This is a genomic window from Ancylobacter mangrovi (assembly GCF_024752335.1).
In the GTDB taxonomy this organism is placed as follows: domain Bacteria; phylum Pseudomonadota; class Alphaproteobacteria; order Rhizobiales; family Xanthobacteraceae; genus Ancylobacter; species Ancylobacter mangrovi.
Map to the genome: position 1 here is coordinate 111,060 of NZ_JANTHY010000010.1, position 56,207 is coordinate 167,266.

Here is a 56,207-nt window from a genome sequence, read left to right on the forward strand (position 1 = left end):
CGGCCGAACGCGCGGCCGGCGAAGAGGAGGCGCTCGCCTATCTCGCCTATGCCGAGCGCGCCCTGGCGCCGGAACCGGCCCGGCTCGTCGCCGTGGGCGGCCTGTCGGGCACGGGAAAGAGCACGCTCGCCGCCGGCCTTGCCCCGGCCATCGGCCCGCTGCCCGGCGCCGTGCATCTGCGCAGCGATGTCGAGCGCAAGCGGCTCGCCGGCGTCGGCGAGCTCGACCGGCTCCTGCCCGGCGCCTACACGATGGACGCCACCATCGCCGTCTATGCGGCACTGCGCGAGCGGGCCCGCGCGATGCTCGCCGCCGGTCATGGCGTTGTGGTCGACGCCGTGCACCAGAAGGAGGATGAGCGCGCCGCCATCGAGGCGGTCGCCCGCGACCATGATGCGTCCTTCGCCGGCATCTGGCTGGAGGCGCCGGTGGAGACGCTGGCCGGCCGGGTCGAGGCCCGGCGCGCCGATGCCTCCGACGCCACCGCCGAGGTCGTGCGCCAGCAGGCCGTACGCGCGGCGGGGAGCCTCGACGACTGGATGCGGATCGACGCCTCCGGCACGCCGGACGAGGTTCTCGCGCGGGTGCGTGCCGCGATGGGCCTCCCGGCGCCGAAGCCCTGAGGCCTTACTTGCGACGCGTCGCTGTCTTGCGGCGGCTCGGCTTCTTCTCGCTGGCGAGGCGAAGGGCCGCCTCGCGCAGAAGCCGCTTGTCGTCCTCCAGCGCCAGGGCCGCCTCCGCCCGCTCCTGCGCCAGCCGCGACTGGTGCCGCGCCGCCTCGCGGAAGGCCTCGTCGCCCATGCCGGAAAGGGCGTGGAGCGCTTTCTGCAGGCGAAGCTGCACCTCGACCAGCGCGGCACCGTCGCGGGCGATCAGGCGGAACGCGTCGTCGAACAGGTCGGCGGGGGTGAGCGGCGTCACCATCACCCGCTCGTAGCGCACCTCGATCTCCTCGCCATCCTGCGGCCCGTTCGCCCACAGCGTCAGCAGCCGCGTGCAGCGGCCGATGACGTCGATCGCCGTGCCCGGATCGTTGACCGCGGGCGAGAGCGCACGCTGGGCTATCTCGCTCAGCACCTCGAGGCCGAAGCGCGGGTCCTGGTCGTAGCTGCGCTGCTGGCCGATGGAGAAGGCGCCCTGCGCGCCTTCGAGGGCGTCCGCGATCTCCTCCTCGCTCGCCTCCTTGGACGGCTTGTCGAAGCGCGCGAGCGGCGTGCCCTCATAGACGAAGGAGCCGGGCACCACGCACAGCCGCACGTCCACCTCCAGCGCCTCGGAGCGGGCCGCGACGGCGGCAACGTCGACATGCTGGACATAGCCCGTCAGGCGCGAGGGCACCGCCAGCGGCAGTTCGGGCGCGTCGGGATCGGCCGGCCGGCCGCCGAGGCAGGGAAAGCGCAGCCGCGTCTCGATCGCGTCATGGGCGGCATCCTCCACCCGCCGCGTGGTCTCGCCGACCCGCCCGAGCGTGGTGAGGTGGTCGATCCAGCCCATCAGCGTGCCGACCACCAGGATGACGACGCCGATGGTGACGACGAACAGCACCACGCGCCCCTGCGGGCCGTAGGCGCCGGTCTTCAGCACGATGATGCCGACGATGCCGAACAGGAACGCGCCGATGAAGGTGGACAGCACGTTCTGGGTGATCCGGTCCTGCACCAGCAGCCGCGTGGCGCGCGGGGTCACGTTGCTCGTCGCCGCGCCGAAGGCCGAGGTCATGACGCTGAGCGAGAAGGTGGTGACGGCAAGCATGCTGGAGGCGATGATCGACAGGATGCTGTCGACCGCGTCGGCGCCGATGTCGTAGGTGAGCTGCCACGGCAGGAAGCGTTCGGCGATCGCCGCCAGAATGGCAGCCGCGACGCCGAGGGCGCCGATCAGGCTCGCCCTCACCCAAAGCCTGCGGCCAAACTGCCGCAGGATCCACTGCCATTTCGACATCCGTCCATCCGCTCTGCGCTCGGGACTGCGCTACCACTATGCCGCGACGGGCCGAACGGTTCCATGCGGGTGTCATGAGCGGAGCGCCGCGGCGCCCCGGGGCGGCGGAGCGTGGCCTATACCCGCGCCAGCGCCTCCACCGGATCGAGCCCTGCCGCGCGCTGGGCGGGCAGGTAGCCGAAGGCGATGCCGATGGCGGTCGAGCAGACCACCGCCGCGACGATCGAGCTCGCCGAATAGATCAGGCTGAAATTGCTCTGGAACTGCGCGAAGGCGGCGCCGAAGCCGAGCGCCAGCGCGATGCCGAGCACACCGCCGATCAGGCACACCAGCACCGCCTCGATGAGGAATTGTTGCAGGATGTCGCTGCGCCGCGCGCCGACCGCCATTCGCACGCCGATCTCCGCCACGCGCTCGGAGACCGACACCAGCATGATGTTCATCACCCCGATGCCGCCGACGACGAGCGAGATGACGGCGATCACCGCGATCAGCACCGTCATGGTCTGGGTGGTCGAGGTGATGGCGCGGCGTATGTCGTCGGTGTTGAGGATGAAGAAGTCCTTGGTGCCGTGGCGGCCCTCGATGAACTCGGTGATCGCCTGGGCGGCGAGGTCGGTGGAGACGTCGTCGGCCACGCGCACCGTAATGGAGCGCAGCGACTGCGAGCCGATGATGCGCGTCTGCACCGTCGTGTACGGCAGGAACACGGAGAGGTTCTGGTTGCCGCCGAAACCGCCCTGCTGCGGCTCGGCGACCCCCACCACGCGCGCCGGGACGCTGCCGAGGAAGATCACCTTGCCGATCGCGTCGCCATCCGCGCCGAACAGAGTCGTGGCCGTGTTCTGGTCGATCACCGCGTCCTGCGAGCGGGTGCGCACCGCGTCGGCGTCGAAGAAGCGCCCGGCGGCCAGGGTGGTGCCCTTGGCGAGGAAGTACTGCGCGCCGACGCCGTTGACGAGGGCGTTCGCCTCGGTCGACTGGTAGCGCGCGACGGCGGAGGTCGACACGGTCGGGGTGACGGCGGCGACATAGGGCTCGCCGGCGAGCGCGTTGGCGTCGGCGACCACCAGCGTGCTGATCTTGGCCGAGCGCACGTCGCCGAAGCTCTTGCCGGCGAACACCTCGATCGTGTTCGTGCCGAGGTCGGAGATGTTGGAGAGCACGCGCTGGCGCGAACCCTCGCCGAGCGCCACCACGCAGACCACCGAGGCGATGCCGATGATGATGCCGAGCATGGTCAGGAAGGCGCGCATGCGGTGCGCGTTCATCGCCAGCAGGGCCATGCGCAGCGCCTCGCCGAGCGAGCCGAACCGGCCGCCGGCGCGCGCGTCGCGGGTGCGGGCCGGCGCCGGGGCGGGCGCGGGCGCGCCATCGGTGCGCCGGTCGGCGACGATCTCGCCGTCGCTGATCTCGATGATCCGGCGCGCGCGGGCGGCGACGGCCGCGTCGTGGGTCACGATGATGACGGTGCGCCCCTCGGCGTTGAGCTCCTCGAGGATGCGCAGCACCTCCTCGCCGCTGCGCTTGTCCAGCGCACCTGTGGGCTCGTCGGCGAGGATGACGTCGCCGTCGTTCATCAGCGCGCGCGCGATCGACACGCGCTGCTGCTGGCCGCCCGAGAGCTGGCCGGGGCGATGGTCGGCGCGCCCATCGAGGCCGAGGCGCTGCAGAAGCCCCCGCGCGCGCTTGTGGCGGCCCTCGCGCGGCGTACCGGCATAGACCGCGGGAACCTCGACATTGTCGCGCGCGGTGAGCTCGCCGAGCAGGTGGTAGCGCTGGAAGATGAAGCCGAAATGCTCGCGGCGCAGCGCCGCCAGCTCGTTGCCCTCGAGGCTCGAGGTCTCGCGCCCGCGGATGCGGTAGCTGCCGCTGCTCGGCCGGTCGAGCAGGCCGAGAATGTTCATCAGCGTCGACTTGCCCGAGCCGGAGGCGCCCATGATGGCGACCATCTCGCCGGCTTCGATGGTCAGGTCGAGCCCCTTGAGCACCTCCAGCCGGTCCTCGCCGGTGATGTATTCGCGCCGTATGCCCGATAGCGAGATGAGCGGCTCTGCCATCGCTAGAACCCCATTGGCGGGCGCGGGCCGCCGGGGCCGGAGGAGGTCGTCGTGGAGGCGCTCGCCTCCCTCAGGACCACGCGCTCGCCCTTCGTCAGGCCCGAGCGCACCTCCACCTTCATCTTGTCGTCGAGCCCGATCCCGATGGTGCGCTCGCTCGCCCGCCCGTCCTCGCCGATCACCCGCACGCGGGCGTTGCCCTCGCCGTCCGAGCTGAGCAGGGCGGAGGAGGGGATGGTGAGCACGTCATGGGCCGAGCCGAGCACGATGTGCACCTCGGCGGTCATGTAGGTGCGCAGCTTTCCGTCCGGGTTCGGCACGTTGAAGATGCCGTTGTAGTAGATCGCCTCCGAGGTCGAGGAGGAACTCGACGAACTCGAGCTCGTCGAGGTGGTCGAGGTGCTGAAGCTGGAGTCGCTGCGCACCGATTCCGGCGCCGGCTCGATGGAGGCGAGCGTCGCGTCGTAGCGCTTTTCCGGCTCGCCCAGAATGGTGAAGTAGACCGGCTGGCCGGGCGCGACATGGACGATGTCGGCCTCCGAGATTTCCGCGCGCACGGTCATGGTGTCGAGCTGGCCCAGCACCACGATGGTGGGCGCGGACTGGGTCGCGTTCACCGTCTGGCCCTCCTGGCTGACGATGGCGAGCACGGTGCCGTCGATCGGCGCGGTGATGCGCGTGTAGCCGAGATTGGCCTCGGCGGTGGAGACGGAGACCTCGCCGGCGGCGATGTCCGCGTCCAGCGCCTTGATCTGGGCGCGGGTGACGTCGACATCGGCGGTGGCGGTATCGAAGTCGCTGCGCGAGACCGCCCTCGTTTCCAGCAGCTTGCTCTGGCGCTCCAGCGTCTTCACGTTGAGCGCGAGCGTCGCTTCCTTCTCGGCGCGCTCGGCGCGCACCTTGGCGAGCGTCGCCTGGGCGGTGCGCAGGTCGTTCTGCTGGGTGGTGGAATCGATCTCCGCCAGCAGGTCGCCCGCCTTGACCTCGTCGCCGAGCTTGACCTTCACGGCGGTGATGCGGCCCGATGCCTGGGCACCGACCGCCACCAGCTTCACCGGCTTCAGCGTGCCGGTGGCCAGCACCGTGCGCTCGATGTCGCCGGTGGCGACGGTCGCGGTGATGTAGGAGGGCGTGGTGGCGGCGAACAGGTCCTCGCGCGCGAACCAGCCACCCCCGGCGAGCAGGAGCAGTGCCAGCAGCGCGGCAAGCAGGCGCTTGCGAAGGACGGTGTTGCGACGTTCGTTCATGGTCCTGCGGGCGACGATCCGCCGGTGGCGGCCGGCGTCGCGGCCGGAAAACGGGGAACGGCGGACATGGCTTTCGCCCATGTCCGCCGTCGGGACCCGATCGGGGGGCAGTCTGGTGATCAGGTTCCCTGCGCCCCCGGATGGGCAGTCCCGGGGGAATGGGGCCGGACCGACAGGCGGCGATCTTCCGCACGCGTCCGATGCCGCGACTATCCGGGCGATACGTTTCCGGCGAAGGTCTGGCCGTTTCCGAAAGTTGAGACGGCCGCACTATGTTGTTTCCGAATGTTGCCAGGTGCCGGTTGGAAACCTTTCGTTGCCATTCCTGCGTTGAACCCGGCGCTTTGTTGCTCCTTTCTGCGGCGAGGGAGCCGTGACCGGGAGGACCTTGTTGGACGCGGGCGCACATATTCTCGTCGTCGACGACGACCATGAGATCCGCAAGCTGCTCGGGCGGTATCTTCAGGGGCAGGGCTTCCGCGTGAGTCTCGCCGAGGACGGGCGCCATGCCGAGGAATGCCTCGCGGCCGCGCGCATCGACCTCGTGGTGCTCGACCTCATGCTTCCCGACGTCTCTGGCCTCGACCTGTGCCGGTCGCTGCGCGCGCGCTCGAGCGTGCCGATCATCCTGCTCACGGCGCTGAAGGAGGATGTCGACCGCATCATCGGGCTGGAGGTCGGCGCCGACGACTATCTCGGCAAGCCGTTCAACCCGCGCGAGCTGCTGGCGCGCATCCGCGCCGTGCTCCGGCGCACGGCGCTGCGCGAGGAGCCGCTGGTGCCGGTCCACCAGAGCTTCCGTTTCGCCGGCTTCACCGCGCTTCCCGCCACCCGGCAGGTGATCGACGCGCAAGGCAAGGAGGTGGCGCTGACGGGCGCGGAGTTCGACCTTCTCAGCGCCTTCCTGGAACGGCCAGGCCGGATGCTCTCGCGCGACCAGCTTCTCGACATCACCCAGGGACGCAGCGCCGGCGCCTTCGACCGCTCGATCGACGTGCTGGTCAGCCGGCTGCGCCGCAAGCTCGGCGACGCGGGCCAGTTCCGCATCTTCAAGACATTGCGCAATGGCGGCTATCAGCTCGCGGTGCCGGTGGAGGCCGCCGAGGAACCCGCCCGCCCGGTGGTGATGCCGTGAACACGCTGCGCACCAAGATCACCGCGCTGCTGGTGGGCGCGGTCCTGCTGGTCGCCCTGCTGGCGACCGGCCTGTCCTTCCTGCTGCTGTCTCCGCCCCGCTTCGAGGAGACCGACACCGCGGTGGCGGCGCAATGGGCGCTGCTGGTCGACCTCGCCGGCAAGGCGGGCGACGCCCGCGTGGCCGAGAAGGGCAACGGGTTCGCCGGCCTGAGCGACCAGGAGCCCACGGGCGAGATCGCCAGGATGCCGAGCGAGGGCATCAACGCCGCGCTGGCGCGGCGCGGACGGGCCGAGCGGGTGAGCGTGCGCGCATCGCATGGCGGCCCGTGGCCGATCGTCACCGGCCAGCTCGCCGACGGGCGCTGGCTGACCATGCCGATGACCATGCCGCCGCATCCCGGCAATGGCGGCTGGGCGCTGGCCGGCTGGGCGCTGGTGATGGCGCTCGGCACCACGCTGGTGATGGTGGTCGCGGTGCGGCGCCTCACCGAGCCGCTCGCGCTGCTGGAGCGGACGGTCGCGAAAATCGGCCCGGACGGGCGGCTGGAGCCGTTGCCGGAGGAGGGGCCGACCGAGGTGCGCGCCGCCGCCCACGCCATCAACCGGCTGTCCTCGCGGCTGAAGCAGGCGATGGAGAGCCGGATCCGGCTGGTGGCCGCGGCCGGCCACGACCTGCGCACGCCGATGACGCGAATGCGGCTGCGCGCGGAGTTCTTCGAGGACGAGGAGGAGCGCGCGACCTGGATCGCCGATCTCAACGAGCTCGACCGCATCGCCGACAGCGCGATCCGGCTGGTGCGCGAGGAGGTGGACGACGCCGCGCGCAGCCCGGTGCGCCTCGACGGGCTGGTGCGCGAGGTGGTGGGCGAGCTGAAGAGCATCGGCATGCGGCTGGAGCTGGAGCACGCCGAGCCGGCGAGCGTCCTGGCGCGGCCATTGTCGCTGTGCCGGGCGATCCGCAACCTCGCCATCAACGCCGCCACCCACGGGCGCGCGGCGGTGGTGCGGGTGGAACGGTCCGGCGGCGAGGCGCTGGTCGTCATCGACGATGCCGGGCCGGGCATTCCCGAGGAGATGATGGCCCGCGTGTTCGAGCCGTTCTTCCGGGTCGATCCGGCGCGCGGCACGCCCATTCCCGGCGCCGGACTCGGCCTCGCCATCGCCCATGAGATCGTCACCGGCATCGAGGGACGGCTGGAGCTGAAGAACCGGCCGGGCGGCGGGCTCACCCAGATCGTCCATCTCCCGCTGGCGCCGGACGCCGCGAACGCCGATCGGGCCTGAGCCGCCTTCGCTTTGCCGAATCCGGACGCGAAGATGCCGGTCGCCGGGCGATTGCGCGCGGCTCGCCGTGGATGCGTCCGGGAGCCGGGTCGACGGCGGGACGCCGCCCTTCATCGCGGGAGAGTGCCAGTGGTCACGTTCATCAACGTGTTCACCGTCGATGCGGTCGATCAGCAACGGCTGATCGACCTGCTGACCACGGTTACGGAAGGCCCGGTGAGCCGGGCGGCGGGCTTCGTCTCCGCCACCCTGCATCGCGGCACGGACGGCACCAAGGTCGCCGTCTACGCCCGGTGGCAAAGCCTCGCCGACTATCAGGCGATGCGCGGCGACCCGGAGCAGCAGCGCTGCTTCGAGGAGATCCTCGCCATCGCGACCTTCGAGCCGGGCGCCTATGAGGTGATCCGAACCTTCACCCCGCCCGAACCGTGAGAGAGGCCGGCCGGGCGTCGCGCCGGGTATGGCGCAGCGTCCGGCCGGCGGAAGGTAAGCCGGGCCTCAGCGCTCGTAATAGCCGGCCTTGATGGTGGCGCCGATCAGGTTCACGAACAGCCGGCAGGCGGCGATCGAGGAGATGCGGTTCACGTCCTTGGCGGGCGTGATCTCGACGAGGTCCATGCCGACCACGCGGCCCTTGTTGACGAGGCCGTGGATGAGCTTGCGCGCCTGGTGGTAGGTCACGCCGCCCAGCGCCGGGCCGTTCACCGCCGGCATCACCGAGGGGTCCATGCCGTCGGCGTCGAGCGTGATGTAGTAGCGCCCGCCGGCCGGGATGCGCTCGAGGATCGCGTCCATGCCGACATCGTGCAGCTCGTAGGCGGTGACGATGTTGGCGCCGTACGCATAGGCGGCGTCGACCTCCTCCTGCCGGGCGCTGCCCTGGGCGCGGATGCCGATCTGGTAGATGTCCTTCACGTGGTCCATCTCGGAGATGCGGCGGATCGGGCTGGAATAGCCGTCCGGCACGCCGTTCACCTCCTGGCGCCAGTCGAGATGCGCGTCGACATGGATGAGGGTGATCGGCCCATCCTGGTCGTCATAGGCGCGCAGCACCGGGATCGGGATGCCGTGGTCGCCGCCGAGGATGATAGGCAGCGCGCCGGCTTTCAGGATCTTGCGCACCGCCGCCTCGGCATTGCGGTAGCTCATGCCGAGGTCGCGCGGGTCGTTGATGACGTCGCCGCAGTCGACCATGCGGATCGGCTTGTTCATCAGCAGCGGGCCGCCGATGTCGAAATCGTAGCGCTCGGGCGCGCGCACCGCGCGGTCCGAGGCCTGGCGGATCGCGGTCGGGGCGTTGGACTGGTCGTTGCTGACCTCCTCGATCGAGTAGGCCGAGCCGTAGGGAATGCCGAGCACGGCGATGTCGGCCTTCAGATTGTCGAGGTCGTCGACGACCTCGGAATACAGAAGGCTCTTGTGACCGTATTTCGGCGGGTTGGTCAGGCGGGCACTCATGACGTCACGTCCTTGGGGTTTCGAGCGGCGATCCGCTCCATCGAAAGTTCATTCGGCGGCGGCGACGGGGACGGTCTCGGGCAGCACCGAGGCGTCGCGGGCCAGTTCGTCGAGGCTGAGGTGGCAGGCGATGCGGTGGCCGGGCCGGGGCTCGTGCACCGGCGGGGCCGTGCTGGCGCAGAGCTCGCCGAGCGAGCGCGGGCAGCGCGTGTGGAAGACGCAGCCCGAGCGTTGGGCGCCCGAGGGCGGGCGGTCGCCGCGCAGGCGGATGCGCTCGCGCCGCGCGGCGCCGGGGGTGGGCAGCGGCACGGCCGAGAGCAGCGCCTGCGTGTAGGGGTGGTAGGGCGGCTGCAGCACCGCGTCGGCCGGGCCGATCTCGCACAGGCGGCCGGAATACATCACCGCGATGCGGTCGGCGATGTAGGCGACGACCGATAGGTCGTGGGAGATGAACAGGTAGGAGAGGTTCAGCTCGTCCTTGAGCCCGTCGAGCAGGTTGAGCACCGTCGCCTGCACCGAGACGTCGAGCGCGGAGACCGGCTCGTCGCAGACGATGAACTCCGGCTCGGTCGCCAGCGCCCGGGCGATGCCGACGCGCTGCTTCTCGCCGCCCGAGAGCTGGTGCGGATAGCGGTCGTAATAGGCGCGCGGCAGGCCGACCCGGTCGAGCAGGTCCTCGACATGGGCGCGCAGCCGCTCGGGCGGCACGTTGGTCTGCAGCTTCACCGCGCGGGCAATCGCCTTGCCGATCCGGCGGCGCGGGTTGAGCGAGGAATCGGGGTTCTGGAACACGATCTGCGCCCGCTTGCGCAAATCGTCGAGCTCGCTGTCGGGCAGACTCGCCACGTCGCGGCCGTCGAACAGCACGCGGCCCGAAGAGGGGTCGACGAGGCGCAGGATGGTACGCCCGAAGGTCGACTTGCCGCTGCCGCTCTCGCCGACGAGGCCGACCACCTCGCCTCGCCGGATCTCCAGCGAGATGCCGTCGACCGCGTTCACCGTCTCCGCGCGCGTGCTCGGCCAGGGAATGACGCCGAGCTTGCGGGTCCATTCGATGCCGCCTCCGATGCGCCCGCGCCGGTAGCGCTTGGAGAGGTCCTCGGTGCGCAGAAGCGGCGCGTCGTCCTCCGCCGGCTCGCGGCTCGCGGCCACCTCGACGACGCTCCTGTCGTCCGCCGGCTCCTCCGGCCAGCCGGGCAGGCCGGCGCTCTTCCAGCAGCGCGCGCCGTTGCCGGCGGCGTCGGTTGCGAGCACCTGCTCGTTCTCGACGCAGGCGCTTTCCGCGAACGGGCAGCGGGGAGCGAAGATGCAGCCGGGCGGGGCGTTGACGAGGTCGGGGAAACGCCCCGGGATCGGGGCGATGCGCCGCGCGCGCCCGTCCGCCGCGAGCCGCGGCAGCGAGGCGAGCAGGCCCTTGGTATAGGGATGGGACGGGCGGCCGAGCACCGTGTCCTTCTCGCCCACCTCGACCACGCGGCCGGCATAGAGCACGCAGACCCGGTCGGCGATGCGGTTCACCACGCCGAGATTATGGGTGATGAACACCATGCCGAGCCCGCGGCTGCGCCGCAGATTGTCCAGCAGGTCGAGGATCTGCGCCTCCACCGTCACGTCGAGCGCGGTGGTCGGCTCGTCGAGGATCAGCAGGCGCGGATTGCACACGATGGCGGAGGCGATCAGCACGCGCTGCTGCATGCCGCCCGAGAGCTGGTGCGGATAGGCGGAGGCGATCTCGCGCGGGCCCGGCAGGCCCACCTCGCCGAGCGCGGCGACGGCCTTCTCCAGCGCCTCGGCGCGCGAGAGCCCCTGATGGTAGACCAGCGGCTCGGCCACCTGCTCGCCGATGCGAAGGCTCGGGTTGAGCGAGGTGAAGGGGTCCTGGAACACCATGCCGATGGCGCGGCCGCGCAGCGCGCGCCGGCTCGCCTCGTCGAGCCCGATCAGCTCGCCGTCCTCGAAGCGGATCGAGCCGTCGAGATGCGCCTCGGGGCCGAGCAGCCCCATCGCCGCCAGCGCCACCGAGCTCTTGCCGGAGCCGGATTCGCCGACCACGGCCAGCGTCTCGCCGGCGTTCACGTCGAAGCTCACGCCGTTCAGCGCGCGCAGCCTTCCGCGGCCGGTCTGGTAGGTGAGGGTGAGGTCCTTGACGGACAGGAGGGGCGTCGTCATCAGCCGCCTTTCCGCTGCATGCGCGGGTCGAGCGCCTCGCGCAGGCCGTCGCCGAGCAGGTTCACCGCGATCACGGTGATGCCCATGGCGATGCCGGGCGCGAGCGCGACCCAGGGCGCGCGATCGATGAGGGGACGGGCTTCGGAGATCATCAGGCCCCAGTCCGAGCTCGGCGGCTGCGCGCCGAGGCCGATGAAGGACAGCGCCGCGCCGAGCAGGATGGCGAAGGTCACGCGCAGGCTCGCCTCCACCATGATCGGCGGCCAGGCATTGGGCAGGATCTCCGCGTGGAGAATATAGGCGGCGCGCTCCCCGCGGGCGCGGGCGGCCTGCACGAACTCCTCGCCGGCGAGGTCGAGCGTGACCGAGCGGGTGAGCCGCACCGTGCTCGGCACGTAGACGATGCCGACCGCGATAATCATCTTCCACAGCGAGGGCGGCGTGACCGCCAGGATCAGCAGGCCGAGCATGATCGGCGGGAAGGAGAGCAGCACGTCGGTGGCGCGCATGATCGCCTCGTCCACCGTCCCGCGCCGGTAGCCGGCCCACAGGCCGAGCGGCACGCCGATCAACAGGCTGACCGCCGTCGCCGCGAAGCCCATCATCAGCGAGAGGCGTGCGCCCATCAGCGTGCGGCTGAACACGTCGCGCCCGAACTCGTCGGTGCCGCACCAATGGGCGAGGCTCGGCGGCTTGAGCCGGCTAAGTATGCTCATCTCGTCGAAGCGGTAGGGCGCGATCCACGGCGCGGCGATCGCTACCGCGACCAGCAGCGCCAGCACCAGCGCGCCGACGACGAGCTTCGGATTGGCCCCGGCCAGCAGCGAGCGCATGGGGCGCGCGGCTTCGGCGTTGGCGGCGTCAGCTTTCGGCATGGCCATAGCGGATCTTCGGGTTGAAATAGGCATAGAGCAGGTCGGCGATGAGGTTGGCGAAGCAGTAGACCGCCGCGATCAGCAGGATTCCGGCCTGGATCAGCGGCAGGTCGTGGCGCTCGATGGCGAACAGCAGCAGCCGCCCGATGCCGGGATAGGAGAACACCGCCTCCACCACCACGATGTTGCCGAGCAGCCAGCCGACATCGATGGCGAGCACGGTGATGGTCGGCAGCAGCGCGTTGCGCAGCGCGTGGCGGCGGATGATGACGCCCTCCGGCAGCCCCTTGGCGCGGGCGTTGCGCACATAGTTGGAGCGCAGCGTCTCGATCATCGAGGAGCGCGTGAGGCGCGAGACATGGGCGATGAGGGTAAAGGTCAGGGTCAGCGACGGCAGGATCAGATGCGAGGCCCAGGACCAGAAGCCGTGCGAAAGGTTCCCCGCGCCCCCGCTCGGCAGCCAGTCTAGATAGCGGGCGAAGACGATGATGGCGACGATGGCCCAGAAGAACTCCGGCACCGACACGCCGATATAGGAGAACACCGACACCGCATGGTCGGTGAAGCGGTTCTGCCGGACCGCGGCGAGCACGCCGAGCACGATGCCGAACACCGCGACCATGACGAAGGCGATGGCCGCCAGCAGCGCCGAGGACATGAAGGCGTCCCAGATCAGCGGCCCGACCGGCCGCTCCATGATGAGGGAATTGCCGAGATTGCCGCTCAGCACCCCGCCCGCCCAGCGCCAGTACTGGACATAGGCCGGCGCGTCGAGGCCGAGCTTGTGCTCGATGGCCTTGATGGTGGCGTCGTCGGCGAACTGGCCGGCGAGGATATGGGCGACGTTGCCGGGCATCACCTGCGTGATGGCGAACACCAGCACCGACATCACGACCAGGATCGCGACGATGCCGACGAGGCGCTTGATCACGTAAAGGACCATGGGACTTCCCGGGCGTTGCGGCTCCGCGCGCGGCGGGACCTGAGCAGCAGGGGGAGAAGGCGCGCCCGGCTCCTAAGGAGGGCCGGGCGCATCCCGCGGGCAGCGGGGGACATCGCCCGCGGGAGATAGGCGGGCGAGCGTCAGCTCACTCGACCGTGGTCTCGCGCAGGTCGAGCCACATCATCGGGCTGGAATGGAAGCCCTTCACGTTCTTGCGGTAGGCGTTGACGTGGTTGAGCACGTAGGGGATCGCCCCGGCGGGGTTGTCCTCGGCGAGCGCCTGGAACTTCTTGTACAGCGCGGCGCGCTCATCCTCGGTCTTGGCGGCGCGGGCGTCGTCCAGGACCTTGTCGATCTCCGGGTTCTTGTAGTTCCAGAGCTGCGTGTTCCACGACCCGGTCGAGTGGTAGAAGGGGTAGATCGAGGTGTCGATGGTCGGCCGGCTGAAGAAGCCGTCCGCATAGAAGTCGGCCTTGCCCTCGATCTCCTTCACGAACTTGTCCCACGGCACGCGCTGGATATCGACCTTGATGCCGACCGGCGCCAGCATCTCCTTGGCGGCGATGCCGAGGCGCTCACGCGTCGGGCGGCCGACCGGGACATAGAGCGTGGCCTCGAAGCCGTCCGGATAGCCGGCCTCGGCGAGGAGCTTCTTGGCGCCCTCGACGTCGGGCGCGCCGATCGGGATGTCCGAGTTGTAGTAGGGGTGCGAGGGCGGGATCATGGTGTGGGTCGGGGTGCCCTGGCCGTAGAGCGCGACCTCGACCAGCGCCTTCTTGTCCAGCGCCATCAGCACCGCCTTCCGCACGCGCGCATCGTCGAACGGCTTCTTGGCGCTGTTCATGATGAGGCCGTCCCAGGTCGAGGTCGGCGTCGAGTCGACGACGATGTCCGGGTTGTCCTTCATCTGGTCGATGGATTCGAGCGGCAGGCTCCAGACGAGGTCGACGTCGCCGGTCTCCAGCGCCGCGATCTCCGCCGCGCTCTCCGGCATGATGCGGAAGGTCACGGCGTCGAGCTTGGGCTCGCCCTTCACGTAGTAGTCGGGGTTCTTCACCAGCTCGACGCGGTCGCCGGGCGTGAAGGACTTGAACATGAACGGCCCGGTGCCGATCGGGTGGGTGGCGATGGTGTCGAACTTGTCGCGCGGCAGGATGCGCACCTGGCGGTCGCCGAACAGCTCGGCGAAGCCCGAATAGGGGATCTTCAGCTTGAAGACGACGGTCTCCTTGTCCGGCGTCTCGATGCTGTCGACGATGTCGAAGTTCACCCGCGCCGGCGAGCCGGTCGCCTTGTCCTTGATGCGCTCGATGGAGGCCTTGACGTCGGCGGCCTCGAGCTCACGGCCGTCATGGAATTTCACGCCGGGACGCAGCTTGAAGGTCCAGGTCTTCTGGTCGTCGCTCTTGCTCCAGCTCTCGGCGAGGTCGGGCTTCACGCCGCCCTTGCCGTCGACTTCCGTCAGTCCGCTGAAGATGAGGAAGTTCATGATGTACTCTTCGCCGAGCTTGGTCTTGGCGGCGTCGAGCGTGTTGAGGTTCGAGGGGATGGCCACGCGCAGCGTGCCTGCCGCCATGGCCGGGGCCATCAGCGCGGTCAGGCTGATCGCCGCCGCGCCCAGAGCGCCGATAAATCGCTTCTTCATTCCCAACTCCTTCGAGGTCTTTGTTTATGCTTAACTTTTTTCATTGAGCCCCCGACGCCACGAGCGCGCCGGGTGCCTTTCAGCGCCCCCGCGCGGCGAAGATCGCGCCGAGGAATTCCAGGATCAGCGTGGTGGCGAGCAGGCTGGTCTGCCCCTCGACATCGATGAACGGGTTCACCTCGACGAGGTCGAAGCCCACCACCCGCCCGCGCGCGGCGACGCCCTGAAGGAGCGCGCGCGCCTCGTGGTAGAGCAGCCCGTCCACGGTCGGCGAGCCGGTGCCCGGGGCGATGGAAGGGTCGAGCCCGTCGATGTCGATGGTGACGAAGACGTTGCCGAGCTCGGGCATCGCCTCCAGCACGGCGTTGATGCCCTGCTCGCGAATGTCCTCGCGGGTGAAGATGCGCACGCCCTGGGCGAGCGCGTCCTCATAGTCGTTCTCGCGAGTGCGCACGTCGCGTATGCCGAGCTGCACCATGTGGCGCACGAAGGGCAGCTCCTTGGCGCGCCGCAGCGGACTCGCATTGGTGTAGCGCACCCCGGCGATCTCGTCGCGCCAGTCCATGTGCGCGTCGATATGCACGATGTCGATCGGCCCGAGCGCCTCGAAGGCGCGCACATTCGGGAAGGTGACCGAATGGTCGCCGCCGAGGATCACCGGCAGCGCCCCGCGCGCCAGCAGCGCGCCGACCGAGGCGGTGATCTTCGCCATGTTGGCGTCGATGTCGAAATAGGTGATGTCGACATCGCCGCAATCGACCATCGAGACGTCCTTCAGGAAGCGCTGCTTCCGGTTGACGTCCCAGTAGCCGGCGGCGTTGCCGGTGCCCCAGGCGGCGTAGCGGGTCGACTGGTTGCGGATCTCGCGCGGCCCGAAGCGCGTGCCGGGGCGGTAGCCGACGCCGCAATCATAGGGGATGCCGAGCACCGCCACGTCGGCCTCGACCTGCGCGAAGTCCTCGCAGATCGGCGAGCGCAGGAAGCTCGCAATGCCGGCGGAGGGCATGTAGGCGGCGTAGCGGGGAGTGGGCGCGTCCATCACTCGGCCTCCGCCCTGGCGGGGTCCGGCACGGCCTGGCTGGCCGCTTCGTCGCCGCGGGACGCGGACGCGCCGGCCGGCAGCGCGTCCTCCTCCCGCCACCACACGCCGAGCTCCCAGAGCTTCTCCTCGGTGCGCGCCACGGAGGCGGCGACATCGCCGGGATGGAGGCCGGCGATCAGCGCCACCAGCGTCTCGCAGACCGCGAAGGCCGGCGTCACCGTGTCGAAGAAGGAAGGCGACTGGCTGGAGGCGAGCAGGGTGAGATGGGCCAGCCGGCCGATCGCGTTGGCCTCGCTGTCGGTGATGGCGACGACGCGCACCCCCTGACGGCGGGCGAAGGCGGTGGCCTCCACCACATGGCGGGCGGCGGGCGTGTAGCAGATGACCAGCAGCACGTCGCCGGGGCCGGAATCGAGCATGCCCGGATGGCCGACGCCGCCGGTGGCGTCGAGCAGCACCGAGCGGTCGTCGAAGAAGGACAGCAAATAGTTGAACTGGAACGCCGCCGGGAAGGAGGAGCGGTGGCCGAGGCAGTAGATCCGCCGTGCCGCCACCATGGCGCGGGCGGCTTCCACCAGCTTCTCGACCCGCGAGGGCAGGGCGACCTCGGTGAGGTGGCCGGATAGCCGCGCCAGCATCTCGGTGGCGATGCCCGCATCGCCGACCTCGCGATGGCGGCGCAGCAGGTTCTCGGCCCGCCCGCCATAGGCGACGGGCGCCTCGCGCAGGGCCGCGGCGTGGATGGCGCGCACCTCGTCGAACCCGGTCAGGCCGAGCTGCTGGGCGAAGCGGGTCATGGTCGCGGGCGGCACGCCGGCGCGGCGCGCCTGCTCGCGCATCGACAGCAGCGCCACGTCCTCGGGATGGTCGAGCACATAGCCGGCCGCGACCCGGATCTGGCCGGGCAGCTCGTCGAAGTGCTGCTTCACCCTGGCAACGAAGTCGGAGCGTTTCATGCCGGCCACGATAGGGGGCTGTTTCGCGCTCTGCAACGTTTGTTTCAAAACAGATAAATTTTGATCTGATTGATCCAAAATCGAGCAGGAATCCACCCGCTCATGCCTAGTTTGCAGGCAGATCGCAGGGGTGCCGGTCGGGGCGGGATGCAGCAGCGCTGTCATTTCAGCAGCGTGCGGGCGATGATGTTGCGCTGGATCTCGGACGAGCCCTCATAGATCCGCATGATGCGGGCATCGCGCACATAGCGTTCCAGCGGCAGGTCCTGCGCGTAGCCGTAGCCGCCATGGACCTGCAGCGCGGAATCGGTGACGCGCCCGGCCATCTCGGCCGCGTACAGCTTCGCCATTGCCGCTTCCTGCGAGAAGTGGGCATGGCGGGCGCGCAGATGCGCGGCGCGCAGGCCGAGCAGGCGGGCCGCCTCGAGATCGGTCGCCATGTCCGCCAGCATCCATTGCAGGCCCTGGAAGCGGGCGATCGGCTCGCCGTCGACCTGGCGCTCCTGCACCCAGCCGCGCGCGGCGTCGAGCGCGGCCATGGCGATGCCGGTGGAGGTGGCCGCGACCTCGACCCGCCCGTTGTCGAGCACCTTCATCGCGGTGCGGAAGCCGCTGCCCTCCTCGCCGAGCCGGCAGTCGGCGGGGATGAGGCAGTCGTCGAAGCGGACCTCGAACACGTGCCCGCCGCGCAGCCCCATGGTCGGCTCGGGCGAGCTCACGCCGAGGCCGGGCGTGCCGCGCTCCACCACGAAGGCGCTGATGCCGCGCGCCCGCGCCGCCGGGTCGGTGAGCGCGAACACGACGATGAAGTCGGCATGGGCGGCGTTGGAGATGAAGTGCTTGGTGCCGCTGAGCCGGTAGGCGTCGCCCTCGCGGACCGCCCGTGTGCTCATGTCGGCCGGGTTGGAGCCGGCGCGCGGCTCGGTCAGGGCGAAGGCGCCGAGGCTGGTGCCCGCCGCCGCCGGCGGCAGCCAGCGGCCGCGCTGCGCGTCGTCCCCGCCGATCAGGATCGCGTCGGTGGCGAGGAAATGCGCGGTCAGCATGGAGGTGGTGGAGGCGCAGGCGCCCGCCAGTGCCTCGACGGCGAGATAGAGCGCCACCGCCGAGGCGCCCGCCCCGCCCCATTGCTCGGGCAGGTTCATGCCGGTGAGACCGATCTCCGCCAGCGCCGGCAGGTGCTCGCCGGCGAAGCGCCGCTCGGCGTCGATCGCCTGCGCGCGCGGGGCGATCTCCTGCGCCGCGAAACGGGTGATCGCGTCGGCAATGGCAAGGTCGTCGTCGGTACAGAACGGGGTCATGAGCGGCTCGGCAACTGAAGGAAGGCCCGAGCTTGACACCCTCCCTTAATTAATAAAAATATCGGCTTTTCATAATCTGAATAAATAAAGGTAATCCACCGCGTGGCCATCAACGTCTCCTGGCGCCAGCTCACCTATTTCGTCGCCACGGCCGAAGCCGGCAGCACGCTGCGCGCCGCCGAGGCGCTCCACGTCTCGCAGCCGGCGATCTCGGTCGCCATCGGCCAGCTCGAGCAGAGCTTCGGCCAGAAGCTGTTCGTGCGGCGCCACGCGCAGGGGGTCGACCTCACCCCGTTCGGGCGCAGCAAGCTCGCCGAGGTGCGCCACCTGCTCGCCCACGCCCATGCGGTGATGGACAGTACCAAGGACGGGCGGCTCACCGGCGAGCTGGAGATCGGCGTCTTCTCCACCCTCGCGCCCGCCTATGCGCCCGGCCTGCTGCGCGCCTTCAGCGCCGCCCATCCCGACGTGCGGGTGCGCCTGCGCGAGGAGCCGCTCGACCAGCTTCACCGCGATCTCGCTGATGGCGTGGTCGAGCTCGCCCTGCTGTACGACCTCGACACGATCGGCGAGATGGCCCGCACCCCGCTCGGCGCGCTCACGCCCTATGCGCTGCTGGCGAAGGATCATCCGCTGGCCGACGCGGCGCAGGTCTCGCTGCGCGACCTGGCGCTGGAGCCGTTCGTGCTGATCGACCTGCCGCACAGCCGCGACTATTTCCTGTCGCTGTTCCGCATGACCGGGGCGATGCCCGAGCAGCTCCTGCGCTGCACCTCGCTGGAGACGGTGCGCGGCATGGTCGCCCACGGCCTCGGCAACAGCGTGCTGGTGACGCGGCCCTTCGGCGACCATTCCCATGACGGCCTGCCGCTGGTCTGCCGCCCGCTGGTGGAAAGCGTGCCGCCGCAGCGCGTCATCATCGGCTCCTCGGCCTACGCGCCGATGACGCGCGCGGCCGAAGCCTTCGTCACCGTCGCGAAGGACTACTTCCGCGGCCGCGGGGCGACGTGACGTTCTGAATAAACTCATCTTATCCAAGATATGAAAATTCATTAGTACACTTAATTCGATGCGCTTCCTATGGTGCCGCTCGTCGACCCTCCGCGATCGACCAGCATGAGGAGCCCTGCGTGACCGCCGCCACCAAGAACAGCCGGATCGTCCGCGCCCCGCGCGGCACCGCCCTCAACGCCCGCAGCTGGCAGACCGAAGGCCCGCTGCGCATGCTGATGAACAACCTCGATCCCGAGGTCGCCGAACGCCCCGAGGACCTGGTGGTCTATGGCGGACGCGGGCGGGCGGCGCGCAACTGGGAATGCTTCGACCGCATCGTCTCCACGCTGAAGGCGATGGACCAGGACGAGACGCTGCTGATCCAGTCCGGCAAGCCGGTCGGGGTCATCCGCACCCATGCCGACGCCCCGCGCGTGCTGATCGCTAATTCCAACCTCGTCAGCCGCTGGGCGACGCAGGAAGTGTTCGACGAGCTCGAGCGCAAGGGCCTGATGATGTACGGCCAGATGACGGCCGGCTCCTGGACCTATATCGGCAGCCAGGGCATCATCGGCGGCACCTTCGAGACCTTCGTCGAGGCCGGCCGCCAGCATTATGGTGGCGATCTTTCCGGCCGCTGGCTGCTCACCGCCGGGCTCGGCGGCATGGGCGGGGCGCAGCCGCTCGCCGGCGTCATGGCCGGCTGCTCGGTGCTCGCCATCGAGATGCGCGAGGAGCGCATCGAGCGGCGCATGCAGGGCGGCTATCTCGACCGCAAGGCCGGCAGCCTCGACGATGCGCTGGCGATGATCGCCGAAGCCCGTCGCACCGGCGAGGCGCTCTCCATCGGGCTCATCGGCAACGCCGCCGAGGTCTATGAGGAGATCCTCGCGCGCGGCACGCTGCCCGACCTCGTCACCGACCAGACCGCCGCCCACGACCCGCTGTTCGGCTACATCCCCGCCGGCTGGAGCATCGCCGAGTGGGAGCGCCGGCGCGAGACCGACGCCGAGGGCACCATCGCCGCCGCCAAGCACACCATGGCGCGGCAGGTGCGGGCGATGCTGGAGTTCCGCGCGCGAGGCATCCCCGTGTTCGACTACGGCAACAACATCCGCCAGATGGCGCGCGATGCCGGCGTCGAGGAGGCGTTCGACTTCCCCGGCTTCATCAGCGCCTATGTGCGCCCGCAATTCTGCCGGGGCCGCACCCAGTTCCGCTGGATCGCGCTGTCGGGCGAGCAGCAGGACATCCTGCATTCGAGCCGCAAGCTGAAGGGCATCGTCGCCGATCCGAGCTTCGCCCGGTGGATCGACATGGCGGAGAAGCGCATCCAGTTCCAGGGCCTGCCCTCGCGCAGCTACTGGATGGGGCTGCAGGACCGCGTCGCCGCCGGCCTCGCGCTCAACGAGATGGTGGCCTCCGGCGAGGTCGCCGCGCCCATCATCGTCACCCGCGACCACATCAGCTCCGGCTCCGTCGCGAGCCCGAACCGCGAGAGCGAGGGCATGCTGGACGGCTCCGATGCGGTCGCCGACTGGCCGATGCTGAACGCGCTCACCGCCTGCGCCAGCGGTGCGACCTGGGTGTCGCTGCACAATGGCGGCGGCGTCGGCATCGGCTATTCGCAGCATGCCGGCTTCGCGGTGGTGGCGGATGGCAGCGAGGACGCCGCCCGGCGCCTGCGCCGCGTGCTGGCGAACGATTCCTCCGTTGCCGTGTTCCGCCATGCCGACGCCGGCTATGAGGAAGCGATCGCCACCGTCGAGCGCGAAGGGCTGACCCGATCGGCCTCGTCCGCCCCGTGAGCGGGGCCTCGAGCAACATCGGGAGCTCGACCGCCATCGGGCGGCTGGCGCAGTGGTGCGCCGGCTTCACGCCGGGCGAGGTGCCGCCCGAGGTGCGGGCCGTGGCGCGCAACTGCCTGGTGGACACGCTCGGCGTCGCCCTTGCCGGCGCCACAGCGCCGGTCGCGCGCAAGGCGCAGCGCGTCGCCGGCCTCGCTAGTGCCCCGGGTGCCGCGGCCGTGCCCGGCACCGGGCTTCGCCTCGCCCCGCCCGGCGCCGCCATGGCCAACGGCACCGCCGCCCATGCGCTCGACTTCGATGACAATTGCTATGCCGGCGTGGTGCACGGCTCGGCGATCATCGTGCCCGCGGCACTCGCCGTCGCGCAGCAGGTCGGCGCGTCCGGCGCGGCGCTGGTCGACGCCATCATCGCCGGGTCGGAGGCGGAATACGCGCTCGGCGCCGCCGCCACGATGAGCCTCTACGAGAAGGGCTGGTGGACCACCGCCGTGCTCGGCCCGGTCGGCGCCGCGGTCGCGGCCGGCCGGCTTCTCGGCCTCGACGCGATGGCGATGGGCGCGGCCATCGGCATCGCGCTCGCCGGCGCGGGCGGGGCCAAGGCCGCCTTCGGCACCGATGCCAAGCCGCTGCTCGCCGGCCGCGCCGCGGAGGCGGGCGTCGTCGCCGCCCTGCTCGCCGCCGAGGGAGCGAGCGGCCCGCCCGACGTCGCCACCCATCTGCGCGGCTTCGCGGCGCTGTTCAACGACGGCGTGTTCGACGAGAGCGCGCTCGAGGAGCCAGGCACGCGCTGGCGCCTCCTCGACCCCGGCATCGACGTCAAGCGCATCCCGGTGTGCCTGTCCGCCCACACCAGCGTCGACGTGGTGGCCGAGCTGGCGCGCGCGCACGGCTTCGGCGCGGGGGAGGTGGCGCGCATCGTCTGCGACGTGCCGCCGGTGATCGTCGCCAACCTCATTCACGACCGGCCGGCGACGCCCCAGCAGGCGCAGTTTTCCATGCCCTTCGCGCTCGCCGCCACGCTGGTGCTTGGCGATGTGACGCTGTCCGACCTCGACGAAAGGGTGATCCGCGACCCCGCCATCGCCGCCCTGATGGAGCGCGTGGAGATGCACACCGGCGCCTCCTGGGACGAGGAGGCCCGCCGGCACGCGCCCGAAGGGGCACGGGTGCGGGTCGAGCTTGCCGACGGACGCGTCTTCGAAGGCTTCCGCGCCATCCCGCGCGGCGCGGCCGGCGATCCGTTGCCGCCCGAGGCGCTTGCCGCCAAGTTCCGCGCCTGCGCCGGCCTCCTGCTGCCGCCCGGCGCGGTGGAGCGGCTGCTCGCCCGCCTCGACGCGATCGAGACGCGAGCGAACCTGCGCGACCTGTTCGACGACCTGAACCACGAGGCCTGACCTGACCATGGCTCCCCTGCCGCCGCCGCTCGCGGGCGTGCGCGTGCTCGACTTCTCGCGCATGCTCGCCGGCCCCTTCTGCACCGCCCTGCTCGCCGATGCCGGCGCCGACGTCATCAAGATCGAGAGCCCGGACGGCGACGACGCGCGTCATTTCGCGCCGCGGGCGGGCGGGGAGAGCACTTATTTCCTGATGATCAACCGCGGCAAGCGCTCTGTGGTGCTCGACCTCAAGAGCGAGGAGGGCCGACGCGCCGTGCATGAGCTCGCCGCCGGCGCGGACATCGTGGTCGAGAATTTCCGCCCCGGCGTCGCCGCGCGCCTCGGCATTGACTATGCGAGCCTCGCCGCCATCAACCCGAAGCTGGTCTATGCCAGCATCTCCGGCTTCGGCCAGGAAGGGCCGCTCTCGCACCGCCCGGCCTACGACATCATCGCCCAGGCGATGAGCGGCATCATGAGCGTGAACGGCCCGGCGGGCTCGGGCCCGAACCGGGTCGGGGAATCGGTGGGCGACCTGATCGCCGGTCTGCAGGCGACCTGGGCCATCCTCGCCGCCCTGCACGGGCGCGAGCGCGACGGGCGCGGTCAGCATCTCGACATCGCCATGCTCGATTCCATCTTCTCGATCATGATGACCGCGCTGTCGCAATATCTGTTCACCGGCGAGGTGCCCGGGCGGATCGGCAACGCGCACCCGATCAGCGCGCCGCTCGACAGCTTCGAGGCGGCGGACGGGCATCTCATCATCGCGGTCGCCAACGACACGCTGTTCGCTGGCCTCGCCGCCGCCATCGGCCAGCCGGAGCTGGCAGCCGATCCACGCTTCGCCACCGACCAGGCCCGCAAGGGCAACGAGGCGGCGCTGAAGGCGATCCTCGAGGGCTGGACACGCCAGCGCGGCGTCGCCGAGGCGGTGGCGGCGCTGGAGGCCGCGCGGGTGCCGGCCTCGCCGATCCTGACGATTGACCAGGTGGTCGCCAGCGCCCACGCCAAGGCGCGCGGGCTGGTGCGCACCGTGCTGCACCCGGCGGCCGGCGCGATCCCCGTGGTGCCGCAGCCGGTGCATTTCCTCGGCTCGGGCGAACTCCCGATACGCCCGGCGCCGCTGCTCGGCGAGCACACGGACGAGATCGTGGGGAACGTCGCGCCGCGCTGAGCGGTTAGCCCCGCGGCGGGGAAACCGGAGCGCGTGCCCGTGCGCCTCGGCTCGGCTCGGCGGGCTTGCCCACATGGCGCGAAGCGCGCCATGCTCCGTGGCTCGTCCTCCGATCCGCCGTGCAGGGAGAATGCGATGACACGCCCCTTCGATGCGATCGTCATCGGCGCCGGGCAGGCCGGCCCGCCGCTCGCCGGGCGGCTGACTGCTTCCGGCAAGCGCGTCGCCGTCATCGAGCGGCACTATTTCGGCGGCACCTGCGTCAACACTGGCTGCCGCCCCACCAAGACCCTGGTGGCGAGCGCCTATGCCGCGCGGATGGCCCAGCGGGCGGCGGATTTCGGCGTGGTGCTGAAGGGCGCGCCCGGCATCGACATGAAGACGGTGGCGGCGCGCGCGGGCAAGATCATCCATGACAGCCGCGCCGGCATCGAGAGCTGGCTCGAGGGCATGGAGGGCTGCACCGTGCTGCGTGGCCATGCCCGCTTCACCGGTCCGCACGAGGTGACGGTCGACGGCGAGGCGCTGAGCGCGCCGCTCATCTTCGTCAATGTGGGCGGGCGCGCGGCGGTGCCGGACATGCCCGGTCTCGACGAGGTGTCCTATCTCACCAACAGCACCATGGTGGAGCTGGACCGGCTTCCGGCCCATCTCGTGGTGGTCGGTGGCTCCTATATCGGGCTCGAATTCGCGCAGATGTACCGCCGCTTCGGCGCGCGGGTGAGCGTGGTCGAGAAGGGCCCACGCCTGGTCGGCCGGGAGGACGAGGACGTATCGGCCGCGATCCGCGAGATCCTGGAGGCCGAGGGCATCGAGGTGCACACCGGCGCCGAATGCATCAGCTTTTCCGGCCATGAGGACGGGCTGGCGGTGCATGTCGACGGCTCGGGCGGCGGGGCGCGGATTCCCGGCTCCGACGTCCTGCTGGCGATCGGGCGGCGGCCGAACACCGACGATCTGGGGCTCGCGGCGGCCGGCATCGAGACCGACGAGCGCGGCTACATCACCGTCGACGACCATCTCCAGACCAGCGTGCCCAGCGTCTACGCCATGGGCGACTGCAACGGGCGCGGCGCCTTCACCCACACCGCCTATAACGATTACGAGATCGTCGCCGCCAACCTGCTGGACGGGAAGGACTGGAAGCTGAGCGAGCGCATCCCCGGCTATGCGCTCTACACCGATCCCCCGCTCGGGCGGGTCGGCATGAGCGAGGCGCAGGCGCGCGCCACCGGCCGGCCGTTGCTGATCGGCAAGCGGCCGATGAGCCGGGTCGGCCGGGCGCAGGAGAAGGCCGAGACGCAGGGCTTCATGAAGGTGGTGGTGGACGCGCAGACGCAGCGCATCCTCGGCGCCGCCATTCTCGGCACCGGCGGCGAGGCCATTCACGGCCTGCTCGACGCCATGAACGCGGACCTGCCCTGGACCTTCTTCCAGCGCGCGGTGCCGATCCACCCCACTGTGTCCGAGCTCATTCCCACCCTGCTGGAGGGCATGGAGCCGGCGGAGTGAGAGACGCTCCGCCCGGCTCGCTCAGCGGCGGGGGTGGTAGAGCGCCTCGAGTTCCCCGAAGGCGAGGTCGACGGTGACGGCGAACAGCGCCACCAGCACGGTCCCCTGCAACACATAGGACGGGTTGCTGCCCGACAGCCCGTCGATGATCGGCGAGCCGAGGGTGAGGGCGCCCACGGTCGAGCCGATGGTCGCAGTGCCGATGCCGATGGTGACCGAGGTGCGCACGCCGGCGAGGATGATGGGCGCGGCGAGCGGCAGCTCGATCCGCCACAGCTTGCCCGCCGCCGAGAAGCCGGTGCCGTCGGCCGCGTCCAGCACCGGGGCGGGCACGCTTCGCAGGCCCGCGACCACCCCGCCCATCACCGGCAGCACGCCGTAGAGCACCAGCGCCAGCACGGTCGGCGCGGCGCCGTAGCCCATCGCCGGCACCGCCAGCGCCAGCACCGCCACCGGCGGGAAGGTCTGGGCGACGGCGGTGAGCATTTCCAGCGTCGCCGCATAGTCGCGCCCCGCCGGCCGCGTGGCGAAGACGCCGGCGGCGAGGCCGACGACGATCGCGACCAGGCTGGCGAGCCCCGTCAGCATCGCGTGCGAGGCGACGAGCTCGGGAAAGCTCGCCCGGCTGTAGACGAGCCGGGTGCCGGGCGGAAACAGGAAGCCGAGATGGGGCGCGATGCGGTCCATGGTGAAGGTGAGGACGAGGAACAGCGCGCCGACCCACAGCACCGGACGCCCCAACAGCCGTACAAGGCCGGCCCGCCATCGCCCAGAGCTCATCGTCCGACGAGGTCCGTCAGGTTTAGCGTGCCGCGCCGCCCGTTCGCCGCGTCCAGCACTGGCAGATGCGCGACGCCGTCCGCGATCATGCGCGCCAGCGCCTCCTCCAGAGTCGCGCCGGCGGGGATCGGTTCGCCATCGGCGGCCGGTGCGGCCGAGAAGTCGGTGCGCTCGCCGACATTCAGTACCTGCAGCAGGTGAAGCCCCAGCAGCGGACCGCCGAAGAAGCGCGCCACCTGCTCGCTGGCCGGATGGGCGAGCACGGCCGCCGGCGCGCCGGCCTGCACCAGCCGGCCATGCTCCAGCATGGCGATCGTGCCGCCGAGCCGGATCGCCTCCTCGACGTCATGGGTGACGAGCAGCACGGTGGTGCCGGTGCGCTTCTGGATCGCCGCGAGGCTCTCCTGCAGGCTGCGCCGGGTGAGCGGGTCGACCGCGCCGAAGGGCTCGTCCATCAGCAGCAGCTCGGGGTCGGCGGCAAGCGCGCGGGCGACGCCGACGCGCTGCTGCTGGCCGCCGGAGAGCTGGTCCGGGTAGCGCTGGGCGTGGATCTCAGGCTCCAGCCCGACGAGGTCCAGCAGCTCGCTCACCCGCGCCTCGACGCGCCCGCGCTCCCAGCCGAGCAGTTGCGGCACGGTGGCGATGTTGCGGGCGACCGTCCAGTGCGGGAACAGGCCGATCGACTGGATGACGTAGCCGATGCGCCGGCGCAGCTCGACCGGCGCCAGCCCGGCGATGTCGACGCCGTCGAACAGGATGCGGCCGGAATCGGGGTTCTCCAGCCGGTTGACCATGCGCAGCAGGGTGGACTTGCCCGAGCCGGACGTGCCCACCAGCGCGCACACCGTGCCGGGCTCGACCGCGAACGACACGTCGTCGACCGCCTTGCGGCCGCCGAAGCTCTTGGTGACGGCGTCGAAGCGGATCACGTCGCCGGCCTCCGGAACAGCGCCAGCGCCACGCCGCGCAGGCTGAGGTCGGCGAGCAGCGCGAGCCCGATGGCGGAGAGCGCGCCGAGCAGGACGAGATCGCTCGCGGTCTGGCCGAGCCCCTGGAAGATGAAGGTGCCGAGCCCGCCGGCACCGATCAGCGCCGCCAGCGTGGCGAGGCCGATGAGCTGGACCAGCGTGATCCGCAGGGTCTGGAAGAAGGTGGGAAGCGCGAGCGGGACCATGGTGCTGGTGAAGATCTGCCGCCCCGTCATGCCCATGCCGCGGGCCGCGTCCACCGCCGCGCGGGGCACGCCGGACAGGCCCGCATGGACGCCGCGCGCGACCGGCAGCAGGCCGTAGAGCGCCAGCGCGACGATCGCCGGGAACGGGCCGATGCCGCCGATGCCGAGCCCGCGCAGCGCCGGGGCGAGGGCGGTGAGCGTCGTCAGCGGGCCGATCAGCAGCGCGAACAGGGCGATGGAGGGGATGGTCTGCACGATGTCGAGCGCGGCGAAGGCCGCCCCCGCCCGGCTCGGGCGGCGATAGGCCATGAAGCCGATCGCCGCGCCGACCGCCACCGCGACGACGAGCCCCGCCCCGGTCAGCTCGAGATGCCGGAACAGCTCGTTCAGATAGGCGTGCTGGCGCACCGAGAATTCGCGCGCGAGCGAGAGCTCGGACAATGCGCCGCCGGCCGCCAGCGCGAAGAGCCCGGCCGCGGTGGCGAGCACCGGCACCGCCTTCTGCGCCAGCGTGCGCGCACGCTCCACCGCATCAGCGAGGGTGAAGAAGCCCGCCGCCAGCAGGCACCAGAAGCCGGCGCCGAGCGAGACGCGGGTCAGCGGTCCGGCATCGGCGCCGTGCACCATGGCGGCATGGCCGGCGATGCCGGTCGAGGCCAGCATCAGCGCCCCGGCGGCGAGGCCGAGCAGCATGTGGCGCAGGGCAAAGTCGCGCGCGAGGCCGAGGCCGGCCATCGCCGCCAGCGGCGCCAGCACGGCGACGGTGCCGGCCGGGCCGGCCGCCGCCCACAGGCCGAGCGGGGTGCCGGAGAGCAGCCGGTTCGGCGCGATCACGACGAAGCCGCCGAGGAGGGCCGCCGCCACGCCGAAGGCGGCCAGCAGCACCGGCAGGGCGAGCGCCGGCGGGCCCGAACGCGAGGACAGGACTGAACGCAAGGGCGACATCGTCAGGCCGCCGCCCGGGCCCGCACCGGGGCGGGGGGTAGCGCCCGACGCCGGCGGGCGGCCTCCCGCCGCCCCGCCGCTCTCACCCGAGCAGCCCCTTCGAGCGCAGATAGTCCTGCGCGACGGAGCGGGCCTCCATGCCGTTGAGCTGCACCTGCGCGTTGAGGTGCTGGAGCGTCTCGAGCGTTAGCCCCTCGAAGGCGGGGGCGAGCAGCTCGGCGATCTTGGGATAAGCATCGAGCGTGGCTTTGCGGATCACCGGCGCGGGCTGGTAGACCGGCTGCACGTGCTTGGTGTCCTGCATCACCTTCAGGCCGAGCGCGGAGATGGCGCCGTCGGTGCCGTAGACCATGGCGGAATTGACGTCCGACGTGCCTTCGGCCGCGGCCTTGATGGTGGCGGTGGTGTCGCCGCCCGAGAGCACCAGAAGCTGCGGGCCGGCGAGCTTGAAGCCGTAGGCCTTCTGGAACGCGGGCAGCGCCGCCGCGCTCTCGACGAACTCGGCCGAGGCGGCGAGCTTCACCGTGCCGCCGTCATTGGCCCAGCGGGCGAAGTCGTCGAGGGTGGCCAGCTTCTCCTTCTCGGCGACGTCGCCGCGCACGGCGATGCCCCAGGTGTTGTCGGCGGGCGCGGGCGTGAGCCAGACGAGGTTGTTCTTGGCGTCGAGCTTCTTCGCCTCCTCGTAGCCCTTCTTCGCGTCCTTCCACACCGGGTCGTCGGCCATGTTGAAGAAGAAGCCGGCATTGCCGGTGTACTCGGGATAGACGTCGATCTCGCCCGCCAGCAGCGCGGAGCGCACGATCTTGGTGGGGCCGAGCTGCAGGCGCCGCGTCACCGGGATGTCGGCATGCTCGAGAATCAGCGCGATGATGTTGCCGAGCACCGCGCCTTCCGTATCGATCTTGGAGCCGACCACCACGGGGTCGGCGGCGTAGGCCGCGCCCATCGGGAGCAGTGCCGCTGCGCTGAGCGAAAGCAAGAGGCGGCGGCGGTTAATGCTCGTGATCATGAGATCCCCCCTGGAGCGGTCGTTCGGGACGGTGGCACGATGCCGACCGGTTGGCGGGAACGAACGCACCGCCCGGATTGTTCCAACAACAGCCCGGCATGGGAAGGGACTTGTCCGTGATCGGCCGGCAAATGCGCCCGGTGGACCGATCGCCGCCCTCGAACGCCCTCGATCACGACACCGTAAGAACGTTTGTCCACAAGCAGGCTTGCAAGATAATAATTCGTATCCTATTAATTAGTCATGCATGAGATCGAACCCCTCCGGCGCGCCCTGACGGCGCAGCTCCTCCAGGCCGGCCGCCAGTGGCGGCGGGTCGCCGAGCGCGAACTCGAGACGCTGGGCATTTCCGAGGCCTGCGCCGCGCCGCTGCTGTGGACGCACCGTCTTGGCGGGGGCGTGCGCCAGGTGACGCTCGCCTCCTATGTCGGCATCGAGGGACCCTCGCTGGTGCGCCTGCTGGACCAGCTCACCACCTCCGGCCTGATCGAGCGCCGCGACGACCCCACAGACCGCCGGGCCAAGACCATCTGGCTCACCGCGGCCGGCGAGCGGCTGGCCGCCCGCATCGAGGACCTGCTCACGGAAGTGCGCAGCCGCGTGCTCGCCGGCGTCAGCGCCTCCGATCTCGAGGCCGCCCTCCGGGTCCTGAAGCTTTTCGACGATTCGCCCGTGCCCGTGCCCGTGGCGGAGGAGGTGTCATCGTGACACTTCCCGCCTGGCGGGACTGGCTGTTCTCCGGCAAGGCCTTCCTCGCCTCCATGCTCGCGCTCTACATCGCGCTGGCGTTCGACCTGCCGCGCCCCTACTGGGCGATGGCGGCGGTGTATGTCGTCGCCAATCCGCTGGCGGGCGCCACCAGTTCCAAGGGCCTCTACCGCGCGCTCGGCACGCTGCTGGGCGCGGCCGCGGCGGTGTTCTTCGTGCCGCTCTTCGTCAATGCGCCGGAGCTGCTGAGCCTCGTCGTGGCGCTGTGGACCGGCTGCCTGCTCTACATCTCCATGCTCGACCGCACCCCGCGCAGCTACGTCTTCATGCTGGCCGGCTACAGCCTGCCGCTGATCGCGCTGCCCGAGGTCGGCGCGCCGGACCAGATCTTCGACGTCGCGCTGGCCCGCAGCGAGGAGATCATCATCGGCATCACCTGCGCCAGCGTCGTCGGCGCGGTCGTCTTCCCGACCAGCGTCGGGACCGCGCTGTCCGCGCGCATCAGCGGCTGGCTGGACGACGCCGCCTCCTGGGCCGGCGAGATCCTGCGCGGGGAGGGCGCGCTGCCGGCGACGCCGCTGCGCCGCCAGAAGCTCGCTGCCGACATTTCCGGCCTCGACATGGTCATCAGCCAGCTCTCCTACGACGCGGCGACGCGCGACGTGGTCCGCCATGCACGCGAGCTGCGCGGCCGGCTGCTCATCCTGCTGCCGCTGCTCTCCTCGCTGGCCGATCGGCTGCACGCGCTGAAGACGCAGGAGGGCGCGCTGCCGGCAGATCTCGCCGCGCTGCTCGCCCGCGTCGCCGACTGGCTGGGGCGCCGGAACGCCGCCAACCCGGACGAAGCCGACCTGCTGCTCGCGGCCATGAAGGCGCTGCGCCCGGCGACCCCGGGCGACTGGGACGCGCTGATGCGCGCCAGCGCGCTCGACCGGCTGGGCGAGGTCGTCTCGGTGTGGAGCGACTGCCTGACGCTGCGGGCCGACATCCAGCGCGGCCAGCATGCCGGCCCGTGGCGGCCGCGCTTCCGCCACCGCCAGGTGGTCGGCGCGGCGCGGCACTATGATTTCGGCCTGATGCTGTTCTCGGCCGGCTCCTGCGTGCTGGCGACGCTCGCGGTCTGCGCGTTCTGGATCGCCACCGGCTGGTCCGGCGGCGCCGGCGCGGTGATGATGACCGCGGTGGCGTGCTCGTTCTTCGCGGCGATGGACCGTCCGGCGCCCTTCATCCGCTTCATGGCCAACTGGAGCGGCGTCAGCCTCATAGTCTCGGCGATCTACCTGTTCGCGATCCTGCCCTTCGTGCACGATTTCGAGATGCTGGTGCTGGTCTTCGCCGCGCCGTTCCTCGTGCTCGGCCTGATCATCGCGCGCCCGCAATACACCATGCTCGGCATGCTGATGGCGGTGAACACGGCGTCCTTCGTCGCCCTGCAGAACCGCTACGACATCGACTTCGGCAGCTTCGTCAATCAGGGGCTGGCGGCGATGGCCGGCATCATCTTCGCCTTCGTGTGGAGCGTGGCGACGCGCCCCTTCGGTGCCGAGATCGCCGCGCGCCGGCTGGTGCGGGCCGGCTGGGCCGACCTCGCGGACACCGCCGGGGGGCTGCGGCGCGACGACCACCTGAAGCTCGCCGGGCGGATGCTCGACCGGCTCGGCCAGCTCGTGCCGCGCCTCGCGGCGATGGATGACCGCGAGCTGTCCGGTGTCGACGGCTTCGCCGAGGTGCGCTCGGGCTTCAACATCATCGAGCTGCAGAAGACGCGCCGGCGCCTTGCGCCAGACGGGCGCGCGGCGATCGACGCGGTGCTGGCCGGCATCTCCGCCCTCTACCGCGCCCGGGTGGCGCGCCGCAGCCTCGTTTCCCCGCCCGGGGAGCTGTGCGACGCGCTCGACACCGCGTTGCGCCGCATCGCCCATGACGGAAGCGGCGAGGCGCGGCGCGCGCTCGACGCGCTCATCGGGCTGCGGCGGGTGCTGTTCCCGGGCGTTCCGGGCCCGGCCGGGGATTTCGTGCCGGCGGAGCGCCGCCCGTCTCTGATAGCGGCGGAGTAGTGCCATGTCCGGCGAAATCGACGTCTACGGCGTCTACATTCCCAATCTGCTGGCGCTGATGCTGCTCACCCTTCCGGTGAGCCTGCTGCTGCGCCGGGGGCTCGCCCGTCTCGGGGCCTATGCCTTCGTCTGGCATCGCGGCCTGTTCGACGTCGCCCTCTATGTCCTTCTGCTGCAGGGCATGTCCCTGTTGTCCCAATGGTGGCTGTCATGACCTTCTCGCTGCGCGGCGCGTTCCGCGTCGCTGTCACTCTCCTCATCGCTCTCGCCGCGCTCGGAGCCGGGCGCGAGCTGTGGGGGCACTACATGAACGACCCGTGGACCCGCGACGCCAAGGTGCGCGCGGACATCGTCGGCGTCGCGCCGGACGTCTCGGGCTTCGTGAGCGAGGTGCTGGTGCATGACAACCAGGCGGTGAAGGCGGGCGACGTGCTGTTCCGCATCGACCGCGCCCGCTTCGCCATCGCCCTCGACCAGGCCGAGGCGGTGGTCGCGGGGCGCAAGGCCTCGCTCGACCAGGCCAAGCGCGACCGAGAGCGCTACGAGCAGCTCAAGGACGTGGTCTCGCAGCAGAAGACCGAGCAGGCGCGGATGGAGGAGGCGGAAGCCGCCGCCTCCTACCAGCAGGCGCTCGCCGACCGAGACCTCGCCCGGCTCAACCTCGAGCGGTGCGACGTGAAGGCGCCGGTGAACGGCACCATCACCAACCTCTCCATGCGGCCCGGCGACTATGTGAGCACCGGCACCGCCAAGCTCGCCCTGGTCGACACGGATTCGCTCAGGATCGAAGGCTATTTCGAGGAGACCAAGCTCGCGCGCATCCATGTCGGCGCGCCGGTCTCGATCAAGCTGATGGGCCAGCCCGAGACGCTGGAGGGCCACGTCGAGAGCATCGCCGCCGGCATCGAGGACCGCGAGCGCACCGTCGGCGACGGGCTGCTCGCCAACATCAACCCGACCTTCAGCTGGGTCCGCCTCGCCCAGCGCGTGCCGGTGCGCATCGACTTCGACCAGACGCCGGGCGACGTGCGCCTCGTCGCCGGCCTGACGGCGACCGTCTCGGTCGGCCCGGTCGGTGGCAAGACGCAGGTGGGCAAGAGTTCAGGCGGCACCGCGTCGGCGGGTGTCGCGGCCGCGGGCCTCGCTTCGTCGCCGCGGGCGCTGCCCTGACGCAGGGGCACGGGCCGGCGGCACGGACGGGTCGGCGTCGCCGCGCAGGCTTCCCGCCCGACGTGCCGGCCGCGCACCGACTTTAGTGCTCTTTGCATTCCCCCACCGCGATTGTAGCCTCGCGCTTTAAGTGCCCCATTATGCAGGCAAACGGCACGTCGAAGCGGAGGAATGCTCATGCAGATTTTCAAGCCGAAGTTCGGCCGGGCGGCGGTCGCGGCGCTGGCGCTGGTGCTCGCGCCCGCCCTGGCGCCCGGATCGGCCAAGGCCACCGAGTTCATCAACATCCTGACCGGCGGCACCTCGGGCGTGTATTATCCGCTCGGCGTCGCGATTTCGAAGGTCTATGCTGACAACATTCCCGACTCGAAGGTGCAGGTGCAGTCGACCAAGGCCTCGGTCGAGAACCTGAACCTGCTCGAGCAGGGCCGCGGCGAACTCGCCTTCTCGCTCGGCGACTCGGTCAAGCTCGCCTGGGAGGGCGACACCGAGGTCGGCTTCAAGTCCAAGCTCGGCAAGCTGCGCGGCATCGCCGCGATCTATCCCAACTACATCCAGATCGTCGCCTCCAAGGACAGCGGCATCAAGACCCTGCAGGACCTGAAGGGCAAGCGGGTCTCGGTCGGCGCGCCCAAGTCCGGCACCGAGCTCAACGCCCGCGCCATCCTCGCCGCGGCCGGCATGAGCTATGACGACCTCGGCAAGGTCGAGTACCTGCCGTTCGGCGAGTCGGTCGAACTGATGAAGAACCGCCAGCTCGACGCCACGCTGCAGTCGGCCGGCCTCGGCGTCGCCTCGATCCGCGACCTCGCCTCCTCGCTGCCGATCACCGTGGTCTCGGTCCCCGCCGCCGTCGTCGACAAGCTGGGCCCGCCCTATGTGAGCGCCAATATCCCGGCCGGCACCTATGACGGCCAGGGCGAAGGCGTCGACACCGTCGCCGTGGTGAACTTCCTCGTCACCCGCGAGGGCGTCTCCGACGACGTCGCCTACCAGATGACCAAGCTGATCTTCGAGAACCTCCCGACGCTGGAGTCGGCGCACAAGGCGGCGTCGCAGATCAAGCTCGAGGACGCCACCAAGGGCATGCCGATCCCGCTCCATCCCGGCGCGGAGCGCTACTACAAGGAAAAGGGCATCCTGAAATAGCGGCACAGCGCCTGCGATGACCGCGCCCGGGCCGGGTCGGCCGCCAGCGTCGGCGTCCTGTCCGCCGGGTGCGGGCCCGCGAGCCTTCGGGCCTGCGGGAGCGCCGGCCGGGCGGCCTTCCGGTCCATTTGCACCCATCCCAACTTCCACGGCTTGAGCCTGCCGCGCCGGAACGTATGATCCGGCGCGGCGGGCTCTCGCGGCGAGGCCGCCCATGCAGCACGACAGCGACCAGCACCAGATGCCGCCCGAGGCGGCCGACCTCGGCCTGCACGATCCGCTCAGCGACAGCTTCCCGGCCGGGACGGAGGGACGCACCCTCTACTGGATCGCGGTCGCGTTCTCGCTGTTCCAGATCGCCACCGCCGCGCACCTGACCGACCTGCCGAGCCAGGTGATCCGCGCCATCCATGTCGGCTTCCTCGGCCTGCTCGGCTTCCCGCTGCTGGCGCTGGTCCACCGCAAGGGACCGGCGGCAAAGGCGGTGTTCTGGCTGCTCGCGGCGGGCAGTGTCGCGGTCGCGATCTATCAGTGGGTCGAGTACGGCCCGCTGATCCTGCGCGCCGGCGATCCCAACCAGGCCGACATCGTGATGGGCGTCATCGCCCTCGTCGTCGTGTTCTGCGCCGCCTGGGCGCTGATGGGGCCGGCGCTGCCGATCATCGCCGGGCTGTTCCTCGCCTACTGCTTCTGGGGCGAATATCTGCCCTCGCCGTTCGAGACCCGCGGCTATGCCTTCACCCAGGTGGTCGAGCACATGAGCTACGGCACCGAGGGCATCTACGGCATCCCTGTCTATGTCTCCTCGACCTACATCTTCCTGTTCATCCTGTTCGGCGCCTTCCTCGAGAAGGCGGGGATGATCCGCCTCTTCACCGACGTCTCGCTCGGGCTGGTGGGCGACCGGCAGGGCGGCGCCGCCAAGGTCGCGGTGTTCTCCTCCGGCCTGATGGGCACCATCTCTGGCTCGGGCGTCGCCAATGTGGTGACGACCGGCCAGTTCACCATTCCGCTGATGAAGAGCTTCGGCTACCGCGCCGCCTTCGCCGGCGGGGTCGAGGCGACGAGCTCGATGGGCGGGCAGATCATGCCCCCGGTGATGGGCGCGGTCGCCTTCATCATGGCCGAGACGCTGGGCGTCTCGTACCACGAGGTGGTCAAGGCGGCGCTGATCCCGGCGCTGCTCTACTTCGCTTCCGCCTTCTGGATGGTGCACCTGGAAGCGGGGAAGTGGGGCCTGCGCGGCATGGACAGGTCCGAGCTGCCCTCGCCGGGCCGCGCGCTGAGGGAGCGCTGGTACCTGATCCTGCCGCTCGCCGTGCTGGTCTACCTGCTGTTCTCCGGCTACACGCCGCTCTATTCCGGCACCATCGGCCTCGCGCTCACCATCATGCTGATCCTCGGCGGGTCGATCGCGCTCGGCTTGCCGTCGACGCTGCTGCGCTACGTGTTCTGGATCGGCCTGGGCGTGGTGGCGGCGGGCTTCTTCGAATACGGCATCCGCGTCATCGTCGGCGCGATGGCGGTGCTGATCGTCTGGAACATCTTCAGCAAGGGCGGGCGCGAGGCGCTCATCATCTGCCGCGACAGCCTCGCCGAGGGCGCCAAGACCGCGCTGCCGGTGGGCATCGCCTGCGCGCTGGTGGGCGTCATCATCGGCACCATGACGCTGACCGGCGTCGCCACCACCTTCGGCCAGTTCATCGTCAGCGTCGGCGAGACCAACCTGTTTGCCTCGCTGGTGCTGACCATGATCACCTGCATCGTGCTCGGCATGGGTATCCCGACCATCCCGAACTACATCATCACCTCGTCGATCGCCGGGCCGGCGCTGAAGGCGCTCGGCGTGCCGCTGATCGTCAGCCACATGTTCGTGTTCTATTTCGGCATCCTCGCCGACCTGACGCCGCCGGTGGCGCTGGCCTGCTTCGCGGCGGCGCCGATCGCGCGCGAATCCGGGCTGAAGATCTCCTTCGAGGCGATCAAGGTCGCGGCCGCCGGCTTCGTGGTGCCGTTCATGGCGGTCTACACGCCCGCGCTGATGCTGCAGGATGGCGGGGCGCTGGCGAGCGAGATCGGCTATGTGCCGGCGGTGGCCTACATCGTCGTCAAGGCGCTGCTGGCGATCGGCCTGTGGGGGGCAGCGGTGATCGGCTGGCTCGGCGTGCGGCTCGGCATGGTCGAGCGGCTGGTCGCCATGGCGGCCGCCTTCACCCTCGTCGCCGCCCTGCCACTGACCGACGAGATCGGCTTCGTGCTGTGCGCCGGCTTCGCCTTCCACATCTGGCGGCGCAACCGCGCGCCCACGGCCGCGCAGGCCTGAGGCCCGGTGGGCGCCTGTCTCATGGTGGGGGCGAAGGCGGTGATGCTCGCCGCCAGCACCTTCACGCTCTCCTGGACCCATTCGGTCGAGCGCACCGGCTGGTCGGAGACCTATCACGTCGAGAAGGCGGGCCTGCAACTCGTCGAGGCGCGGGTCATGGGCTCGGGGGCCGGCATGGACCCGGGCGAGGGCGCGCGGCTCGAGGGCGAATGGTGGGTGTGGAAGCCGACGCTTGGCCCGGTGCCCGAGCTGGTACTCGCCGCCTCCGGCGCGACGGTCGGCGGCTGGCATCTATGCGAGGGCGCATGGCCCGGTACCGAGTGCCGGACCCTCGGCGCCAGCGCCGGCGCGCCGATCCACGTGCAGCCTTGTGAGGCCGGGCGCTGAGGGAACGTCGAGACACCGAACAGCCTCCCCGCCCGACAAGTTGGCTCGCCTGTGACTTCCGCCGCCCGGGCGCATCGTATTCCGAACGCTTCGCGGGTACGGCGATAGGCGACGTCACATCTCTCCGATCGCGCCCGGCCGCCCATGGGTGCCGGGCGCGGATCCGGGAAGCCGCCGCCGGACGCGGTCCGCGCGTCAGCCCTTGAGCTTCTGCAGCGCCTGCGCGCAGCCAACCGACATTTCCTTGCTGTGCGACTTGAGGCACTTCAGCAGATTGCCGCCGCCGGGCTGGATGCCCTGACAGAGTCGCTCGATGTCGGCCTTGCAGTATTTCGCGAAATCGCCCTCCTGGGCATGGGCGAAGCTTGCGGAAGCGGCCAGGACGAGCGCGACGAGTGTCATGCGCATGAGCAGTTCCTTCTCTTGGAAGTGAGGCTGCGTCCTGTAGCCGAAACGGCATTTTTGCGGGATGTCGATTTTTGATCGCGTCTCATCCGCGACGGAGCCGGCATGCAGCTGTCCAGCGCCGAGCCGGCGATCACGCCTTGTTCATCCGGCCCGGCCGTCTCAATCGGGCCGCATCGCCGTTGCAGAAGTCAGGCCGACCGTGCGGGGGTGGCGCACTCATCTGCGAGGCTCCTGCGATGGCTCTTTTCGGTTTCCAGCCTTTCACGATCGTTGCCGGCATGTTCGCGCTCGGCGCCACCGGCATGGTGATCGTGGTCGTCGACATCGTCGCGAGCGGCGACAAAGACTAGCCTCGCCCCGCGCGCGACCGGCAACTGACCGGGCCTCGCCGCTATTTGTCCTGCGCCTCTTCCTCGCGCGTGCGCTGGTTCTCCTCGGCGATGGTCTCGCCATGGTGCTGGCTGGAGCCGGCGCTCGCCGCCTCCTTGCGCTCATGCGACCGCTTGCGGCGATTCTCCGACTTGGCCGCTTTGGCCGGCTTGTGCTGATCCACGATGATCATGTGAACCTCCCGTTTTCCGTGTCCCGGGACAACCAGCGCGGATGCGCTGCCGTTCCAAGGTAAAATGGGAAGCATGGAGAGGGAGCTAGATGCGGGCCCTGCGGATGGTGGCCGGCCGTGGCCTCCCGGATAGGATTCGAACCTATGACCCCAGGTTTAGGAAACCTGTGCTCTATCCTGCTGAGCTACCGGGAGAGACCGCGCGTAGATGACTCCAATCGGGTGCGCGGATCAAGGGGCCGCGTGACCCGGCGCGGAAACAACCGGGGGCATCGCGGGCGCCAAAGTGCCCGCTTTGCCGCAGGTGGTCTTTTCCAGCTTCGCATTGTGGTATTATCGCAGTCGGGATGACCGGGAGCGGCTGGATGAGGTCGGGTTCGACCCAGCACGAGATGCGCCCGTCGGCGAGCTACTGCTCGCCGTTAACGTCGGCGTGTGACCGTGCGGCCGCTAGCCTCATCCCGCTTCGCCATGCCGTCGCCGCCATGCCGGGCAGGCTCCGCACCGCCGCGTTGCCGTGCGTCGTGCTCTTCTCCTTCCTAGTGCCGGCTTCGGCAGCTCCGGTGGGCGGGACGTCATGTCCCGCAGCCTATGGCGCTCCGGTGCGCGTCTCCGGCGTCAACGATTTCGGCGATCTCCTGCTGGCGGACGGGCGCACCTTGCGTCTCGCGGCGCTGGTCGTCGCGTCGGGCGAGCCCAGCGCCCGCGCCGAATTCCGCGCCATGCTGATCCGCGAGGCGGCCGGCCGCGAGATCGAGATCGCCTCGGCATCTCCGGCGCCGGACCGCTATGGCCGCCTCGTCGGCCTCGCGCGCCTTCCGGGACACGACGACGCGGGCGCCGCCGGCCTGCAGCGGCGGGCGCTGGGGGAAGGCGTTGCCGTGGCGCTGCCGGAGCCGGGCTATCTCGGCTGCATGGCGGCGCTGCTGGAAGCGGAAGGCCCGGCGCGTGTGGCGCGGCGCGGATTGTGGCGGAATCTGCCCATCGACGCGCGCGACAAAGACGCACTGCGCGCGCAGGCGGGGCATTTCACAATCCTGGAAGGACGGGTCGCCGGGGTTGGAAACGGACGTGCGGTGGATTACCTCAATTTCGGCCGGGTTTGGCGTCAGGATGCCACCCTGCGTATGACACACGACTCGCGCGCCGCGCTGGAGGATACCGGCGTGGCGGTGGGCGACCTCGCGGGGCGGGTGGTCATGGCGCGCGGTGTCGTGTTCGAGGCGGGCGGCCCGGCGATCGATATTCGCTGGGCGGAGCAAGTGGAACTCAGGCCAAGGGTGACGGACGAGCAGGCGGGGAACTGGTGAAGACACCAGAGCGATGCGGAGGGGCAACGCGATCGGCACGGGCGGGCTGGCAGGCCGCGCGCCGGATGCTGGCGCTCGTCCTCGTCGTGGGCGGCGCGCTGCTCGCGGGCTCCTGCGCCGGCCTCGTCGAGCCCAAATCCGCCGATGCCAACGTCCCCCATCCCCCGCCCAAGCTGGAAGAGGCGCTCACCCCCGCCCAGCGCAAGGAGCACGAGCGGCTCGTCGCCTCCTATGGCGGCACCTATGACGACCCCAAGCTGCAGGCGCTGATCCAGAACATGGTGACGCGGCTTGTGGCCTCTTCCGAGCGGCCAGAGCTCAGCTACCGCGTGACGATCCTCAATTCGCCGGTGATCAACGCCTTTGCGCTGCCCAACGGCTCGCTTTACGTCACCCGCGGCCTGCTGGCGCTGGCCTCGGACGAATCCGAGCTCGCCTCGGTGCTGTCGCACGAGATGGCCCATGTCATCGCCAACCACGCGGCCACCCGCGAGGACCAGATGAAGCAGGCGGTGCTGGTGAGCCGGGTGATCTCGGACGTGGTCAACGACCCCGATCTCGGCGCGCTGGCGCTGGCGCGCAGCCGGGTCTCGCTGGCCAGCTTCTCGCGCGGGCAGGAGCTGGAGGCGGACGCGATCGGCGTCGGCATCAGCTCGCGGGCCGGCTTCGACCCGTTCGGGGCCGAGCGCTTCCTCAAGACCATGGGCCGCCAGGCGTCGCTGCGCTCGAGCTCCTCGGTCAGCCAGAACGCCAGCACCGAGCAGACCGACTTCCTCTCCAGCCACCCGGCGACGCCCGAGCGCATCTCCATCGTGATGGCGAATGCGCAGGAATACACCTCGCGCGGCAAGGCGGGCGAGCGCGACCGCAAGCAGTACATGGAAGCCATCGACGGGCTGGTCTATGGCGACGACCCGAAGGAAGGCTTCATCCGCGGGCGGCGCTTCTTCCATCCCAAGCTCGGCTTCACCTTCACCGCGCCGGAGGGATTCTCGCTGGAGAACACCTCGCAGGCGGTGCTCGGCGCCAGCACCTCCGGCCGCGAGGCGCTGCGCCTCGATGCGGTGCGGGTGACCGGCGACCAGTCGCTGGCGCAGTATCTCTCCTCGGGCTGGATCGAAGGGGTGGAGATCTCCTCGGTCGAGAGCCTGGTGCTGAACGGCTTTCCCGCCGCGACGGCGGTGGCGCGCGGCGACCAGTGGTCGTTCCGCATGTTCGCCATACGCTTCGGCAGCGACGTCTACCGGCTGATCTTCGCCGCCCGGGACCTGACGCCCGAACTCGACCGCTCGTTCCGCGAGGCGGCGGATACGTTCCGGCGGGTGTCGATAGAGGAGGCGGAGAACGTCCGGCCGCTGCGGGTGCGCATCGTCAAGGCGGGCCTGACGGACACGCCCGAGAGGATGGCCGCGAAGATGGACGTGCAGGACAGGGCGCTGGAACGCTTCCTGATCCTCAACGGCCTCGACCACGGGGCCAAGCTCTCCTATGGCGAGGAATACAAGATCATCGCGGAATAGGACGGCGCGGGACGGGAGCGCCTTCAGACCGAGCTGAAGGCCCCGCGCGGGACGCCCGGGCCCTGGGTGAGGGCGACGCGCAACTTCTCGATCGCGCGGCTCTCGATCTGGCGCACGCGCTCCTTCGAGATGCCCAGCCGCGCGCCCAGCACCTCCAGCGTCTCGCCGTCCTCGGTGAGGCGGCGGGCGGTGATGATGCGCATCTCCCGCTCGTTCAGCGCCCGCAGCGCGTCGCTCAGCCAGCGCTGCCGGCGCTCGCCGTCGATATGGCTCGAGGCCTGCTCGTCGGGCAGCGGATCGGACGCCACGAGCTGGTCGAGCCGCTCGGCGCCATCCTCCTCGCCCGCGGCGATGGGGGCGTTCAGCGAGAGGTCGGGCACGTTGAGCCGCGCGTCGAGGCGGGCGACCTCGACCGCGCTGACGCCGAGATTCTCGGCGATGGTGCGATGCATCTCCTCGCGCGGCGCCGGGGTGGCGCTGCCATTGGCGCGCTCGAGCTGCGCGCGCACGCGGCGCAGGTTGAAGAACAGCGCCTTCTGGCCCGACGAGGTGCCCCCGCGCACGATGGACCAGTTGCGCAGGACATAGTCCTGGATCGAGGCGCGGATCCACCACGTGGCGTAGGTGGAGAAGCGCACGTCGCGGGTGGTCTCGAAGCGCGCGGCCGCCTCCAGAAGGCCGATATGGCCCTCCTGGACGAGATCCGGCATCGGCAGGCCGTAGCTGCGGAACCGCCGCGCGGTGGCGATGGCGAGGCGCATATGGGAGTGGATGAGGCTGTGCAGCGCCTTCTGGTCGCCGTTCTCGGACCAGCGGCGGGCGAGCGCATACTCTTCGTCGCGATCGAGCAGGGGGGCCTTGCTGGCCGCCCGCAGGAGAGGGTTGTGAATGTTGGCCACGTCGCTCATTCGCCGCTCCGGAAGAGATAGCGGGCCGGCACTGGCCTTCATGGCGCATGCGCCGGGCTAATCCGGATGCAAACGCGGCGGCGGGCGAATGGTTCCGCCCGCGCGCGCACCGGCGCGTAAAAAGGGGCGACGGGTGCGAACGGCCCGTGTCTCTGGGGGTGCGCGGCAGAGCGAGCGGGGAAGGGGGGCGGGAGCAGACAAACAAAAGCCCGGCCGAAGCCGGGCTCTGTGTTCAGGAGAAGACGGCGGAAACCGTCAGGCGGCCTCTTCGGATTCCTCCTCGGTCGCCTCGGCCTCGGTCTCGTTCTTGCCGACGCGGCGCGGGCCCTTGAGCAGGTTGGTCTCGATCAGCTTGATCGCCTCGGTCTCGGTGAGGTTGTCGACCGCCGCGAGCTCGCGCGCCATGCGGTCGAGCGCGGCCTCGTAGAGCTGGCGCTCGCTGTAGGACTGCTCCGGCTGGGCCTCGGAACGGTAGAGGTCGCGGACCACCTCGGAGATGGCGACGAGGTCGCCGGAATTGATCTTGGCTTCGTACTCCTGCGCGCGGCGGCTCCACATGGTGCGCTTCACGCGGGCGCGGCCCTTCAGGGTCTCGAGCGCCTTCTTGACGATGGTCGGCTCGGAGAGCTTGCGCATGCCGACCGAAGCGATCTTCGGCACCGGAACGCGCAGCGTCATCTTGTCCTTCTCGAAATGAATGACGAAGAGCTCGAGCTTGAAGCCCGCCACTTCCTGTTCCTCGATCGCCGTGATACGCCCGACGCCGTGGGAGGGGTAGACGATGTGCTCGCCCGTCTTGAAACCCTGGCGGATGTTATTGGCCGGCTTCTTCATCGAGGTCATGCTTCGTCTGCTCCTGGGTCTCGGTTCGCGGCGCGCCATGTGGCGCGCAGCTGACCCGCAAGGGCGGCCTGCGGGTAAAGAAACGCCCCGGCTCCGACGGATGTCGAGCCGTACTTCAGCCGTCGACGGAAAATTCAGGGAAGCCCAGCGCCCGGCTTGAGCCGGTCGTTGAACGAGGACCCGATATAAATTCCGGGAAGGGCGCTCCGGTTCGGGAGCGTTGCACCATGGCAAACCCATTCGACTGCACGAGCAGTCTTATAACACAAATCCGGTGAGAATCAAAATACTGCCGCAATGCAGCGCGCAAGCTCCGCCCCCGCTCGCGGCCAGGCCAGCGTGCCGGTGGGGGCTTCCGGTGGGTGCGCCGGTCAGTCCTGCTTACCCGGTTCGGGCGACAGATACTGTAGCTTGTCGGGCACACCATCCCATTCCTTCGCCTCCGGCAGCGGGTCGCGACGGTCGGTGATGTTGGGCCAGACCTTGGAATAATCGGAGTTGATCTTCAGCCACGCGTCGAGCCCCGGCTCGGTGTCGGGCTTGATCGCCTCGGCCGGGCATTCGGGCTCGCACACGCCGCAGTCGATGCATTCGTCGGGATGGATGACGAGGAAGTTCTCGCCCTCGTAGAAGCAGTCCACGGGGCAAACCGACACGCAGTCCGTGTATTTGCACTTGATGCAATTGTCCGTGACTACGTAGGTCATTCAGCCGGTCTCCGTGCGGGACGTGTGATTTAACCGCGGCCATCCCCTAGCGCACCGATTCGCAGGGCGCAAGGCGCCAGCGGTCGGTCAGGGCGCATGGCTGCCCGGCAGATCGTCCGGGCTTATCTCCAAATAGGTGGTGGCGGCCGCCTTTGCATCCCCGCGCCGCGCAATGAAGCCGATCACGCGCAGCATCCGCACCCGTCCGTCGAGCGCCACCGTCACCACGTCGTCGAGCCGCACCGCATGGGCGGGGGCGGTGACGCGGCTTCCGTTCACCCGCACGCGGCCCGCCCGCACGAGCTCGGCGGCGCTGGTGCGGCTGCGCACGCAACGCGCATGCCACAGCCACAGATCAAGCCGACGGCGCTCGGGGAGCGGCGTCGCGGGCGATGATGCCAAGGCGGGCGGGGCCCTTCGCTCAGCCGCCGTTCTTGTCCGCCTCCATGCGCTCCTTCAGCGCCATGAGGGCGGCGAACGGGGAATCGGGATCCACCGGCCGGTCGCGGCGCGAATCCGGGCGCGGGCCGGAGGAGAAGCGGTCCTGGGAGGAGCGCTGGCGGTTGCCCTGGTCCTTCCCGGGACGGGGCCCGCGATGCTGGCCCCTGTTCTCCTGACCTCGGTTCTCCTGACCCCGACCTTCCTGGCCGCGGTTCTCCTGCCCGCGATTGCCCTGGCCGCCGTCCGCCCGGCGGTCGTCGCCGCGCCCCTCCTGGCGGTCGCGGCGCGGCTCGCGGGCTTCCGCCTGGCGCGGGCCGCGGTTCTCGCGCCGGTCGTCGCGGAACGGGCGACGGCCGCGCTCCTCGCCTTCCGGGCGCTCGCCGCCGGTCGCCTCCGCCGCCGGACCGCGCCCGCTGTTGCGGCCGGCGCCCTTGCGGTGATGGCCGGGGCGCGACTGCCCCGACGGACGGCCGGGACGCCACACCTCGATCATCGCCGGCTCGGTCGGCTCCGCCGGCGCGGCTTCGGTCGCATCGGCTTCGGTCGCATCGGCTTCGGTCGTGGCGGCTTCGCCGGTCTCGGCAGCCGGAGCGGCCTCAAGGGCCTCGGCCGGGGCGGTCATTTCAGCCTCCGCCGCAGCCGCTTCCTCGCCAGCCGCGACGCCTTCCGTATCTGCCTCGACGGTCAACGCCTCGCCGCTCGACGCCTCGGCCGGGACGAGTTCCGCACCGGCCGTCTCGACAGCCGGTGCTTCCGCCGCAGCCTCGTCCGAAAGGGCGACGAGCTCGTCGGCGGTGGTCTCGACGGACGGCGCAGCGGTAGCCTCGGTGAGAGCCGTCTCGCCGCCTTCGCCGGCCGATGCCGCTTCCAGCGTCTCGAGGGCCGGCGTCACCGGCGCTTCGTCGGCGGTTTCGCTCGCCGGGAAGGCGGCGGTCGCGCCTTCTTCCGTCGAGGTTTCCGACGAAGTCTCGGCCGCCGTCTCGCTCGCAGGCGCCTCAGCAATCGCCTCGCTCGCCGGCGTGTCGGCCGGAGCGGTCTCGACCGGCGCGGGGCGGCGCTCCATGCGGTAGCCGAGCGAGCGCAGGATCGAGGCGAAGTCCTCGCCCGCGCAGCCCGCCAGCGAGGTCATGGCCACGGTGGCGACGAAGCCGCTGCCGTCGAAGGCGCCCGCCGGCTTCTCGCCGGGCGCGCCGGGCCGCCAGGCAAGGGCCGGGCGGATGAGGTCGGCAAGCCGCTCGAGAATGTCGACCCGCACCGCGCGCTCGCCGGCGACGCGGAAGCCGACCGCGCGGTAGAGCCCCTTCTGGATCTCCGGGTCGACCGGGATCGAGGTGCGGCCCGAGGCGGCGAGATGGGGCAGCTCGTCGATGCCCTTCTGCTGCAGCCCGCCATGCTTCAGCGCCCAGAGCTGGGTCGCGAGCGCGCGCGGCGCCGGCTTCAGCAGCGCCGGCAGGTAGATGTGATGGGCGCCGAAGCGCACGCCATGGCCGCGCAGCACGGCGCGCGCGTCCTGGGCGAGGCTCTTCATCTCGTCGGCCACGCGGTGGCGCTCCAGCACGCCGAGCGATTCCACGAGCTGGTAGGCGATGCCGCGGCCGATGCCGGCGATGTCCTCGGCCGAGCCGAGGGTCAGCAGCGGGCCGAGCAGCTTCTCGATATGCGCCTTCAGCCACAGGTCGAGGCGGGCCTGCACGCTGTCGCGCGCGGGGCCGGTCAGATGCTCGTCGGCGATGACCTTGAGGCGGGGGGTGAGTACCTCCTCGCCCGGGATCAGCTTGGCGACCGGTTCGCCGACCCAGCGCAGCGTGCCGTCCGAGGACAGCACGAAGGCGTCGTCGGGCGCCTCGGCGAGCCGTGCGGCGCGCGCCTCGATCTCGCCGGCGAGCGCCTTCTGTGCGGTGGCGCGCAACGCCTTCGCCTCCGGGCCGCCCGCCGAGGCGTCGGCCGCGAACTGGAAGCCGAGCAGATGGCCGATCACATGGCCTTCCACGACGACGTCGCCGGTCTTGGTGATTTCAGTATCGAGCATCGCGTTCTCTCGCAGGCGCCTCATCAGCACGCTGGTACGACGATCCACGAAGCGGTGAGCCAACCGCTCGTGAAGCGCATCGGAAAGCCGGTCCTCGACGCGCCGCGTCACACCTTGCCAGTGTTCCGGGTCGTCGAGCCAATCCGGCCGGTTCGCCGCGAAGGTCCAGGTACGGATCTGCGCAATGCGTCCCGACAGGGTGTCTATGTCACCTTCCGCACGGTCCGCCAAGGCCACTTGTTTGGCGAACCAGTCGGTGGAGAGCCTTCCGAGGCGCATAAGGTCGCCATAGACGGTCGCCACGAGGTCCGCATGGGAGGCCGGAGAGACCTTCCGGTAGTCCGGAAGCTGGCACGATTCCCACAGCCTTTCGATGGCGTCGGCGCCTACCGCGTGGCGCTTGATGTCGGGGTCGCGGCCAAGCGCTTCCAGCACCAGCACGTCCTCGGCGGTGGGGGCGCGCGTCAACCCTTCCTCATGCGGGGGCTGCGCCAGCGAGCGGTGCAGCGCCTCGATGGTCGAGAAGTCGAGGGCGCTGTTGCGCCATTGCAGCACGCGGTGCGGCTCGAAGCTGTGCGCCTCCAGCCGTTCGACCAGCTCGGCGTCGAACGGGCGGCAGCGCCCGGTGGTGCCGAAGGTGCCGTCGCGCTGGGCGCGGCCGGCGCGGCCGGCGATCTGCGCGAGCTCGCCCGGATTGAGGCGGCGGAACTGCCAGCCGTCGAACTTCACGTCGCCGGCGAAGGCGACGTGGTCGACGTCGAGATTGAGGCCCATGCCGATGGCGTCGGTGGCGACGAGATAGTCGACGTCGCCGTTCTGGTACATCGCGACCTGCGCGTTGCGGGTGCGCGGGGAGAGCGCGCCCAGCACCACCGCCGCGCCGCCGCGCTGGCGGCGGATCAGCTCGGCGATGGCGTAGACCTCGTCCGACGAGAAGGCGACGATGGCCGAACGGCGCGGCAGGCGGGTGATCTTCTTCTCGCCGGCGAAGGTGAGCTGCGACAGGCGCGGGCGCACCAGGATGTTCACCCCCGGCAGCAGCTTCTCCACCAGCGGGCGCATGGTGGCGGCCCCGAGCAGCAGAGTCTCCTCGCGGCCGCGCCGGTTCAGCAGGCGGTCGGTGAAGACGTGGCCGCGGTCGAGGTCGGCGGAGATCTGGATCTCGTCCAGCGCCACGAAGGCGACGTCGAGGTCGCGCGGCATGGCCTCGACGGTGGAGACCCAATAGCGCGGACTGTCCGGCTTGATGCGCTCCTCGCCGGTGACGAGCGCGACATTGTGCTCGCCGGCCTTCTCGACGAGGCGTTGATAGACCTCGCGCGCCAGCAGGCGCAGCGGCAGGCCGATCAGCCCGCTCGAATGGCCGAGCATGCGGTCGATGGCGAGGCTGGTCTTACCGGTATTGGTGGGGCCGAGCACGGCGGTGACGCCACGCGCCCGGAGCGAGGGCGGAAGCGGCTTGGCGGTGCTGGTGCGGGAATAGGCCGGCGGGGCGGCGATGTTCATAGGCCGATATCAGTCCGTCGAGCCGGCAGGTGCCGACCCTTGTAGCACAGGACTACACCATATAGGACCCCGCGCTCCGGATTGCCCCCCGATTGCCCGTCGCGGTCGTCACGGAGCGATCAGGGGCGGGTCGGTGCGCGCCGGCCGGCGCTCAGGGGGCCGCGGCGCGGGACGGGCGCGGGCCCTTGCCGACCATCGGCTCGCTGACGAAGCTCTGCGCCTCGAGCTGGGCGACGCCGATGGCGGTCGCCACCGAGGCGCGGAACGGCACCAGCACCCGCGTGCCCGCCACCGGCACCAGCCAGACATACATTTCCTTGTTGCTGGTCATGTACTTCACCGCCTTGCGGCTGGGGCGGTGGCCGGCGACCGGGCGGTAGGCGATGCGGCAGACCACGGAGGGGCCGGCATAGCCCTTCTCGGCCTTCACGTCCTCCATGCGCTCGTAGCTGAGCTCGAGATTGTAGCGCTGGCGGCCGTCGAAGATGGAGAGCGTGCGATCGCACGCCTTGGGCGAGAGCGGGTCGTCCGAACCCGGCACCATGATGAGCGCCGCGGTCATGGGATCGAACACGCCTTTCTTGTCCTTGTCGGTCACCGGCACCCGGTCCTCGGACTGCGACACCGGCGGCTCGACGCTCATATCTGTGACGCCGGCGCCGTTGAGCGCGAGGCGGATCGCCTCCGACTTCTTGTCGGTCTCCGCTTCCATGGCGAAGGAGCGCGGGGCGAGTTCGCCATTCTCGACGAGGCCGCGCGCCCCGGCCGATCCCTTGGCCGAGGAGACGGCGCGAACCACGCCGGTGAGCCGGGCGCTGCCGGAGGCGGTGTAGGAGTCCTGGTCGACCTCGAGCAGAAAGGCGGCGCGGCCGAGTTCCAGCCCCGCGATCGACATGCGATAACGCGCCTCGAGGCGTCCGTCGGCGTGTGCGGCGCTCGCCGCAGCCCCGGCGCCGGCAAGCGCCACCACTGCCGAAAGGCACAATCGCAGCATCAAGAGGTCGATCCCGAATCGCCAGCCACCCGCCAGCGTTCCAAATATGCCGTTTCGGATGGGCTTGGAAGGCGGCGGAACTGTGACCCGCTTCCCTCACGAAAGCGGTAGTGGCGCAGGCGCCTCCGCCCGCGCCGCCCGCGGGCCGGGAAGTGAACATGATCGCCGCCCGTGCCCGCCCGGCCTTGACGCGCCCGAGGCGCTTGCCTATAGGAGCGCACTCTTAATCTGATGGATGCCGCATGCGGGATCGTCGGCTGCTAGACAGCCCGCGGCGCTGCGGCTCGAACCTTGAGGAAGTCCACGATGTCCCGTCGGTGCGAACTTACCGGGAAGGCGGTTCTGACCGGCAATCTCGTGAGCCACTCGAACCGCAAGACCCGTCGGCGCTTTCTGCCGAACCTGGTGAACGTCACGCTCACCAGCGACGTGCTGAAGCGGTCGGTGAAGCTGCGCGTGAGCGCCAATGCGCTGAAGACCGTCGACCATCGCGGTGGTTTCGACGCGTTCCTGATGAAGGCCCGCGTCGAGGAGTTGTCGCCGAAGGCCGCCGAGCTCAAGCGCGCCGTCGCCAAGGCCACCGCCGAAGCGGCCGCCTGAACCGATGAAGATCGCCGGCACCGAGGTCACCGCCTCGCAGCTCGCCATTCCCGTCGCCGCGATGATCGCGGTGGTGGCGGCGTCGAACGTGCTGGTCCAGTACCCCGTGCAGCAGTTCGGTCTTTCCGAGGTGCTGACATGGGGTGCCTTCACCTACCCGGTCGCCTTTCTGGTCAATGACCTGACCAACCGCCGCTTCGGCCCGTCCGTCGCGCGGCGGGTGGTCTATGCCGGCTTCGCGCTCGCCGTCGTGCTGTCGATCTGGCTGGCGACGCCGCGCATCGCGCTCGCCTCGGGCACGGCCTTCCTGGTCGGGCAGCTTCTCGACATCAGCGTGTTCAACCGCCTGCGCCGCATGAGCTGGTGGCAGGCGCCGCTGGCCGGCAGCTTCCTCGGCTCGGCGCTCGACACCGCGCTGTTCTTCACGCTCGCCTTCGCGGGCGATGCGGACATGTCGTTCCCCGTCACCTACCACCTCACCGGCATCACCGTGCCGCTGTGGGTCGGCCTCGCCTTCTTCGACTTCACCGTGAAGATGGCCTGCGCCCTGCTCGCCCTGGTGCCTTATGGCGCGCTGATGGGCTGGCTGAAGCCGTGGGGCGGCATGCAGGGTTCTCCCGCGCGCTGAGCTCTCGCCCGCGCGCTGACTGCGCGCGGCACCGGGCGACATGCCGGTGCCGGTTCTCCCGATCCCGAAGATCTCCCGTACCGGCCTGCGCCTTAGCGCAGCACCGCGAAGCGCAGCAGCAGCGTGCGCTGGAGCATCGAGAAATTGTCGTCCGACAGCAGGGTGATGATGAGACGGCCGTCTTCGTCGCGCGAGAGGCCGATCGCTTCCATGTTGTCGATCGAGGCCGCCCGGTTCGCGGTGATCAGCGTCTCGCCCACGATCCGCGCCCCGGGCTTCACCTCGCTCAGCGGGAAGCGGCGGATGCGCATCGCGACTCCCCGCATCAGGTCGAAGCGGCGCTCCAGCAGATAGACCATGCCGTCATCGGAGATCGCCGCGTCGGTCGCCGAGAACTCGTCGTCGCGGGCGATCGAGAACGTGCCGGCGAGCGTCGCGCGATCGATCGAGCGGAACAGGAAGCCGGGCAGCGTCGCCGGATCGGTCGGGCTCTGCTCGGCGATCGCGACCAGCGCGGCGGGCGTGCCGCCCGGCGGGGCGATGAGCGCCTCGATCCCCTCATTGGCCCCCAGCGCGGCGAGCGGGGCGCCGGTGACGAGCGGCCTTCCCGCCGTCGTCAGCGGCGCGTCGTCGGGAAACAGCCAGATCTCCTGCTTGCGCTCGATGCCGACGGCATAGCCCGAGGGGGTACGGGTGAGCGATTCGACGTCGCGCCGTCCCGTCTTTGCCAACGGCTGGCGGTTCTTGCCCAGCATCGGCGCCATGAAGGCGTCGCTGATTCCGGTCGGGCGGCCGTCCTGCGTGCCGATGCGGGCCTTCAGCCAGTAGCCGTGGTCAGTGATGGCGAGGAAGCCGGCGCCGTCCGGGTCGATCGACATGCCGGACAGCCCGCCGAAGTCCGGCGCGGGGGAGGTGAGCACCAGTCCGCCCAGGAAGCGGAGCGCGCCGAACTCGATCGCGCCGCTGGCGTCGAAACGCCGGATCGGCGTGGAGGTGATCTCGACCGGCACGGATTGCGCGACGCAGGCGAGGGTGCCGCCGGCGAGCCAGGCGGCCGACAGGATGGCGCGGAGGGCGCCCGGGCGGACGGGGAACCTCATGACGGCCTATCCGCTGCGCTTCACGCGCGCCGGCAGCATGCGCTCGATGAGCGCGTCGCGCCGTATGAACTGGTGCCAGAGCGCGGCGGCGACGTGCAGCGCGACGATGCCGGCGATCACGAAGGCCAGCGCCACATGCACCGGACCGGGCCAGCCGAGCGTGCGGCCGAGCCCGGAAATGGTGATGATGCCGAGCACCGGCTGCACCACGATGGCGAGGTAGAGCAGGCCGTGCGTGGCGTGGGCGGCGATCTCCAGCGGACGCGACATGCCCGGCGGCAGGATGGGCGCGCGGTGCGTCATCCGCCAGCCGATGCGCAGCACCGCCAGCGCCAGTATGGCGTAGCCGGAGAACAGATGGATGCGGAACAGGTAGAAGCGCGGGGCCGAGCCGCGCTCGGCGAAACCCCATGTCCAGCCGGTGGCGAACTGCACGAGGATCAGCGCGGCGATCACCCAGTGAAGGGCGATGGCCACACGGTCATATTTGGTCGGCATCGCAGGCTCCGTCTTGCCCGATTCGTTCCGGCGGATCGGCGGGCATATTGCGGTGCAAATGTTTTCCGTGCCATGTCACGAACAAGACAAGAGGGTCGGGAGCAGTCTTTGGCACGTGCCGCATCAACGGGACGCCGGATCGGGAGCGGGGCTTCCGCCGCCGGCGCGGTGGTGCCGGGCCCCGGCAGGCGCTCGGTCTATCCCAAGACGCCGCGCCGGCTGAAGCAGATCGAGGCCAAGCGCTCGGCGATCCTCGACGCGGCGCTGGGGCTGTTCTCCCGCAACGGGCTGCACGGCACGACGGTCGAGCAGATCGCCGAGCAGGCGGCGGTCTCCAAGACCAACCTGTTCTACTATTTCGCCTCCAAGGAGGAGGTGTATGTCGACGTGCTGCGCCGCCTGCTGGACCAGTGGCTGGCGCCGCTGCGCGCGCTGGAGCGCGACAGCGACCCGGTGAAGGGGATCGCCGACTACATCCGGCGCAAGGTGGAATTCTCGCGCAGCCACCCGGAGGCATCGCGGCTGTTCTGCCTCGAGATCGTCCAGGGCGCCCCCCTGCTGCGCCGCGAGCTCGAGACCTCGCTCAAGGAACTGGTCGACGCCAAGGCCGCGGTGATCCGCGAATGGGTGGCGCAGGGCCGGCTGGCGCCGGTGGACCCGCACCACCTGATCTTCTCCATCTGGGCGACGACGCAGCACTACGCCGATTTCGCGGTGCAGATCGACGCATTGCTCGATACGGGGCTGGACGACGACCGATTTGCCGAAGAGGCTGTGCGCAACATCCAGCGCATCATCCTCGACGGCGTGCGCATACGTCCGCCTGCCTGAGGCCGAGTGGCTGCCCGCCGGCCCCGCGCCGTTCACCGGAAGGAAGTCGCCATGCACCGGCGTGCACTGCTCCGCTCCGCCCTCGGCGCCACGCTCGCCGCGACCCTGATCGCCGCGCCCTCGACCGACCCGAGCCAGCTCGGCGGGCGCCCGCTCGACGTCGAGGCGCTGCTGTTCGACCCCGAGACGCCGGTCGGCGGCAACCCGAAGGGCGACGTCACCATCGTCGCCTTCTTCGATTATAATTGCGGCTATTGCCGCCGCTCCATGCCCGCGCTGGAGCGGCTGGTGCGCGAGGATGGCGGCATCCGCCTCGTCTACAAGGACTGGCCGGTGCTGGCGCAGAGCTCGGTCACCGCCGCGCAGTTCGCACTCGCCGCCAAGTACCAGGGGAAATACCAAGCCGCCCACAAGGCGCTGATGTCGATCACCGGCCCGGTCTCGGTGGAGCGGCTGGAAGCGGCGCTGAAGGCGACCGACATCGACCGCAAGCGCCTCGGCACCGACCTCAAGACCCATATCGGCGACATCGGTGCGCTGCTCCGGCGCAACAACGAGCAGGCCGAGGCGCTCCAGCTTCCCGGCACGCCGGTGTTCCTCGTCGGCCCGTACAAGGTGGCGGCGGCGCTGGACTATGACGGGTTCCGCGAGGTGGTCGAGGACGCCCGCAACCGCGCCGCGGGCAAGTAGGCAGCGGCCCGCCCGCCGAATGCTGGAGCGGCGTGCGCGCCGAGCGGTCGCCCTCTCCTGGCCGCCGGTCACGGCTCTCGTCAGGATCAGTTAATTTAATTCAATAGATTAGTTAAAGTAATAACTTGTCGTTCGCCGGCGGATCGCCTATCCGAGGGGACGGATGCGATGACGCGGCAGCGTCGATCATGAGTAATTTTTATTTCCATGATCGATATTTCCAATGTCGTCCATGACAATTCAGGCGTGTCCCGCCGTCCGACTGCCGTCTCCGGCGCGGACGCTGCGGCAAATCGGGGATCTTCGCAGATGAGCCTTCCCACTGGCACGCAGGCCCGGGCGGGCTTCCGCTATGACGGCTACGGCACGCTGGGCCGGCTGGGGCTGATCTACATCGCCTCCAGCATCGTGATGGACGCCGAGTGGGCGGCGATGGCCGCGCCGGGGCTCTCCGTCCACACCACGCGCCTGCGCCTGCCCAAGGTGACGCTGGAAGGCATCGACGCGATGATGAACGCACCGGAGCTGGAGCAGTCCGCGCGCCTCGTCGGCTCGGCGCCGATCGACGTCATGTGCTTCGGCGGCACCAGCGCCTCCTTCGTCTACGGCACCGCCTATGACACGGGGCTTATCGGGCGCATGGAGCGCTGGGCGCCCGGCGTGAAGGCGACCACAGCCTCCACCGCCTCGCTCGCGGCGCTGCGCGAGGTGAAGGCCGGGCCGGTGGCGCTGGCGACACCCTATGTCGATTCCATCCATGAGCGGGCCATCAACTTCCTCGAATCGAACGGCCATCCGGTGCTGAAAAGCGGCAATCTCGGCATCGACGAGGACTGGGCGCTGGCCGAGGTGCCGCTCGAGCAGGTGTTCGACCATGTGGTCGCCTGCGACCACCCGGACGCGACGGCGATCTTCATTTCCTGCACCAATTTCCGCTCTTCGGGCGTGATCGAGGCGCTGGAGACGGCGCTGGGCAAGCCGGTGATCTCGGCCGTGCAGGCCTCGTTCTGGCATTGCCTCGAGGTGGTGGGCATCGACGGCGCGCGCCCCGGCTATGGCCGGCTGTTCGCCCGTCGGCTGGCGCCGGGCATCGCCTGAGGGCGGGGGCTCAGGCCCTCGTCAGACCGAAGCGCCGGGCGACGAGATGGTCGAGCGAGACCACGCCCGGACCGCGGGCGATGATGATCATCGCGCACGCCGCCCAGGTGCCATGTGTCGGCCATGCGTCGGGATAGACGGAGATCTCGATCACCAGCGTAATGCCCAGTAGCGCCAGCGCCGAGAGCCGGCTGGCGAGGCCGATCACCGGCAGCACCGGGAACAGGTGCTCGGCGATCGCGGCCAGATGGGCGGCGAGGGTCGGGTCGATCAGCGGCAGCCGGTACTCGTTCTCGTACAGGTCGACCCTCGTGTCCTTCTGATGCCAGCCGTCCACCTTGGTCTGACCGGACCGCCAGAACACGCCGGCGATGGAGAACCGGGCGAGGAGGTTGATCGCGTCGTCCGGGATCGTGCGCAGGAGGCCGGTGACGCCGCCTGCGCTTCGATGGCAGCCGCGCCAGGTTGGGCAGGCAGATAAACTCGAGCACCGGTTTCGAAGCCGGCTATGAAATCGTCACCCTACGCGGCGCGCGCATATCCGCCCGCTAGCTCCTCCGCCCGCGTGAGTAGTGCCTCGGCGGCCGCCCCGGTGCGCAGTACGGGCCAGTCGGGGACGCCGTTGTCCCATACGATCAGCGTCGCCACCGGGCCGGTGCGTGCCAGCACCCCTGGATAGAGCGCCCATGCCTGGTCCCCGACCGAGGTGTCGTGGGAATTGATCAGTAGCGGTGCGCCGGCGGTAGACGCGGGTCGCGGCCGTGATTGGTGGCGGCGACGAACACGTTGCTCACGTCGAGCAGCAGGCCGCAGCCGGACCCTGCCGCTCATGGCTTGTCTGCCTTGGATCGGCCAGCTCTTTCGTCGGACCTCCAGGGCTACGCAGCCGGCGCAGGAAACGTTACAGAAGGGGCGGGTACTTTCTCGCCGATCTCTTTCCGGCCGCGGTGCGGCGCCGGAGGACGTCCGGCGCGCGAGGGGCTGGCGGATTCGATGGGCGGCCGGTAACGAAAGCGCTCGCAGCGCCGTAGAGGAAGGTGTCGGGTGAGCAGTTCAGCCCGCGAGCAGGAATGGGCCGAGTGGATGCGCCGCGCCATCGACGGCGACAGCGCGGCCTATCATCGTTTCCTATCCGCGGTGACGCCTCATCTGCGCAGCCTGGCCCGCCGCCGCTGTGCGGCATTCGGTGCGCCGGCCAGCGAAGCGGAGGATATCGTGCAGGAAGTGCTGCTGGCGGTTCACCTGAAGCGCGGGACATGGGACCCGGCGCGGCCGATCGGCCCGTGGCTCGCCACCATCGTGCGCAACAAGCTGATCGACGCGCTGCGCCGGCGCGGCCGCGAGACCAGCGTCCCGGTCGAGGACATCGCCGAGTTGCCCGCGCTCGACGACCGCACCGACGGCTCGGACCGGATCGACGTCGAGCACATGCTGGACAAGCTGAAGGAGCCGCAGCGCGACATCGTCCGTTCCATCTCGCTGGAGGGCGCGGGCGTGCGCGAGACCGCCCAGCGGCTCAGCATGAGCGAGGGGGCGGTGCGCGTCGCCCTGCACCGCGCGCTGAAGTCGCTCGCGGCGATCTATCGGAGGTCGGACGGTGAAGACGACTGATCTCATCAGCCTGATGGCGGCCGACGCGCCGGTGCGCATGCGGCTCGGGCGCGCCCTCGCGCTCGCGCTCGTCGCCGGCGTGGTGGTGTCGGCCGTCGTGCTGCTGGTGTCGGTCGGTCTGCGGCACAATCTCGTCAGCGTGTTCGAGACCGCGCGGGTGCTGTTCAAGGTCTGCTTCACCCTTGCGCTGGCGGTGGCCGCCTCGGCGCTGGTGTTCCGCGTCGGGCGGCCCGGCGCTCCGCTGGGACGGCGCCTGCTCCCGCTGGCGGTGCTGGTGGCGGTGCTGCTGGCGGCGATCGGCACCGAGCTGATGGTGGTGCCGCGCGCGCACTGGATGGCGAGCCTCGAGGGCGCGAACGCCGCCTTCTGCGTGTTCTTCATCCCCATGCTGTCGCTGGCGCCGCTGGGCGCCCTGCTCTACGCGCTGCGCGAGGGCGCGCCGGACAGCCCGGGCCTCGCCGGGGCCGCCGCCGGCCTCGCGGCGAGCGCCATCGGCGCCGCGCTCTATGCCTGGCACTGCCCGGACGACAGCCCGCTCTTCGTGGCGACCTGGTACACACTGGGCATCGCCATCGTGACCACGGCCGGCTTCTTCGCCGGCCGGCGCGTGCTGCGCTGGTGAGCGGGCCCGGGAGGCCGACGCAGACCCATTTCACGTTCCCATAGCCCTCGATGCCGGATTCCGTCACCCCGCCGAAGGGGGCACCTCGGTGGAGATCGCGCCGGCATCGATTCCGACCTGACCGTCGCGCAGGCCTTGCGAGACGCGGAAGGTGAAGAACGGGCAGGCGAGGCGGATCGCCTGCTCCCCGGCGCCTAAGAGGCGCACAGCGGCGACAGGGCCGAAGATCTCCAACTCGTCTCGCCGTACCTCCCGCAGACCGCCGGCCGCTTCGCCGGCCGTTGCTTCGATGCCGGACTGCACGGCAGTAGGCCGGCCCGTCGCCCGATCAGGAAGCCACCATCTCCGCCCGGCGCCAGTGCCGGCTTTCCCGCACCAGCTCGACCAGCGCGCGCAGCCGGGCGGGGACCAGCCGGTGGCCGGGATAGTAGAGCGCCAGCCCGTCATAGGGCGGCGTCCAGTCCTCCAGCACGCGCACCAGCCGGCCGTTCGCCAGATGCTCGCGCACGAACCATTCCGAGGCATAGGCGATGCCGAAGCCGGCAAGCGCCGCCTCGATGCCGAGCGTGTGGCTGGACAGGGTGAGCCGGCCCTCGACGTCCAGCTCGATCTCCTCGCCATAGCGGCCGAACTCCCAGCGGTAGAGCTTGCCGCTCGGCAATCGCAGCCTGATGCATT

Annotated in this window: 53 protein-coding genes, 1 tRNA gene and 1 pseudogene (2 of these 55 cut by a window edge); 25 read left to right on the forward strand and 30 right to left on the reverse strand. The window is 70.2% G+C overall.

What is annotated here, in order from left to right:
* Positions 1–623: the final stretch of a bifunctional aminoglycoside phosphotransferase/ATP-binding protein gene (locus NVS83_RS20595; protein WP_258741032.1), read on the forward strand. Its footprint begins 943 nt before the window's first position; the window shows 623 of its 1,566 coding nt (coding positions 944–1,566); its start codon lies beyond the left edge, outside the window; the stop codon is at positions 621–623.
* Between the two features lie 4 nt (positions 624–627).
* Here NVS83_RS20595 and NVS83_RS20600 read toward each other — a convergent pair whose 3' ends face one another.
* The 3 genes from NVS83_RS20600 to NVS83_RS20610 form a co-directional block, all read right to left on the reverse strand.
* Positions 628–1,941, reverse strand: a complete 1,314-nt coding sequence (locus NVS83_RS20600; RefSeq protein WP_258741033.1) for a DUF2254 domain-containing protein — start codon at positions 1,939–1,941, stop codon at positions 628–630.
* A gap of 116 nt (positions 1,942–2,057) precedes the next feature.
* The gene (locus NVS83_RS20605) at positions 2,058–4,001 is read right to left on the reverse strand and encodes a MacB family efflux pump subunit (RefSeq protein WP_258741034.1); all 1,944 of its coding nucleotides are present in this window, start codon (positions 3,999–4,001) and stop codon (positions 2,058–2,060) included.
* A gap of 2 nt (positions 4,002–4,003) precedes the next feature.
* Complete coding sequence (locus NVS83_RS20610; RefSeq protein WP_258741036.1) at positions 4,004–5,248, reverse strand: efflux RND transporter periplasmic adaptor subunit; 1,245 nt, start codon at positions 5,246–5,248, stop codon at positions 4,004–4,006.
* Between the two features lie 391 nt (positions 5,249–5,639).
* Between NVS83_RS20610 and NVS83_RS20615 the strand changes: the two genes are divergently transcribed.
* The 3 genes from NVS83_RS20615 (at position 5,640) to NVS83_RS20625 (ending at position 8,101) form a co-directional block, all read left to right on the forward strand.
* Positions 5,640–6,383 (forward strand): response regulator, encoded by a 744-nt coding sequence (locus tag NVS83_RS20615; RefSeq protein ID WP_258734007.1) that lies wholly within the window; start codon positions 5,640–5,642, stop codon positions 6,381–6,383.
* Positions 6,380–7,669: an ATP-binding protein gene (locus tag NVS83_RS20620; protein WP_258741038.1), complete on the forward strand. Its 1,290-nt coding sequence runs from the start codon at positions 6,380–6,382 to the stop codon at positions 7,667–7,669. Before NVS83_RS20615 ends, NVS83_RS20620 begins: the two co-directional genes overlap by 4 nt.
* A 129-nt stretch (positions 7,670–7,798) precedes the next feature.
* Positions 7,799–8,101 (forward strand): antibiotic biosynthesis monooxygenase family protein, encoded by a 303-nt coding sequence (locus NVS83_RS20625; RefSeq protein WP_258734005.1) that lies wholly within the window; start codon positions 7,799–7,801, stop codon positions 8,099–8,101.
* Positions 8,102–8,167: 66 nt separating this feature from the next.
* Here NVS83_RS20625 and NVS83_RS20630 read toward each other — a convergent pair whose 3' ends face one another.
* The 8 genes from NVS83_RS20630 to NVS83_RS20665 form a co-directional block, all read right to left on the reverse strand.
* Entirely contained in the window at positions 8,168–9,127 is a 960-nt protein-coding gene (locus NVS83_RS20630) for an agmatinase (protein WP_258741039.1), read from the reverse strand.
* 48 nt (positions 9,128–9,175) lie between these two features.
* Positions 9,176–11,296, reverse strand: a complete 2,121-nt coding sequence (locus tag NVS83_RS20635; protein ID WP_258741040.1) for an ABC transporter ATP-binding protein — start codon at positions 11,294–11,296, stop codon at positions 9,176–9,178.
* Positions 11,296–12,171 (reverse strand): ABC transporter permease, encoded by an 876-nt coding sequence (locus tag NVS83_RS20640; RefSeq protein WP_258734002.1) that lies wholly within the window; start codon positions 12,169–12,171, stop codon positions 11,296–11,298. The genes NVS83_RS20635 and NVS83_RS20640 overlap by 1 nt, the downstream gene beginning before the upstream one ends.
* Positions 12,158–13,114, reverse strand: coding sequence for an ABC transporter permease (locus tag NVS83_RS20645; RefSeq protein ID WP_258741041.1), 957 nt, complete (start codon positions 13,112–13,114; stop codon positions 12,158–12,160). The genes NVS83_RS20640 and NVS83_RS20645 overlap by 14 nt, the downstream gene beginning before the upstream one ends.
* A 145-nt stretch (positions 13,115–13,259) precedes the next feature.
* Complete coding sequence (locus tag NVS83_RS20650) at positions 13,260–14,759, reverse strand: ABC transporter substrate-binding protein (protein WP_258741043.1); 1,500 nt, start codon at positions 14,757–14,759, stop codon at positions 13,260–13,262.
* A 79-nt stretch (positions 14,760–14,838) separates the two neighbouring features.
* Positions 14,839–15,798, reverse strand: coding sequence for an agmatinase (gene speB / locus NVS83_RS20655; protein WP_258741044.1), 960 nt, complete (start codon positions 15,796–15,798; stop codon positions 14,839–14,841).
* A complete protein-coding gene (locus tag NVS83_RS20660) occupies positions 15,798–16,757 on the reverse strand; it encodes a MurR/RpiR family transcriptional regulator (protein WP_258741046.1) in 960 nt (319 codons plus the stop codon). Before NVS83_RS20660 ends, speB begins: the two co-directional genes overlap by 1 nt.
* Before the next feature lie 161 nt (positions 16,758–16,918).
* The gene (locus tag NVS83_RS20665) at positions 16,919–18,055 is read right to left on the reverse strand and encodes an acyl-CoA dehydrogenase family protein (RefSeq protein ID WP_258741048.1); all 1,137 of its coding nucleotides are present in this window, start codon (positions 18,053–18,055) and stop codon (positions 16,919–16,921) included.
* 102 nt (positions 18,056–18,157) lie between these two features.
* Between NVS83_RS20665 and NVS83_RS20670 the strand changes: the two genes are divergently transcribed.
* From NVS83_RS20670 to NVS83_RS20690, 5 genes are all read left to right on the forward strand, one after another.
* The gene (locus NVS83_RS20670) at positions 18,158–19,066 is read left to right on the forward strand and encodes a LysR family transcriptional regulator (RefSeq protein ID WP_258733996.1); all 909 of its coding nucleotides are present in this window, start codon (positions 18,158–18,160) and stop codon (positions 19,064–19,066) included.
* A gap of 119 nt (positions 19,067–19,185) precedes the next feature.
* Positions 19,186–20,856 carry a urocanate hydratase gene (gene hutU / locus NVS83_RS20675; RefSeq protein WP_258741049.1) on the forward strand — a complete coding sequence of 557 codons (1,671 nt, stop codon included), beginning with the start codon at positions 19,186–19,188 and terminating at the stop codon, positions 20,854–20,856.
* Positions 20,853–22,250 carry an MmgE/PrpD family protein gene (locus tag NVS83_RS20680; protein WP_258741050.1) on the forward strand — a complete coding sequence of 466 codons (1,398 nt, stop codon included), beginning with the start codon at positions 20,853–20,855 and terminating at the stop codon, positions 22,248–22,250. The genes hutU and NVS83_RS20680 overlap by 4 nt, the downstream gene beginning before the upstream one ends.
* Positions 22,251–22,257: 7 nt before the next feature.
* Positions 22,258–23,409 carry a CaiB/BaiF CoA transferase family protein gene (locus tag NVS83_RS20685; protein WP_258741052.1) on the forward strand — a complete coding sequence of 384 codons (1,152 nt, stop codon included), beginning with the start codon at positions 22,258–22,260 and terminating at the stop codon, positions 23,407–23,409.
* A gap of 135 nt (positions 23,410–23,544) precedes the next feature.
* On the forward strand, positions 23,545–24,921 hold the full coding sequence (locus NVS83_RS20690) for an FAD-containing oxidoreductase (protein WP_258741053.1): 1,377 nt from the start codon (positions 23,545–23,547) through the stop codon (positions 24,919–24,921).
* 21 nt (positions 24,922–24,942) lie between these two features.
* Here NVS83_RS20690 and NVS83_RS20695 read toward each other — a convergent pair whose 3' ends face one another.
* From NVS83_RS20695 to osmF, 4 genes are all read right to left on the reverse strand, one after another.
* Positions 24,943–25,701 (reverse strand): ABC transporter permease, encoded by a 759-nt coding sequence (locus NVS83_RS20695; protein WP_258741054.1) that lies wholly within the window; start codon positions 25,699–25,701, stop codon positions 24,943–24,945.
* On the reverse strand, positions 25,698–26,630 hold the full coding sequence (locus NVS83_RS20700; RefSeq protein ID WP_258741055.1) for an ABC transporter ATP-binding protein: 933 nt from the start codon (positions 26,628–26,630) through the stop codon (positions 25,698–25,700). Before NVS83_RS20700 ends, NVS83_RS20695 begins: the two co-directional genes overlap by 4 nt.
* Positions 26,627–27,811 (reverse strand): ABC transporter permease, encoded by a 1,185-nt coding sequence (locus NVS83_RS20705; protein ID WP_258741056.1) that lies wholly within the window; start codon positions 27,809–27,811, stop codon positions 26,627–26,629. Before NVS83_RS20705 ends, NVS83_RS20700 begins: the two co-directional genes overlap by 4 nt.
* 91 nt (positions 27,812–27,902) lie before the next feature.
* On the reverse strand, positions 27,903–28,829 hold the full coding sequence (osmF, locus tag NVS83_RS20710; protein ID WP_258741058.1) for a glycine betaine ABC transporter substrate-binding protein OsmF: 927 nt from the start codon (positions 28,827–28,829) through the stop codon (positions 27,903–27,905).
* 243 nt (positions 28,830–29,072) lie between these two features.
* On the opposite strand from osmF, the gene NVS83_RS20715 reads away from it, so the two are divergent.
* From NVS83_RS20715 to NVS83_RS20745, 7 genes are all read left to right on the forward strand, one after another.
* Positions 29,073–29,537, forward strand: coding sequence for a MarR family winged helix-turn-helix transcriptional regulator (locus NVS83_RS20715; RefSeq protein WP_258741060.1), 465 nt, complete (start codon positions 29,073–29,075; stop codon positions 29,535–29,537).
* On the forward strand, positions 29,534–31,594 hold the full coding sequence (locus tag NVS83_RS20720; RefSeq protein WP_258741061.1) for an FUSC family protein: 2,061 nt from the start codon (positions 29,534–29,536) through the stop codon (positions 31,592–31,594). Before NVS83_RS20715 ends, NVS83_RS20720 begins: the two co-directional genes overlap by 4 nt.
* A gap of 4 nt (positions 31,595–31,598) precedes the next feature.
* On the forward strand, positions 31,599–31,808 hold the full coding sequence (locus tag NVS83_RS20725; protein WP_258733985.1) for a DUF1656 domain-containing protein: 210 nt from the start codon (positions 31,599–31,601) through the stop codon (positions 31,806–31,808).
* Entirely contained in the window at positions 31,805–32,764 is a 960-nt protein-coding gene (locus NVS83_RS20730) for an efflux RND transporter periplasmic adaptor subunit (RefSeq protein WP_258741062.1), read from the forward strand. The genes NVS83_RS20725 and NVS83_RS20730 overlap by 4 nt, the downstream gene beginning before the upstream one ends.
* Positions 32,765–32,941: 177 nt before the next feature.
* Positions 32,942–33,913: a TAXI family TRAP transporter solute-binding subunit gene (locus NVS83_RS20735; RefSeq protein ID WP_258741063.1), complete on the forward strand. Its 972-nt coding sequence runs from the start codon at positions 32,942–32,944 to the stop codon at positions 33,911–33,913.
* Between the two features lie 214 nt (positions 33,914–34,127).
* Positions 34,128–36,236 (forward strand): TRAP transporter permease, encoded by a 2,109-nt coding sequence (locus NVS83_RS20740; RefSeq protein ID WP_258741064.1) that lies wholly within the window; start codon positions 34,128–34,130, stop codon positions 36,234–36,236.
* A 6-nt stretch (positions 36,237–36,242) separates the two neighbouring features.
* Positions 36,243–36,623 (forward strand): DUF1850 domain-containing protein, encoded by a 381-nt coding sequence (locus tag NVS83_RS20745; protein WP_258741065.1) that lies wholly within the window; start codon positions 36,243–36,245, stop codon positions 36,621–36,623.
* Between the two features lie 195 nt (positions 36,624–36,818).
* Here the strand turns inward: NVS83_RS20745 and NVS83_RS20750 are convergent, their stop codons facing one another.
* The 3 genes from NVS83_RS20750 to NVS83_RS20760 all read right to left on the reverse strand — a co-directional run bounded on the left by NVS83_RS20750 (position 36,819) and on the right by NVS83_RS20760 (position 37,788).
* Positions 36,819–37,025: a cysteine rich repeat-containing protein gene (locus NVS83_RS20750; RefSeq protein WP_258741066.1), complete on the reverse strand. Its 207-nt coding sequence runs from the start codon at positions 37,023–37,025 to the stop codon at positions 36,819–36,821.
* 397 nt (positions 37,026–37,422) lie between these two features.
* Positions 37,423–37,593, reverse strand: coding sequence for a hypothetical protein (locus NVS83_RS20755; RefSeq protein ID WP_258733979.1), 171 nt, complete (start codon positions 37,591–37,593; stop codon positions 37,423–37,425).
* Positions 37,594–37,711: 118 nt separating this feature from the next.
* Positions 37,712–37,788: transfer RNA gene (locus tag NVS83_RS20760), tRNA-Arg, on the reverse strand.
* 170 nt (positions 37,789–37,958) lie between these two features.
* Between NVS83_RS20760 and NVS83_RS20765 the strand changes: the two genes are divergently transcribed.
* Positions 37,959–38,903, forward strand: a complete 945-nt coding sequence (locus tag NVS83_RS20765) for a thermonuclease family protein (RefSeq protein ID WP_258741067.1) — start codon at positions 37,959–37,961, stop codon at positions 38,901–38,903.
* A gap of 65 nt (positions 38,904–38,968) precedes the next feature.
* Positions 38,969–40,423, forward strand: a complete 1,455-nt coding sequence (locus NVS83_RS20770; RefSeq protein WP_258741068.1) for a M48 family metalloprotease — start codon at positions 38,969–38,971, stop codon at positions 40,421–40,423.
* A 23-nt stretch (positions 40,424–40,446) separates the two neighbouring features.
* Here NVS83_RS20770 and NVS83_RS20775 read toward each other — a convergent pair whose 3' ends face one another.
* From NVS83_RS20775 to NVS83_RS20800, 6 genes are all read right to left on the reverse strand, one after another.
* Positions 40,447–41,331, reverse strand: a complete 885-nt coding sequence (locus NVS83_RS20775; protein WP_258733977.1) for an RNA polymerase factor sigma-32 — start codon at positions 41,329–41,331, stop codon at positions 40,447–40,449.
* 255 nt (positions 41,332–41,586) lie between these two features.
* The gene (locus tag NVS83_RS20780; protein ID WP_258733976.1) at positions 41,587–42,174 is read right to left on the reverse strand and encodes a CarD family transcriptional regulator; all 588 of its coding nucleotides are present in this window, start codon (positions 42,172–42,174) and stop codon (positions 41,587–41,589) included.
* Positions 42,175–42,545: 371 nt separating this feature from the next.
* Positions 42,546–42,881: a ferredoxin FdxA gene (fdxA, locus tag NVS83_RS20785; protein WP_258741069.1), complete on the reverse strand. Its 336-nt coding sequence runs from the start codon at positions 42,879–42,881 to the stop codon at positions 42,546–42,548.
* 87 nt (positions 42,882–42,968) lie between these two features.
* Positions 42,969–43,283 carry an RNA-binding S4 domain-containing protein gene (locus tag NVS83_RS20790; protein ID WP_258741070.1) on the reverse strand — a complete coding sequence of 105 codons (315 nt, stop codon included), beginning with the start codon at positions 43,281–43,283 and terminating at the stop codon, positions 42,969–42,971.
* A 19-nt stretch (positions 43,284–43,302) separates the two neighbouring features.
* The gene (locus NVS83_RS20795; protein ID WP_258741071.1) at positions 43,303–46,857 is read right to left on the reverse strand and encodes a helicase-related protein; all 3,555 of its coding nucleotides are present in this window, start codon (positions 46,855–46,857) and stop codon (positions 43,303–43,305) included.
* A 151-nt stretch (positions 46,858–47,008) separates the two neighbouring features.
* On the reverse strand, positions 47,009–47,851 hold the full coding sequence (locus NVS83_RS20800) for a DUF3108 domain-containing protein (protein WP_258741072.1): 843 nt from the start codon (positions 47,849–47,851) through the stop codon (positions 47,009–47,011).
* A 306-nt stretch (positions 47,852–48,157) separates the two neighbouring features.
* Here NVS83_RS20800 and rpmB point away from each other — a divergent pair, with 306 nt between their 5' ends.
* Together rpmB and NVS83_RS20810 are read left to right on the forward strand one after the other, a co-directional pair.
* Positions 48,158–48,451 carry a 50S ribosomal protein L28 gene (rpmB, locus tag NVS83_RS20805; protein ID WP_258733971.1) on the forward strand — a complete coding sequence of 98 codons (294 nt, stop codon included), beginning with the start codon at positions 48,158–48,160 and terminating at the stop codon, positions 48,449–48,451.
* A 4-nt stretch (positions 48,452–48,455) separates the two neighbouring features.
* The gene (locus NVS83_RS20810) at positions 48,456–49,079 is read left to right on the forward strand and encodes a queuosine precursor transporter (protein ID WP_258733970.1); all 624 of its coding nucleotides are present in this window, start codon (positions 48,456–48,458) and stop codon (positions 49,077–49,079) included.
* A gap of 92 nt (positions 49,080–49,171) precedes the next feature.
* Here NVS83_RS20810 and NVS83_RS20815 read toward each other — a convergent pair whose 3' ends face one another.
* Together NVS83_RS20815 and NVS83_RS20820 are read right to left on the reverse strand one after the other, a co-directional pair.
* Complete coding sequence (locus NVS83_RS20815; protein WP_258741073.1) at positions 49,172–50,179, reverse strand: esterase-like activity of phytase family protein; 1,008 nt, start codon at positions 50,177–50,179, stop codon at positions 49,172–49,174.
* A 6-nt stretch (positions 50,180–50,185) separates the two neighbouring features.
* Entirely contained in the window at positions 50,186–50,677 is a 492-nt protein-coding gene (locus tag NVS83_RS20820; protein ID WP_258741074.1) for a cytochrome b, read from the reverse strand.
* 108 nt (positions 50,678–50,785) lie between these two features.
* Between NVS83_RS20820 and rutR the strand changes: the two genes are divergently transcribed.
* The 3 genes from rutR (at position 50,786) to NVS83_RS20835 (ending at position 53,296) form a co-directional block, all read left to right on the forward strand.
* Positions 50,786–51,508, forward strand: a complete 723-nt coding sequence (gene rutR / locus NVS83_RS20825; protein WP_374115094.1) for an HTH-type transcriptional regulator RutR — start codon at positions 50,786–50,788, stop codon at positions 51,506–51,508.
* Positions 51,509–51,559: 51 nt separating this feature from the next.
* Positions 51,560–52,198 carry a DsbA family protein gene (locus NVS83_RS20830; protein ID WP_258741075.1) on the forward strand — a complete coding sequence of 213 codons (639 nt, stop codon included), beginning with the start codon at positions 51,560–51,562 and terminating at the stop codon, positions 52,196–52,198.
* A gap of 309 nt (positions 52,199–52,507) precedes the next feature.
* Complete coding sequence (locus tag NVS83_RS20835) at positions 52,508–53,296, forward strand: maleate cis-trans isomerase family protein (RefSeq protein WP_258741076.1); 789 nt, start codon at positions 52,508–52,510, stop codon at positions 53,294–53,296.
* Between the two features lie 10 nt (positions 53,297–53,306).
* Here the strand turns inward: NVS83_RS20835 and NVS83_RS20840 are convergent, their stop codons facing one another.
* Both NVS83_RS20840 and NVS83_RS20845 read right to left on the reverse strand, forming a co-directional pair.
* Positions 53,307–53,717 (reverse strand): DoxX family protein, encoded by a 411-nt coding sequence (locus NVS83_RS20840; protein WP_374115100.1) that lies wholly within the window; start codon positions 53,715–53,717, stop codon positions 53,307–53,309.
* Between the two features lie 101 nt (positions 53,718–53,818).
* Positions 53,819–54,114: pseudogene (locus NVS83_RS20845) on the reverse strand (multinuclear nonheme iron-dependent oxidase); the annotation flags it as partial.
* Positions 54,115–54,340: 226 nt separating this feature from the next.
* Between NVS83_RS20845 and NVS83_RS20850 the strand changes: the two are divergent.
* Both NVS83_RS20850 and NVS83_RS20855 read left to right on the forward strand, forming a co-directional pair.
* Positions 54,341–54,907 (forward strand): sigma-70 family RNA polymerase sigma factor, encoded by a 567-nt coding sequence (locus NVS83_RS20850; protein WP_258741077.1) that lies wholly within the window; start codon positions 54,341–54,343, stop codon positions 54,905–54,907.
* Entirely contained in the window at positions 54,894–55,529 is a 636-nt protein-coding gene (locus NVS83_RS20855) for an NrsF family protein (RefSeq protein WP_258741078.1), read from the forward strand. Before NVS83_RS20850 ends, NVS83_RS20855 begins: the two co-directional genes overlap by 14 nt.
* A 63-nt stretch (positions 55,530–55,592) precedes the next feature.
* On the opposite strand, the gene NVS83_RS20860 is transcribed toward NVS83_RS20855, so the two are convergent.
* A complete protein-coding gene (locus NVS83_RS20860) occupies positions 55,593–55,832 on the reverse strand; it encodes a hypothetical protein (RefSeq protein ID WP_258741079.1) in 240 nt (79 codons plus the stop codon).
* A gap of 25 nt (positions 55,833–55,857) precedes the next feature.
* Positions 55,858–56,207, reverse strand: the 3' portion of a protein-coding gene (locus tag NVS83_RS20865; protein ID WP_258741080.1) for a LysR family transcriptional regulator. It continues 571 nt past the right edge of the window; the window shows 350 of its 921 coding nt (coding positions 572–921); the start codon falls outside the window, past its right edge; its stop codon occupies positions 55,858–55,860.

Excerpts from the sequence above, each read along its gene's own strand:
- NVS83_RS20770 (WP_258741068.1), top strand. The coding sequence starts at position 38,969 with ATGCTGGCGCTCGTCCTCGTCGTGGGCGGCGCGCTGCTCGCGGGCTCC.
- NVS83_RS20800 (WP_258741072.1), bottom strand. The coding sequence starts at position 47,851 with ATGCTGCGATTGTGCCTTTCGGCAGTGGTGGCGCTTGCCGGCGCCGGG.
- NVS83_RS20640 (WP_258734002.1), bottom strand. The coding sequence starts at position 12,171 with ATGCCGAAAGCTGACGCCGCCAACGCCGAAGCCGCGCGCCCCATGCGC.
- speB (WP_258741044.1), bottom strand. The coding sequence starts at position 15,798 with ATGGACGCGCCCACTCCCCGCTACGCCGCCTACATGCCCTCCGCCGGC.
- NVS83_RS20645 (WP_258741041.1), bottom strand. The coding sequence starts at position 13,114 with ATGGTCCTTTACGTGATCAAGCGCCTCGTCGGCATCGTCGCGATCCTG.
- NVS83_RS20635 (WP_258741040.1), bottom strand. The coding sequence starts at position 11,296 with ATGACGACGCCCCTCCTGTCCGTCAAGGACCTCACCCTCACCTACCAG.
- NVS83_RS20810 (WP_258733970.1), top strand. The coding sequence starts at position 48,456 with ATGAAGATCGCCGGCACCGAGGTCACCGCCTCGCAGCTCGCCATTCCC.
- NVS83_RS20650 (WP_258741043.1), bottom strand. The coding sequence starts at position 14,759 with ATGAAGAAGCGATTTATCGGCGCTCTGGGCGCGGCGGCGATCAGCCTG.
- NVS83_RS20630 (WP_258741039.1), bottom strand. The coding sequence starts at position 9,127 with ATGAGTGCCCGCCTGACCAACCCGCCGAAATACGGTCACAAGAGCCTT.
- NVS83_RS20690 (WP_258741053.1), top strand. The coding sequence starts at position 23,545 with ATGACACGCCCCTTCGATGCGATCGTCATCGGCGCCGGGCAGGCCGGC.
- NVS83_RS20600 (WP_258741033.1), bottom strand. The coding sequence starts at position 1,941 with ATGTCGAAATGGCAGTGGATCCTGCGGCAGTTTGGCCGCAGGCTTTGG.
- NVS83_RS20775 (WP_258733977.1), bottom strand. The coding sequence starts at position 41,331 with ATGAGCGACGTGGCCAACATTCACAACCCTCTCCTGCGGGCGGCCAGC.
- NVS83_RS20820 (WP_258741074.1), bottom strand. The coding sequence starts at position 50,677 with ATGCCGACCAAATATGACCGTGTGGCCATCGCCCTTCACTGGGTGATC.
- NVS83_RS20695 (WP_258741054.1), bottom strand. The coding sequence starts at position 25,701 with ATGAGCTCTGGGCGATGGCGGGCCGGCCTTGTACGGCTGTTGGGGCGT.
- NVS83_RS20685 (WP_258741052.1), top strand. The coding sequence starts at position 22,258 with ATGGCTCCCCTGCCGCCGCCGCTCGCGGGCGTGCGCGTGCTCGACTTC.
- NVS83_RS20740 (WP_258741064.1), top strand. The coding sequence starts at position 34,128 with ATGCAGCACGACAGCGACCAGCACCAGATGCCGCCCGAGGCGGCCGAC.
- osmF (WP_258741058.1), bottom strand. The coding sequence starts at position 28,829 with ATGATCACGAGCATTAACCGCCGCCGCCTCTTGCTTTCGCTCAGCGCA.
- NVS83_RS20665 (WP_258741048.1), bottom strand. The coding sequence starts at position 18,055 with ATGACCCCGTTCTGTACCGACGACGACCTTGCCATTGCCGACGCGATC.
- NVS83_RS20735 (WP_258741063.1), top strand. The coding sequence starts at position 32,942 with ATGCAGATTTTCAAGCCGAAGTTCGGCCGGGCGGCGGTCGCGGCGCTG.
- NVS83_RS20830 (WP_258741075.1), top strand. The coding sequence starts at position 51,560 with ATGCACCGGCGTGCACTGCTCCGCTCCGCCCTCGGCGCCACGCTCGCC.
- NVS83_RS20765 (WP_258741067.1), top strand. The coding sequence starts at position 37,959 with ATGAGGTCGGGTTCGACCCAGCACGAGATGCGCCCGTCGGCGAGCTAC.
- NVS83_RS20755 (WP_258733979.1), bottom strand. The coding sequence starts at position 37,593 with ATGATCATCGTGGATCAGCACAAGCCGGCCAAAGCGGCCAAGTCGGAG.
- NVS83_RS20815 (WP_258741073.1), bottom strand. The coding sequence starts at position 50,179 with ATGAGGTTCCCCGTCCGCCCGGGCGCCCTCCGCGCCATCCTGTCGGCC.
- NVS83_RS20795 (WP_258741071.1), bottom strand. The coding sequence starts at position 46,857 with ATGAACATCGCCGCCCCGCCGGCCTATTCCCGCACCAGCACCGCCAAG.
- NVS83_RS20660 (WP_258741046.1), bottom strand. The coding sequence starts at position 16,757 with ATGAAACGCTCCGACTTCGTTGCCAGGGTGAAGCAGCACTTCGACGAG.
- NVS83_RS20605 (WP_258741034.1), bottom strand. The coding sequence starts at position 4,001 with ATGGCAGAGCCGCTCATCTCGCTATCGGGCATACGGCGCGAATACATC.
- NVS83_RS20835 (WP_258741076.1), top strand. The coding sequence starts at position 52,508 with ATGAGCCTTCCCACTGGCACGCAGGCCCGGGCGGGCTTCCGCTATGAC.
- NVS83_RS20610 (WP_258741036.1), bottom strand. The coding sequence starts at position 5,248 with ATGAACGAACGTCGCAACACCGTCCTTCGCAAGCGCCTGCTTGCCGCG.
- rpmB (WP_258733971.1), top strand. The coding sequence starts at position 48,158 with ATGTCCCGTCGGTGCGAACTTACCGGGAAGGCGGTTCTGACCGGCAAT.
- NVS83_RS20725 (WP_258733985.1), top strand. The coding sequence starts at position 31,599 with ATGTCCGGCGAAATCGACGTCTACGGCGTCTACATTCCCAATCTGCTG.
- NVS83_RS20715 (WP_258741060.1), top strand. The coding sequence starts at position 29,073 with ATGCATGAGATCGAACCCCTCCGGCGCGCCCTGACGGCGCAGCTCCTC.
- fdxA (WP_258741069.1), bottom strand. The coding sequence starts at position 42,881 with ATGACCTACGTAGTCACGGACAATTGCATCAAGTGCAAATACACGGAC.
- NVS83_RS20730 (WP_258741062.1), top strand. The coding sequence starts at position 31,805 with ATGACCTTCTCGCTGCGCGGCGCGTTCCGCGTCGCTGTCACTCTCCTC.
- NVS83_RS20750 (WP_258741066.1), bottom strand. The coding sequence starts at position 37,025 with ATGACACTCGTCGCGCTCGTCCTGGCCGCTTCCGCAAGCTTCGCCCAT.
- NVS83_RS20780 (WP_258733976.1), bottom strand. The coding sequence starts at position 42,174 with ATGACCTCGATGAAGAAGCCGGCCAATAACATCCGCCAGGGTTTCAAG.